Origin of the sequence: Limnobacter sp. (assembly GCF_043511195.1) — a bacterium.
Classification (GTDB): Bacteria; Pseudomonadota; Gammaproteobacteria; order Burkholderiales; family Burkholderiaceae_B; genus Limnobacter.
The window spans coordinates 1,318,845-1,376,515 of the sequence record NZ_CP121330.1; the positions used below are offsets into that span (position 1 = coordinate 1,318,845).

Genomic DNA, 57,671 nt, shown 5'->3' on the forward strand with positions numbered 1-57,671 from the left:
TAACGTAATTCGCATCAAGGGTGCCCGCCAGCACAACCTGAAAAATGTCGACATCGACATTAAAACTGGTGAAATCACAGTGTTCACCGGTGTGTCGGGTAGCGGTAAAAGTTCGCTGGTGTTCGACACCCTGTACGCCGAGGGTCAGCGCCGCTACGTTGAAACCTTCTCGCCTTACGCGCGTCAGTTTCTGGACCGCATGGACAAACCCGATGTAGACAGCATTGAAGGCGTGCTGCCTGCCATTGCAATTGATCAGGCCAACCCCGTGCGCACCTCCCGCAGCACCGTGGGCACGATGACTGAAATCAACGACCACCTGAAGTTGATTTATGCCCGCGCCGCTCACCTGCATTGCCGCCAGTGTGGCCAGTGGGTGCGTGAAGACACCGTGGCCACCATCAAGCAATCGATACTGGACAAAGCGGCTGCCCAAAACGACCCGCGCCTAGTGGTTACCTTCCCGGTGCGTGTGCCTGCAAAATTCACAAACCAGGAAATTGAAGACTTTTTAAGCGCGCAGGGCTACACCCGAATTCACCGTGAAACGCCGATTAAAAAAGGCCGCAGCGTGGTGGAAAAACTGCTGGATGTGGTGCAAGACCGCTTCCGTGTGGCTGGGGTTGAGGAAAGCCGTTTTAGCGACGCTGTGGCAAGTGCTTTGCACCGGGGCAAGGGCAAGGTGAATGTGTTTACCCTGCATGAAGAAGACGGTGCGGAACAGGAGCCTTGGCGCTATTCCGAAGGCCTGCATTGCGCCACCTGCGATCTGGATTATTCAAGCCCACTGCCCAGCCATTTCAGCTTCAACACCCCCCTGGGAGCCTGCGACACCTGCCGTGGATTTGGAAGGGTGATTGGTATTGATTACGGCTTGGTGATCCCCGATGAAAACAAATCGCTGGAAGAGGGCGCCGTAAAACCCTGGACCACGGAAAGCTTCAAAAGCTGCCAGAAAGATTTGGTGAAGTTCGCCAAGAAGCGCGGCCTAGCCACGGACATTGCCTACAAGCACCTGCCCGAAGAACACAAGTCGTGGGTAATAGAAGGTGATGCAAATTTTGACGGCAATTGGGACGGCCACTTGTTCTATGGCGTGGCCCGTTATTTTGAATGGCTTGAAAGCCGCACCTACAAAATGCACGTGCGGGTCATGCTTTCCAAATACCGCAGTTACACACCCTGCGGCGATTGCAATGGCGCACGTTTAAAACCCGATTCCCTGTTGTGGAAATTGCCCAGCGAAACAGCAAAGTACAGCATTCATGAAATCATGCAAATGCCGCTGCTGAAAGTGGCGCAGCTGTTTAAAAACCTGCAACTGCCCGGCGCGTTGGACGAAGCCAGCGATTTGGTGTTGCAAGAAATTCGCACGCGCTTGGGCTTCTTGATTCAAGTGGGTTTGGGTTATTTAACTTTGGACCGGCAAAGCAGAACGCTCAGTGGCGGTGAAGTACAGCGAATCAACTTGACCACTGCGCTGGGCAGTTCATTGGTGAACACCTTGTTTGTGCTGGATGAGCCCTCGGTTGGCCTGCACCCCCGCGACATTGCACGCGTGGCCCAAGCCATGCAGCGCTTGAAAGACGCGGGCAATACTTTGGTTGTTGTTGAACACGACCCGCAGTTGATGAATCAGGCTGACCGGCTGGTGGACATTGGCCCCGGCCCCGGCGAGGCGGGGGGCAACATTGTGTTTGATGGTGCGCCTGCAACAATCGATAAATCAAACTCGCTCACAGCGCGCTACCTGAAAGGCGAGCTGAAAGTGGTGGACAAAATCAAGCCGCTCGGCGACTCGAAAGAACACATTGTGCTGACCGGTGTGCGCGCCAACAATCTGCAGAACATTGATTTCAAATTGCCATTGAACAGGCTGGTGGTGCTCACGGGTGTGTCTGGTTCAGGCAAAAGCACTTTGGTGCAAGACGTGCTGGTTCCTGCGATTAAAAAAATCAAGGGCGAGCCCACTGAAGCACCCGGTGAGTTTGATTCTTTGGACGGTGTTGAGCACATTGCGCAACTGGCCTTTGTGGATCAAAGCCCGATTGGCAAAACCACGCGAAGCAACCCGGCCAGTTATGTGGGCGCATTTGATGAACTGCGCAAACTGTTTTCCAAAACAAAAATTGCAGTAGAACGCGATTACAAGCCGGGTTTTTTCAGTTTCAACAGTGGCGATGGCCGCTGCCCCATGTGCGGTGGCAATGGCTTTGAACACGTTGAAATGCAGTTTCTCAGCGATGTGTATTTGCGTTGCGGTGAATGCAATGGCACACGCTATCGCCCGGAAGCGCTGGAAGTAACACTGGAGCGCAAAGGCCAGGTGTTGAACATGGCGCAAGTGCTGGAATTAACGGTAGACCAAGCACTGGATTTGTTCGACAAAGACGCTGCCTTGATGAAGGCGTTGCAACCCCTTGCCCAAGTGGGTTTGAATTATTTACGCCTTGGCCAACCTGTGCCCACCCTCAGTGGTGGTGAAGCACAACGCCTGAAACTGGCTGGTTTTCTGGCCAATTTGAAACCTACCGCAAGTGGCCAGAAAGTGGCCAAGCGCGGCGACTTGTTTGTGTTTGATGAACCCACCACGGGCCTGCATTTTGATGGCGTGGCCAAGTTGATGCGTTCACTGCGTTTGTTACAAGAAGCCGGGCACAGCGTGCTGATTGTGGAGCACAACCTGGACGTAATTTGTGCAGCCGACTGGCTGATTGACCTGGGCCCCGAAGCGGGTGAATACGGTGGTGAACTGGTGGCCCAAGGCACGCCAGAGCAACTTGCAAAAAACAAGGTTAGCCACACGGGTATTGCAATCAAGCAGTACCTTGCGCAAACAAATTTGCTGCATGCAGCTGACTTGAATAAAGGCAGTAACGATCATTTGGTGGCTGAAGCAGCGGCACTGTATGGTTTGAACGCAGCAGTCAGCAGGCGCGGGCAGACCGACGGCATTGAAATTCTGCATGCGCGCGAGCATAACCTGAAGAATGTCAGCCTGACCATTCCACGCGAAAAGATGACTGTGATCACCGGGCCTTCGGGCAGCGGAAAGTCCACACTGGCTTTCGACATTTTGTTTTCTGAAGGTCAGCGCCGTTACCTTGAAAGTTTGAATGCTTACGCGCGCCAGTTTGTGCAACCTGCTGCCAAGCCCGATGTAGATGCTATTTTTGGTATTCCACCCACAGTGGCCATTGAGCAGCGCACCAGCCGTGGCGGTCGAAAAAGTACGGTGGCTACAGTAACCGAGGTGTATCACTTCCTGCGCCTTATGTTTGTGAAGCTGGGTATTCAGCATTGCCCCACTTGCGAAGTGCCCATTGCCCCGCAAAGCATGGACAGCATGTTGGCGCAAATCATGCAGCACTACAAAGGGCAGGAAATTACTTTGCTTGCACCGCTGGTGCAGGGGCGCAAGGGTATTTACAACGAAATTGCAAAATGGGCAGTTGATCGCGGCTATGAGCGCCTGCGGGTGGACGGGGAATATGTGCCCACCAACCCATGGCCCAAGCTGGCCCGTTATCAGGAACACCACATTGAATTGCCAGTAAAAATCTTGAGCATTCAAGCCAAGGGCGAGAAAGAATTGCGTGAGGTGTTGGCACTTGCCCTTGAATACGGCAAAGGCACGGTGATGGTGGAGGCACCCGGCAAGAAAGGTGATTCCCTGTCCATCCGTTTTTATTCCACCAAACGTGCTTGCCCCAGTTGCGCACGCAGCTTCCCGGAACTGGACCCACGACTGTTCAGCTACAACAGTAAACACGGTTGGTGTGCCAGCTGCTTTGGGGTGGGCGAGGAAGTGGAAGGCTTCGATGCGGAAACCACCGGCGAAGAAGGCAAGTGGCTTTCCGAACAAGACAAAAGTGCGGAGGAGAATGATGAGGGAACTTACCTTCGCGAAAGCATGGTGTGTGGCTCATGCAATGGCCAACGCCTAAACCCCACCGCATTGGCCGTGAAATTCAAGAACAGCAATATTGCCGAATTGGCCGACCAAACCGTAAGCGATGCCTTGAAGTGGGTGGATCAACTTGAGCTGGACGAACGTGAAACCGCAATTGCGAAAGACATTCGGATTGAAATGGCGGGTCGTTTGAAGTTTCTGAAACAGGTTGGGCTGGATTACCTGCACCTGAACCGCAGTGCACCCACCTTGAGTGGCGGCGAGGCGCAGCGCATTCGTTTGGCTTCGCAACTGGGTACCAACCTGCGCGGTGTGTGTTACGTGCTGGATGAACCCACCATTGGCCTGCACACCCGTGACAATCACCGCCTGCTGGACGCGCTAGAAGAACTGCGCGCCAAGGGCAATACTTTGGTCATTGTTGAACACGACATTGACACCATGAACCGTGCAGACCGCTTGGTGGACATTGGCCCCGGCGCAGGCAAGCTGGGTGGTGAAATTATTTCCCAGGGCACCGTGGCTGAAGTGACTGCCGATAAGAATTCGCTGACAGGGCGCTATTTGAAAAGCCCGATTCCGCATCTTGCAAACCCGAAGCGACCCGTTGATCAAGACACTGCACGGCTAAAAATCAAGGGCGCGAAACTTCACAACATCACCGGCTTGAATGTGGACATTCCACTGGGCCGTTTGGTAGCCATTACCGGTGTTTCCGGCAGTGGCAAATCCACTTTGGCCCGCGATATTCTGCTGGCCAATATGCGCCAATATGTGTTGAATCAAAACAAGAAAGGCAAGCCTGTTCACAACTGGTTTGCTTGTGAATCGATTGAAGGCGCTGAACAAGTGGCGCGTGTGCTGGAAGTAGACCAAACCCCGATTGGTAAAACACCGCGCAGTTGCCCAGCCACGTACATCGGTTTCTGGAACCGCATACGCAATGTGCTGGCCGACACCATTGAGGCCCGCATGCGTGGCTTTGCAGCCAACCGCTTCAGTTTCAATGCCGGGCCAGGCCGCTGCCCGGTGTGCGATGGCCAAGGCATGCAAACCATTGAAATGAACTTCCTGCCTGATGTGAAAGTGGTGTGCGAAGCCTGCCGCGGCAAACGCTTCAACCCTGAAACATTGCAGGTAACCTGGCGCGACAAAACCGCTGCTGAAATTTTGAACATGAGTTGTTCAGAAGCCGCTCCATTCTTTGAGGCCCACCCGGCCATAGCGCAGGCGCTGAATTTGTTGAACGATGTGGGTTTGGGTTACCTGACCATCGGCCAACCCAGCCCAACCTTGAGTGGCGGCGAGGCACAGCGTATCAAACTGGTAACCGAACTGGTGAAGGTGCGCGAAAACAAGGCGGGTGTGCAAATGAGCCCACCCACTTTGTATGTGCTGGATGAGCCCACGGTTGGTTTGCACATGAACGATGTGGAAAAGCTGATCGCTGTGTTGCACCGTTTGGTAGATGCAGGCCACACCGTGGTGGTGATTGAACACGACCTGGATTTGATTGCACAAGCGGATTGGGTAATCGACATGGGCCCGGAAGCGGGTATCGGCGGTGGGCAGCTTGTGGCACAGGGCAGCCCACAGGACATGGCCAAAGCCAAGGGAAAGAAGGCTGGCCACACTACCGTAGCCCTGGCGCAGTTTTATACCAATAGAACCTGAATTTCACCAATTGCCGGAGGAACTTTCTGGCCGCATTTGTTCCTTAAATGAAAGGGGATTTTTCCCCTGTCGTTTTGCTAAGAGTTGAGCAAGGGGAATATATGCCGGACAGTCTCTCCGGAGTTGGGAGTTCAGAATCCTTCACTCCTCAAGATATTGTTGCGCAAAGCGCTGCTGGTCTGCCTGTAAGCGGCAGGTCTGCGAGCGATGCTGGCATCTCGAAAGCTGCACTGGCCATTTGGAACAAGCTCAGTGCAGATCTTGTAAAAAATCCTGAGGCAAACTGGAATCAAGCACTGAGTACGGCCGAAGAACTTGCACGCTCTGTTTGCGGCCAAGACCTTGCTGCAGATTTGCAAGCAGATTTGCTCGGCAATTTCAAATTACTTGAGCAAACCTTGAGTGGCCTGAAAATTATGCCCACTGATGATCACCCAGACCCCGTCTCCTACATCAAGAACAGGCTTTTGGTATTGAAGCTCAATATCGTCACTGATTCTGAGGATCTCCGAAAACTCCAAAGCCTCAAAACTCCAACCGAATTAACTTGAACTGAACCATCGGAGTACTTCGTCATGACCAATTCAACGACTATATCCACACCTGTGACCACTCGAGGTACTGGCTCAGGTTCTTCCGCGACACCCCACAAAGACACTTCAATTTCACCCGTTATTACGTCAGGTTTGGCTGCAACTCAGCGCAATGCCGATTTTGGAAAAGCGCCAGTTGAGCAACCCCACGTCATCGATTTGATGAAAGATTGCTACTTGGTGAATGGTACGGAAGAGATCAGTGATGCCTTGAACTTATTGATTGATAACTTGGCCAGAAAAGTAGAAGCAGGTGGTGGGCAGCATGCCGATGAAATTAAATCATTGGTCGTTCAGGCACTCAAGAAAACGTATGTAGCCACGCGCGGCACTGCATCCCCATCAGCAACACCAACCTCCACCACAACTTCGACCGCTTCAGCAACTTCATCGTCTGTGACACCCACGGAATCGCCCAAGGCATCACCCAAGGCCACCGGTCTGTGGGGGCTATTGGGGAATTTGTTTGGTGGCCCCTCCAAAGAAACTAAGATTCTCAACAGCTTGCAACAAGTTGCGGTTCATGAAGGGGTGCCGGAAAAACTCATTCAATACAAAAAAGAACTAGAGTCGACAAAGCGCCAAGCATTGTTGGAACAACAAATTGGTGAAGCAACCGCCAATATTGAATCGCTGCCCGATCTGGATACACTTCAGAATGCACTGGTTCATACAGAGTCCAGTGTCAAAGTGCTGGTGAAAATAGCATCGTCGGAAAAGAAAAGTCTTGTTGATAACCTGCGAAAAACTGACCTGACCAATCGGGAGCAGGATAAATCCGTCGCAGACCGACGCATTCAGCACTCAACCATTGAGGCTTTTGCCGCTGGCAGAAAGCCTGAGTCTTCCACTGAAGCATCTGTGCACCCCGAAAAGTCATCGGTGCGAAAAATTGAAACCCACTGGTCGAACAGGGTGCGGGATCAGAAAGCCAAGCATGAGGCTGCTGTTCCCGGTTTCAAAAAACTACAGTCTCAATTGGCTGCATCAGTAAACAACATCGTGATACCTGTACTGGAGCCCCAGGCCGAGCTGAACGCCGCCAAGCTGAATGCCCTTGCTGAAAGGGTGAATGCGTTTGAGAAGCTGGAGAAGGAAAAACTGCCAGATCTGGAGTCAAAGCGAAACGATGCAAAAAAAACAGGTGATGTTAAAGAACTCGAATCACTGCTAGGCCAAACCACAGCATGCGAAAAGAATATCAAGACGATTGAAAACCAGAAACTGAAAATTGCTCAACTTCAGCGCACGGTATCGGCGGCAGGTGTTGACTTGATCGCCATCCGGGAATTGAATTTTCAGTTTGGAATTGCGCGTAATAAAGCCAACGTACTGCCTTTTAATCTAGACATGCTTGGAAACGGAGTTGAGTCGCCATCGGTCAACGATGGATTCAGCTTGAATCAGGCTTTGGAATATGGGCGTTCCGGAAGGAGCAATGACGTGATTTCCAGGTCGGTTGCTGTGCGAACTCACCTGGCAGAGTTTGGTTCCGACTTTAATGCGTATGAACACTCAAAAGATCCGGCAGTCGACACGGTGCGTGGCGACCGACGTTCATTCCTCAGTGAACTGGGGGGTACTTTGCGTGCGGCGGGTAGTGAGCGTACAAACAAGATGCTCGATTTTCTCAGCACCAAAGAAGGCAGAAAATACATTCATCGACTGTCGGCTTGTAATGTAACAGCCGCAGGTTTTAATGCAGAAACCTTGCAGCTTGATGCGCCGTCTTTGGCCTACAAGGTTGAATCTGGATTCAGCCCACTCAAGAAGTTCATGGTTGGCCGTGCCGGAGTGTATGCGCGAGACCCCGGGGAATATGTGGGTAAGCGCTTGTCATTTTTAAGTCATTTGTCGACCATCCTGCAGAAAGAGATATTCAGGGAAGGACAGCCAGTAACCCTCGAGCATGTCGTTATTACGCCCCAGCATGCGGTTGAGGCCTCTTCATTGATTCTTGCCGCATTACCCAATGATTTGTTGGTCGGCAACCATGTTGAGGTGACTCGTTTCATGAAATCGCTGAAACAATTTGAAGGCGAGATTCAGCGCTCAGAAAAAAACGAACAGCCAGTCAGTGCCGAGAAGCAACTTTTATTCAAACAGGTGTTGATTGAGTTTCACAACAACGCGGCTTCGTGGGTTGCGAGAAGAGAAGCTGGAGGTGCTGACAAATCGATTTCGGTGGCAAGGAATAACTCAGCGGAAATTGCAGCGAATGGACGCAAAGGTATCTTCCGCAGGGCTTCAACCTCTGTGGGGCATTTTATTAATCTCGCTGGTGGTACTGCAATTCGAGAGGGTTGGTCGTCACTGCAAAATTATTTGTCGAACATTAGTCAGAAGGAGCTCCTGCGTCAGCAGTTTGATCGACCAGAAAACCTTGTACTTATTGCGGATTTGAAGCGTCAGTTGCAGCCACTGACCCAGTCGAAAAACATGACCGATGTGAGTAATGCGCAGGCCCTGATCAAATACCTGGGTGGCAAAAGTTTGACTGTTGAAATGAAGGGCGAATTGAGCCCTCAGCTCAAGAGAATTCTTGTTTCTACAGGTGACTTCTTGAACACGGCCTGGGAACCCCTTTCCAAGGGACGATCAATGCCGAATGTGATTGGGCTGTCTTCGGTCCAGACCAACAGCATTCCGAATTACGCAACAACACACTTGAGTAAATTTGCGGTGAACACGTCTGCTGAAGCACCGCTTAAACCTGTGGTGCCTTCTTCGGCACCTTTGGTTCTCACTGCTTCAGCACCCCCAGTGGGTGCGCCGCCAGTAGCGTCGAGCAATCAATGGATTTCTAATCTGTGGGGCGGTGTTCTTAACGAGGGCTCAAAAAACCCGACCCAACAACTGACCGAGTTGAAGACTGAGTATCAAGAAGCTTTTCTAGTCAATTATCCAGAGGGAAGTTCTGCCTTCTCGGATCAACAGGTAAAGGCTTATTTTAAAGATCTTGAGTCATTGAATGAAATCGCTGTATTTGCAAATCGGAATGTCAACGACATTCCAGCGCCGATCTTGGAGAAGATGAAGGAGCTAGCGCCGACTTTACTGAATATTAGAAGAGGCGCTGCATTACAAAACCAACTTACACCGCTTGGCGCACGCACACTTCAAAATGTTTCTGGTGACAAAGCAAGGTGCTGGCTTCGGTCGTCGTGGGGGGCTGCTGTAAATGCGCTCTCCAAAGACGAATTCATGGCAAGGGTTGGGTTGGTGGCTCAGTCCATGAACGATGAGTTGGGTTCGCGCAATTTAACTTCCACTGAAATTGGTCAAATCTACGACCAAATCAAGGCGGATCCACTAAACGGTTTACAGACCAAACCAGATCTCGAGTACAAGCAGCGAGCCCTGATGATTTCATTAATGGATCGGGCAGATGGCAGCTGGAAGAAGGGCAATACGCTGGCAACGCTGAATCAACTGAAGAACGGTGAAAATCCGCAAACAGAGGGTGATTTTGGGGTTCTGTTTTTCAAGGCCTTGAAACTTCCATTGATCATTCACAATGGAAGTGACACGGTGCCAGATTTGTATTTGCCGGACAATTACAAAGTGGAGCAACACGGTCACCCGGATACTTGGCCTACCTTGCGATACGATGGGACAGGCGATAAAGGCCACTAGCAGTTTTACGAGAAAGCAGCCGTGGCTTAAGCATTCTGATCAAGAAAGCAACATTGGCGCTTAACTTTTCTTTTGACCAATTTTGCTTTCTTTGCCTGCAATCAAGTTTGCAATATTCTGTTTGTGCCGGTAAATCAGCAGTGCCGACATAATGGTAATTGCTGCCGCTTGTCCGTTAATACCGAACAGCAGCACGTTGTAAAACACGGCAAACAGCGCGGCAATGAGCGCAGCCAGCGATGAATAACGGAAAAAGTAAGCAATCACGACCCAGGTCACTGCGGTGGCCAGACCCAGTATCCAGTTCAGGCCAAGCAGTACACCCAGTGCGGTGGCAACGCCTTTGCCGCCTTCAAACTTGAAGAAAATCGGGTACAAATGGCCGATGAAAGCGGCCAGGCCTATCCAGGCAATGTCGGTGCGGCTGTAGCCCAACTGGTCTTGAAAGTGAAAGGCCAGTGCAACGGCCGCAGTGCCTTTTAGTGCATCCCCAAGCAAAGTAAGAACAGCAGCTTTTTTGTTGCCACTGCGCAGCACGTTGGTGGCGCCGGGGTTTTTGGAGCCATAAGTGCGGGGGTCGGCCAAGCCAACGAATTTGGAAACAACCACTGCGAACGAAATAGAACCAATCAGGTAGGCGATTAGCAGGCCTGCGGCGAAATTAAGCAAAGGTGTCTCCTTGTTATTGGGCTTTGGCGTCGATTTTAGCGACTTTTTGAGCGTGGGTGGCTTTGATTCAGCAAGGTGTGCAGGTGTTCTTTGGCCACATGGGTATAAATTTGCGTCGTTCCAATGTCGGCATGCCCCAAGAGCAGTTGCACCACTCGCAAGTCCGCGCCATGGTTAATCAAATGCGTGGCAAAGGCATGGCGCAACACATGCGGGCTTACCGGGGTTTCAATGCCTGCCTGCAAGGCGAGCCGCTTGATATTTTTCCAGAAACCTTGGCGGGTCATGGGGGTGCCAAAATGGGTTACAAACAAAAAATCACTGGTTTTGCCCTTCAACAATTCACCGCGAGCCTGCTGCAGGTAAAGCTGAATCGCCAACCTTGCGGGTTCGCCCATGGGTACCAAGCGTTCCTTGTTGCCTTTGCCCAGCACCTTCACCGCGCCAACATTCAGGTCAACGGCTCGCAGGGGCATGTTCACCAGTTCACTCACGCGCAGGCCGCTGGCGTACATGAATTCAAGCATGGCTTTGTCGCGCTGCCCTGCGGCATGGCTTAAATCGGGTGCAGCCAGCAGGTTCAGTACTTGTTGTTCGCTCAATGTTTTTGGTATGCGCAGGCCACGTTTCGCGCTTTGTAACTGCGCGCACGGGTTGTCCTCGCGTTGTTTGCTGGTGATTAGCCACAGGTAAAAACGTTTGTAGCTGCTTAGTTTTCGGTTCAGGCTGCTGGGCTTCAATTCCAGCAAATCGTGTACATGGTTTCGGATGTGTTCGCTGCTGACCTGCAGCAGGTTTTCAGCAAATTGTTCTTCAAGCCAGTTGCCCAGTTGCTGCAAGTCGCTGCGGTAGGCCTGTAGCGTGGCTTTGGCCAATCCTTCTTCAAGCCACAAAGTGGTGCAGAATTCGTCAATCAGATCGGCATTGCTCTTCATTGTGGTGCTGGCAGCATGTGAAAATAAAGGTCATCATACCTTTAGCAGCACCAAGGAGTTCCGTTTTATGTCAATCGCAGATCTTCGAAAAGATTACACCCAAGCCACGCTGAATGAGGCCGATGCCTTGGCCGATCCATTCGACTTCTTCAAGCTTTGGTTTGATCAAGCATTGAATGCAGATTTGCCCGAGCCCAACGCCATGACACTGGCCACAGTGAATGCCAAGGGAAGGCCATCGGCGCGTATCGTGTTGATCAAGGGGCTGGATGCGCGTGGCATTACTTTTTTCACCAATTACGAAAGCCGAAAAGGCCAGGAGTTGGCGCAGAATCCACATGCCGCAATTCTGTTTCACTGGACTGAACTGGAGCGGCAAGTGCGAATCGAGGGCCGGATTGAGAAGTGCAGCCCTGACGAGTCTGATGCGTATTATCTCTCGCGACCAGCGGGTAGTCGCCTGGGTGCGTGGGCTTCGCCTCAAAGCCAGGTAATCAACTCTCGAGAAGTGCTTGAAGCGCGAGTCAAGCAGGCCCAGGAAGAACAACAGGGCGACCCGCAAACCCGGCCTCCATTTTGGGGCGGTTACCGTCTCGTACCCGATTTTTTTGAGTTCTGGCAAGGGCGGCCGTCGCGACTTCACGATCGCCTGGCTTACACCTTGCAAGGTGATTCTTGGGCAATGTCCCGATTGGCCCCTTGAGGATGAGTACACCCATTCATGGAAAAGAGTAAACCCGGCAAAGCCGCCACACCGCCACTGAAAGTACTGCTGGTTGACGAAGAACCGGGCCGTGCCGCCATACTGGAACGCGCCTTGCTAGATGCTGGTTATGTGTTGGTGTCCCGCCTTAGTTCAGCCGATCGGTTGGCTGAACACGTGGCGGTGTCTCAACCCGACATCGTGATTGTGGACATCGACTCACCCGATCGCGATTGCCTGGAAAACATGGCGGTTTTTTCGCGAAGCAATCCCAAGCCTGTGATCATGTTTTCTGATGAAGACAATGAGGACACGATCGCCAGTGCGATCAAGGCTGGTGTAAGTGCCTACGTGGCCGATGGCATGAACCCGGATCGGGTTCGCCCCATTGTGCAGGTGGCCGTGGCGCGTTTTCGTGAATTTCAGGCGTTGAGAAACGAGTTGCAGAAAACCCGTGATCAGCTGGCGGACCGCAAGTTGATTGACAAAGCCAAAGGCCTGTTGATGAAGCACCGCAAATTCAATGAAGACGAGGCCTACCACGCCATGCGAAAGCTTGCCATGGAGCGCAACCAGCGCCTGGTAGACACAGCCCGCAATGTGATTGAGGTGTTTGAAATGTTGGGCGGAGGTGGTTTGTAATGCAACAGGAAATTCGCATTGGTGTAATCGCCTTGACTGACTCAGCTCCATTTGTCGTGGCCCAGAAAATGGGTTTTTTCGAGGCCGAACATTTGTCTGTAGAGCTGGTCAGGCAGCCATCCTGGGCCACGCTGCGCGACAAGCTGGCCTATGGTGAAATTGATGCCGCTCACATGCTCTCGCCCATGGCGATCGCCTTGCAACTGGGTTTGGGGGGCTCTCCCAAAAAAGACGTATTGGCACCGCTGGTGTTGAATCGAAGCGGCAATGCCATCACGGTTAGCAAGCCTTTGGCCGCGTTGATTGCCGGGCTTGTTGAAGGTGAAACGCTGGGTTCAAAATTGCGTGCAGCAAAATCTCGGGAGGAACGTTCCATGGTGTTTGGCACGGTGTTTCCGTTTTCCATGCACACTTTGCAGCTTCGCCGCTGGTTGCGTTCGAATGATGTGGATCCCGATCAGGATGTACGTTTTGAAGTGGTCCCGCCGGTTCGCATGGTGGCCTCGCTTCAAGCTGGTTTGATCGATGCATTTTGTGTGGGCGAACCCTATAACTCCCTGGCGGTGAATGAGGGACTTGGCACCATTGTGGCCACATCGAACAGTTTGTGGCCCAAAGCCCCTGAAAAAGTATTGGGCTGCACGCGCGCCTGGGCGTCTGAGAACCCTGTTGCCCTGAGTGGCTTGATCAAGGCGCTTCGGCACGCCTGCAATTGGCTTGAAGGCGGGGTCGAGAATCGAAGCAAAGCAGCGGGTTGGCTGTCTACTTCGGATTACGTGAATTTACCCGGCTCTGTGCTTGAAATGGCTTTGTTGGCCACCATCAAAGGCGGAGCCGATCCGTTTATTCAGTTTGACGGTGCCGAGTTGACCGAAGACCAGCGCCCGATGTTCGAGTCGCTCGTGGTTGAAACCCTTGCATTAACAAACGCTCGTCCTTCGGACGCTATTCAGTTCGACAGTGGCTTGAGACCCTTCGGTTTTTAGTTCGGAGAGAAGTATGTGGGGCGCACATGTGAGACTTTTGCGATTCGCCTGGATTGCACATTTGGGTTTTCTGCTTTTTTATTCTGGCGTGCAGGCGGCCACACGCACTGACATCGATCATGCAATTGTGCAGTTGGGCAAAGCAGTGCCCAATATGAAACTTGAAGTTGAGCTGACGAAAACATGGAGCCGGGCCTATGTGTCGGATCGCATCGAGGGTGCCTTGCTGACCATGGACCCCGATTTTTTGAATCGCTTAACGCCCGATGGTGTGTTGTTCGTGATTGCCCATGAGTACGCGCATGTGCACTTGGAGCATCAGAAAAAGCTGGGCATGAAAGCCATGGAATTGGCTGGTATGCCAACTCCCGACATGGCCTTTGATGCGATTGAGCGCAACCCGGCCACCATGGAAAAGCTGCACGCCATGAATCGCCAGTTTGAATTGGATGCTGACGAGGCAGCCACCAAATGGCTGGCCAGCTTGAACATTGTTGCCTGCACCGAGGATGTGCTGCGCAGTATCGACGGTGCCGACATGATGATGCCGGTGGTGCCTTCACACCCCGGTTATTACAGTCGCAGACAGGTCATTTGTCGAAAGTAATGCAGAGCGCTTGCTTAAGAGATGAACTTGCCGGGATCTAGATTCAATGATTTCGCAATGGCTTCAAACTGTGATTTGTCTTCTGGGCGAATGTAGCTGCCAACCATGTTTGAATCGACGTTCTGAAAGCCGCGGTCCCCACGCGCTACATGTTCCAGCAAGGTCCATGCACACAAGCCTTGTTGCCTGTTATTCAAAAGCCCTGGGTTTTGAATTTGCTGATTGACCAGGTAAGTTGACAGCGCTTTCCGTGTCTCGACCCGAATCATCGGGATGTCTCGGTCGATTGCATTGCAGCGGAAAATAATTTCCCGAGCCTGTTCGTTTCTTAGTGTATCGCTCGCGATTGCCAGCGTGGCTTTTTTTGCAGGCCGGGCTTGTTCTTCAAGGCTGACCTGGCTTAATGCCCTGGTTAATGAACTGGTTGGGCGGGTTGCGCCAACGGGGGTGGTGGTGTCGATAGTCATGGCTTTGGATGCGTTGAAATGAAAAGGACCACTTAGTGAATATGTGGCCCTTTCAGTTCCATGCCTTGACAAATTACTTAAACCGCTTGCGCAACCCACTCTACCCAGTGGCGAACATCCACTGTTGCATCGCTTTCCAAATGGCCCAAACAACCAATGTTGGCTGATGCAATGGCCTGCGGCTTGCCCGCCATCAGGTTGGCCAGCTTGCGCTTTTTCAATTCTTTCGACAACTCAGGTTGCAGCACCGAATAAGTACCGGCTGAGCCACAACACAGGTGTGAATCGGCCACAGGTGTTAATTTAAAGCCCAGGGTGGTCAGCACGTTTTCAATTACGCCCTTGATTTGTTGGCCATGCTGCAAGGTACAAGGTGGATGAAAGGCAATGCTGCCAGGGATGCGCTGCTGCTCGATGGCGGCTTTCACCTTGGTGCCCAAGCGCGCTAGCCCGTCTGCATTTTGTTGGGTGATGAACTCGCCAATGTCCAGGGTTTTCTCGCTGACCAGTTTGGCCTTTTCCGCGTACTCTGGATCGTTTTCAAAATAGTGGGCGTATTCACGAACTGTGACGCCGCAGCCTGATGCATTCATCACCAAGGCCTCGGCCTCGCCGCTTTGCAGCAAGTTGTACCAAGCGTCGATGTTGGTTTTCATTTGAACCAAACCGCCAAGGTGGTCGTTCAAGTGAAACTTCACGGCGCCACAACAACCCGATTCCTGTATCACCATGCTTTGAATGTCCAATGCATCGAGAATCACGGATGTTGCAGAATCAATCGACGGCATCATGGCAGGCTGTACACAGCCTTTCAGCAAGATCACTTTGCGTGTGTGTGCTGTGTTGGCAAAGGGCAGGGTGGGGCGTTTGGCCGGCACTTTTTTCTTGATGCTTTCCGGCAGCATGCCACGCACCGCTTTGCCCATGGCCATGCCCGCTGTAAACATGGGGCGGTTGGTCATCAGCATTTTCAGGCTTTCACGTGTCAGCTTTTCAGCCATGGGGCGCTCAACACGCTCATCCACAATTTTGCGGCCAATGTCGATCAACTGGCCGTACTTCACACCGGAAGGACAGGTGGTTTCGCAATTGCGGCAGGTTAAGCAGCGGTCCAGGTGTTGCTGGGTTTTGCGCGTCACTTGCTTGCCTTCCAAGACCTGTTTGATCAAGTAAATGCGGCCACGCGGGCTGTCCAGTTCATCGCCCAGAATTTGGTAGGTGGGGCAGGTGGCCGTGCAAAAACCGCAATGTACGCATTTGCGCAGAATTGCATCGGCGGCTTTGCCATCGGGGGTGTCTTTGATCCAGTCGGCGAGTTGGGTATCCATGCGTTCTACTTACAAAATGGGTGACAGGCGGTTGATGCTGAACACACCAGCCGGGTCGAATTGTTCTTTCAGGCGGCGTTGCAGTTTCAGCATGACCGCATCAGGTTGCTGGAATGCGTGCACGCGCGCGGCGTCGTTGCCTGTGCGGTACAGGGTGGCGTGGCCACCCACGCGTTTGGCGGTGGCGCGAATTTGCTCGGCCGTTACGCCAGCATCGGCACGAAGCCAGCGCAGCCCGCTGCCCCATTCGTGCACACTTTGACCATGCATGGCCAAATCAACGGTGGTGGGCGGCACTGCCATGCGCCACAAATCGCCTTCGGCTTTGAAGAATGCATGTTGCTGGTCGCGCACGCTGGTCCAGAAGGCTTGCGCCTGCTGGCTTTCCATTTCCTGCCCGCCCATGTTTTTGGTGGCGGCCTGTACTGCTGCGCTGGCACCGCGCAGGCGAACTGTCAGCTTGCCGTTGTCGAAAAACGTGGCAGAAATTGGAAGGGGTTTCGATAGCCATTCATTGCTTTGAGCAATCGCTTTGTTCACATCCATGTCGAACTGCAGTGTGGCTTCGGCGGGCGCAACCGGCATGACTTTGATCGACAATTCGGTTGCAATACCAAGCGTGCCCATGCTGCCAGGAATTACCCGGGCCACGTCATAGCCCGCCACGTTTTTCATGACCACACCGCCAAAGTGTAGCAGTTGACCTTTGCCATCGAGCAGGGTGCAACCCAGCACATAATCTTTCACGCCACCTTTACTCAGGCGTGCGGGTCCGGCAAGGCCGCTGACAATCGCGCCGCCAATGGTGCCCTTGGCACCCAGCCTGGGTGGTTCAAATGCCAGTTCCTGCTTTTCAGCAGCAAGGGCAGCTTCCACTTCAGCCAAGGCAGTGCCCGGCTTCACCGTGATCACCAGTTCCGTGGGTTCATATTCCACAATGCCGGCCCATTGGCGCATGTCCACTTCCTCGCCTTGCAGGGGGCCACCGTAAAAATTCTTGGTGCCGCCGCCCAACGGGCGAAGTTGTGTCTTGTTGCGGGCAGCCAGTTCAACCTGTTTGCACAGGTCATCGATAAAGTCGCTCATGATCTCGTTCTTTTAAAAGCGGGGAAGGTCTGCGAAAGGCACCTGGCCGCCATGCACATGCATGCGACCATATTCCGCGCAACGGTGCAGCGTTGGAATGGCTTTGCCGGGGTTGAGCAAACCGGGTTCGTCGAAGGCTTTCTTCACCGCGAAAAATGCATCCAGTTCAGCACGCGAAAACTGCACGCACATCTGGTTGATTTTCTCGATGCCCACGCCATGTTCACCGGTCACTGTGCCACCCACTTCCACGCACAGTTCCAGAATTTCTGCGCCGAAATCTTCAGCACGTTTAATTTCTTCAGGCTTGTTCGCATCGAATAAAATCAGTGGGTGCAAATTGCCGTCGCCTGCATGAAATACGTTGGCGCAGCGCATGTCGTATTTCTTTTCCATCTCGGTGATGGCGTTCAAGACTTTGGCCAAACTGCGGCGGGGAATGGTGCCGTCCATGCAGTAGTAGTCGGGCGACACGCGGCCAGCAGCCGGAAATGCATTCTTGCGGCCAGCCCAGAATTTCAGGCGTTCGGCTTCGCTTTGCGACACCTTGATGGCTGTGGCACCGCAGCCGTTCAGCACGCGGGTCATTTCCGCAATTTCTTCGGCCACTTCTTCGGGTGTGCCATCGCTTTCCAGCAACAAAATGGCCTCTGCTTCGGTGTCGTAACCAGCTTTTACAAAGGGCTCCACCATTTGGCTGGCGCGCTTGTCCATCATTTCAAGCCCGGCCGGGATAATGCCCGCGGCGATCACGGCTGCCACTGCATTGCCTGCATTGGCCACGTCGTCGAAGCTGGCCATAATCACCTGCGCCAAAGCGGGCTTGGGTACCAGCTTCACGGTCACTTCTGTAACCACAGCCAGCATGCCTTCGGAGCCGATCACCAGGTTCATCAACTCAAGTCCGGGGGCATCGGGTGCCTCGGAGCCGAATTCAACCACTTCACCTTCAATGGTAATGGCGCGAACTTTCAGCACGTTGTGCACCGTGAGGCCGTACTTCAGGCAGTGCACGCCACCGCTGTTTTCGGCCACATTGCCGCCAATGGTGCAGGCAATTTGGCTGGAAGGGTCGGGCGCATAGTACAACTGGTGCTGGGCCACGGCCTCGGAAATGGCCAGGTTGCGCACGCCGGGTTGCACCACTGCACTACGAGATTGCACATCTACTTTTAGAATTTTGTTGAACTTGGCCATACCCAGCAAAATGCCGTGCTTGTGGGGCTGTGCACCGCCGGACAAACCGGTGCCCGCACCGCGTGCCACAACCGGTACGTTTAGTCTGTTGGCCAGCTTCAGGATTTCGATAACCTGTTCTTCGGTGTCGGGCAAGGCCACCACCATGGGCAACTGGCGAAACAGGCTTAAGCCGTCGCATTCATAGGGTTTGGTGTCTTCTCCCTCGTGCAACACAGCGTGGGCGGGCAGAATCTGGTTCAAGCCCGCGATCACTTCCGCGCGTTGGGCGGCATTCAGTACAAAGTCTTCAGTGGGCGCATTCATAGGGGTACCTCTTTGACAGCTTTCAAGCATACTCAATTATTGTATGAATGGTAATTGGTGCTTGCCCGAAGCAGTTTTGCTTGTTAGTCAAAAGTGAATTGCCGGTTTGTTTTGCCAACTCGGCATGGGTTACTTGTGCAGCACTTGAATGGCGACTTTTGATCTGAACTTGAAGGGTCGCCGCTGCAGTTTCTGCCAACTCGACGCGGGTTACTTGTGCCGCACTGAAAACCGCTTGATCCCTTTCCGAATTTATTCTAGCTCACCGAGCTCGGCAAAAGGGCGGGCCGAGTCTCGGTGTCGGCTTGAAGCCGAACGCTGCGACTAAACTCAAACGGGGCGGTTTTCTTCAAGTGCGCCCCAAGCAATCCCACTGCCGAGTTGGCTCAAACCCGCAGAGTGCGACCACTTGCAGGTTCAGCTCCGAGTCACCACTGGCTTAACAGCCCAATCGGCGGCGGTGTTTCGATCGCCTCGCCTTCAAGAAAACCTGCCCGTTTGAATTCAACCGCCACGGTCGGCCATTGGCCGGCACCGAGACTCGGCCCGCTCTTTTGCCGAGCGAGGTGAGTCAGGGTGAATCTCAAAAAGGGAAATACAGGTTTTCAGGCGAGAGATTGAAACCCAAGCCGATCGGGCAGCTAACCGGCAGGCGAGAGATTGGAACCCAAGCCGATCGGGCTGTGAACAAGCTAACTGAGTTATCTACACCAGCAAATGAGCAAAAGCCTATCTCGTGCTAGCTGGCGGACGTTGCCAATTCGCATCGCGGCCGCGTCACCATGCCGTACTCCCGCTTTTCCAGCAGTGCGGGGTTCTCAGCCAATTGCATGGCGCCTGCAAAGGCAATCATTGCCCCGTTGTCGGTGCAAAGGCTCAGCTCGGGGAAGTAAACTTCCACTCCACGCTTGCGCGCTGCTTTCACCAACTGTTCTCGCAACAATTTGTTTGCGCCCACACCACCGGCAACAACCAATCGTTTGTGATCTTGCTGTAAGCAGGCCGCCAATGCTTTCTTGACCAGCGTTTCAACAATCGCAGCTTGAAAACTGGCAGCCAGGTCGGCTTTGTCGGTGTCGCTGATCACCATGGTTTCAGAAGGTTGCTTAACACCGGCCAATTTCATGGCGGTGGTGAGCACGGCGGTTTTCAAACCAGAAAAGCTGAACATGTAATCGCCGCTGTGCAACATGGGGCGGGGCAACTTGAATCGCTCGGGATTGCCGTTTTCTGCCAGTTTCGACAAGGCTGGGCCGCCAGGGTAGGGCAGGCCGATCATTTTTGCGGTTTTGTCAAAGGCCTCGCCAGCGGCATCATCCAATGTTTCGCCAAGCAGGGAATAACGGCCCAACCCTTCAACACCCATTAATTGAGTGTGCCCGCCACTAACAAGCAAAGCAGTAAAGGGGAAGGCTGGTGGGTTGGCAGAAAGCAAAGGCGATAGCAAATGCCCTTCCAGGTGGTGCACGGGAATCACAGGCAAACTGAGACCCATCGCAAGGCTGTATGCAAATGCGCAACCCGCCATCAGGGCGCCCGGCAACCCGGGGCCAGTGGTTACGGCAATTGCGTCCACTTCTTGCAGGGTAATGCCAGCCTGGGCAAAGGTTTCGTCCATCAAGGGAATCAAACGACGAATGTGATCTCGAGAGGCCAGTTCTGGCACCACGCCGCCGTAATCGGTGTGCATTGCAATTTGAGAATACAAGGCTTGCCCTAGAATGCGCCCCTCGGTGGTGCACAGTGCCACACCGGTTTCGTCACAGGAACTTTCAAAACCAAGCACAATTTTGGGAGGGTTTGCAACGGAAGTCACTTCAGGCAGCCAGAACAAATTTAACGCCCCATTTTAGCGTGGCTTCGTTAAGTAATTGAATCTGAAAGGCTTCAAGTGCGAGTAATAGTCAAAACATTTCAAATCGGAGACACTTCATGTTGATCGGAGTCACCAGAGTACTGGGACCCCTGCTGTTGGCGGTTGGGCTTGCGGGTTGTCTGTCGGAAACCGACCCGACAATGGTCGGCAATTCGGGCTCCAGCGGCGGCGGTGGCGTGGGTCCATCTGAAACCGAAATGCCACTGCGGGTGAAAAACCAGCAAATGGCCACGGGCCACGCGGCGCGTGTTGAGCAGGTGGTCATTCCCGCTTTTGATGGCACTGACTTGGCATTGACTGTCTATTTTCCTGAATTGGATGCCGGTGAGGCGACCCCTTTGTTGCTGCACTCCCATGGCTTTGGAGGCACCCGTGCCGCCACGCTTGATTTTGACGAAGCCGCGCAAACATCTGAAATTGGTGTTGACACCCTGCAGGTGGCTTACAACGAAAAACAGCCTGTGGCTGGCCGGGCCGGTTGGTATGTAATTTCCTATGATCAGCGCGGCCACGGCGAAACCGGTGGCAATGTCACAATTCTTGATCCTGATTTCGAAGGCAAAGACTTCAAAACCATCCTTGACTGGGCAGAAGCCAATTTGCCCAACCTGGGCTACCGCAGCAAAGCCGGTGCAATGAACCCAGTGGTGGGCACCATTGGCCGCAGCTATGGTGGAGCGTTTCAATTAATTGGCACCGGGCTTGATTCCCGCATTGATGCCATGGTGCCCAATGGCACCTGGTACGACCTGCGTTACAGCCTGAACCCCGGCGGCGTGCCCAAAACCACCTACCTGAACGGATTGGTGGCGGGGGGCTTGGAAAGCAACCGCGGGCGTTACGACCCCTTCCTGTTTCAGGGGCTTGTCGAGGCCAATACCACGGGCGTGGTTTCCGACGAAATTGTGAAACGATTGGGCTCGCAAGGTTCTATCTCCTATTGCGATTTGTCGGCCAACCTGCCCAGGGGCATGACGCTGAAAACCGATGTGCCCGCGTTTTTTATTCAAGGTGCTACCGATGTGTTGTTCAACCTGAATGAAGCGATTCAAAACTTTGAGTGTTATCGCAAGGTGAATGCAGACGCAAAATTGTTGTTCGTCAAATACGGGCACCTGCTCAATGCCTTGGGCGTTCAGCAAGACCCCAACGCGGCGCTGGAAGGCACCGGTGCCAAATACGCCTTCAATGAAAGCCTGATCTGGCTGAAGACCGCACAAAACTCATGCCCCGCAGCCAATTGGGATGCGCCAACAGGCCGCTGTGTTCTTCCGCTAAAAAACATGATGTTCCAGTTTCTGGCCCAACATTTGGTGGGCAGCAGGCAAGCCCGTTCGCAGAATTATCTGGGTTTCGACCCAATACCATTGCCTGAAATCGCATCGGTGCTTGAAGACAGCAGAAACGATCCCACTGCAATTGAAGTGAAGTCCAATTCATCGAACCGACCCAAGCTAGAAGGTGTGCGTGCAGCTTCAGCGTTCAGTACGCCCACGCAGGTGATAGCGGGTGTGGCGGGCCTGTTTACAGGTTTAACCTCCACACAGGCGGCTCAACTTGCGCAGCCTGTTTATGTGGAACTGAACAATGCCAACGAGAAAGGCTGTTTTGTAGGCACGCCCAAAGCCACCGTGAAAGTGGAGCCTGTTGGCCCAGCTTCGCCCGAGTCGCCCATTGTTTACGTGGGGATTGGACTGAAACGCGCCGATGGCACGCAAACCGTGTTGCACGATCAGGTCACGCCCTTGAAGGGGTATGGCGAGAAAGCCATTGATCTGCCCGGCATTTCTGTTCAGCTCAAGGAAGGGGATTCACTCACCCTGACTATTCAGGGCTACAACCCAGTGTTTGTCAGCAGCTTTAACCGCTTGCCAGTACCCGTTACCGTCAGCGCCAGCGTGGCCTTGCCCAATCGGGTTCAAGATCCTACAGGCTTCTGCGCCCTGTAATCAAACAGCGCACCGTTCTACGCAGAATGGTGCGCTGCACTAGTTGGGTGCCAGCCGCCCAGCCCAATTTCATCCCATTTCAATAAAAACAGCCTCTTTGTGGTGCAAAACCATGTCGAAATGGCTGGCACGACCCTTGCATTGATACGGGTGTAGGTCGTCAACGGCGGCGATCTGCAGGTGGATTGACAGGTCTCCCACGGTTGCGCAAGTGGCCAAGGGAGTTGGACAACGGCGTCCGTGCTGCTTCGTGCAGCCGGGGGCCGTTTTTTTTTGGGTAAATTGGGATAAATAGTATGCTGATGTCCGTCAAAAAACAGAAGCTGGTGGTAATTGGTAACGGCATGGCCGGTATCCGGGTGGTTGAAGAGCTGATCAAGCTTGCCCCTGAATTGTATGAAATCACCGTGTTTGGCGCAGAGCCGCATCCCAATTACAACCGGATCATGCTTTCGCCAGTATTGGCTGGAGAGCAGAAGTTCGAAGAAACCATACTCAATGACTGGGACTGGTACACCAGCAACAACATTACCTTGCATGTGGGTCGTGAAGTCACTGAAATTGACCGCATAAAACGTGTGGTCAAATGTGCCGATGGCACGGTTGCGCCTTACGATCGTTTGCTGCTGGCCACCGGCTCGAATTCATTCATCCTTCCTGTGCCAGGTTCTACCTTGCCGGGCGTGATCGGGTATCGCGACATTGCAGACACCGATACCATGCTGGAAGCCGCCAAGCATTACAAAAAGGCTGTGGTCATTGGTGGTGGTTTGCTGGGGCTTGAAGCCGCCAATGGCTTGGCCATTCAAGGCATGGATGTCAGCGTGGTGCACTTGCCCACCTGGCTCATGGAGCGCCAGCTAGACCCCACCGCGGCCGGCCTGTTGCAGAAAAGCCTTGAAACCAAAGGCCTGAAATTCTTGCTGGCCAAAAACACCAAGGCCTTGCATGCGGGCCCCGATGGCCGTGTTGCCAAAATTGAGTTTGCCGACGGCGATATTCATGATGCCGATTTGGTGGTCATGGCGGTGGGTATTCGGCCGAACGACAAACTGGCCGCCACAAGTGGCTTGCTGTGTAACCGGGGTGTTGTGGTCAACGACACCATGCAAACCATCACTGATCCCAAAATTTACTCGGTGGGCGAATGTGCCAGCCACCGTGGTGTGGCCTATGGCCTGGTGGCGCCACTGTTCGATCAGGCCAAGGTGTGTGCCAACCACCTGGCCCAGTTCGGCATTGGTCGTTACGAAGGTTCGGTAACCTCCACCAAGTTGAAAGTAACCGGTGTTGATTTGTTCTCTGCCGGTAATTTCATGGGGGGCGAAGGCTGCGAAGAATTGTTGCTCTCCGACCCCATTGGTGGCGTCTACAAAAAACTGGTGATCAAGGAAGACAAGCTGGTGGGCGCTTGCCTGTATGGCGACACGGTCGATGGCTCTTGGTATTTCAAGCTGATGCGCGAAGGCAAGGCCATCAAGGAAATTCGCGAAAAGCTGATGTTTGGCCAGAACAACATTGGCGACACTGGTCATGAAGGTCAAAGCCAGGCCAGCAAAATGGCAGACACCGATGAAGTGTGTGGTTGCAATGGTGTGTGCAAAGGCACCATTGTGCAGGCCATTAAAACCAAGGGTTTGTTCACGATTGAAGAAGTGCGCAAGCACACCAAGGCCAGTGCAAGTTGTGGTTCTTGCACCGGTTTGTGTGAACAGATTTTGATGAGCACCGCAGGTGCCGATTATTCCGCCACGCCTAAAACCAAACCCATGTGCGGCTGTACCGATCATGGTCACCAGGTTGTTCGTGATGCAATTTTCAAGCACCACCTGACCACCAAAGAAGAGGTGTTCGCCACCATGAACTGGCGCACTCCGAATGGTTGTGCAACTTGCCGCCCGGCTGTGAATTATTACCTCATCAGTTCCTGGCCTGGTGAAGCGGTGGATGATCCACAAAGCCGTTTTATCAACGAACGTGCACACGCCAATATTCAGAAAGACAAAACCTATTCAGTGGTGCCGCGCATGTGGGGTGGCGAAACCACTGCCGCTGAATTGCGTCGCATTGCCGATGTGGTCGACAAATACAACATTCCCACCGTGAAAGTAACTGGTGGTCAACGTATCGATTTGCTGGGTGTGAAAAAAGAAGATTTGCAAGACGTTTGGAAAGACCTCGACATGCCCAGTGGCCATGCTTATGCCAAAGGTTTGCGCACGGTAAAAACCTGTGTGGGCAGCGAATGGTGCCGTTTTGGTACACAAGACAGCACCCAGATGGGCAAAGACCTGGAGCGTGGTTTATTCAAAATGTACGCACCCCACAAAGTAAAGCTGGCTGTGTCGGGTTGCCCGCGAAACTGTGCAGAAAGTGGCATTAAAGATGTGGGCGTGATCGGTGTCGATTCCGGTTGGGAAATCTATGTGGGTGGCAACGGTGGCATTAAAACCGAAGTGGCCCAGTTCCTGTGCCGCGTGAAAACTTCCGATGAGGTGATGTCAGTCAGTGGCGCTTTCTTGCAGTTGTACAGAAAAGAAGGCTGGTACCTGGAGCGCACGGTGCACTACCTGGAACGCGTTGGTCTGGAACATGTGAAAGCAAAAGTAATTGATGACCTCGCCAACCGCGATGCCCTGTGGGCCGAGCTACAAGCTGCACTGGCCATTGAAGAAGACCCATGGCACAAGCCCAGGGAAGCACAGGTTGATTTGCGTCAGTTCATTCCAATCCAACTGGCGGAGGTGGTCTAATGTCGGCTTCAGAACTGATCGAACGAAAGGAAACTCAAATGGAATGGATCGACATTTGCGCGGTGGAAGACATCCCCGTGTTGGGATCACGCATTGTGCGCCGCCCCACCGGGCAAGACATTGCAGTATTCCGCAACAGCGAAGAACAGGTGTTTGCACTGCTGGATGAATGCCCGCACAAAAAAGGCCCGCTTAGCCAGGGCATCGTGCATGGCACTACTGTTACTTGCCCCTTGCACAACTGGCAAATTGGTTTGGCCGATGGCTGCGCGCGTGAACCCGATGAAGGTTGCACTGCCAAGTTCACAGTACAAGTGGTGGATGGCCGCGTGCACTTGAAAGCCAGTGAAGTGAAGAACCACGGTATTTAAAAGCGATCTCACTCATGACCGAACTGCTTGCACCCATCCAGAACACCAAGACAACATGCCCTTACTGCGGCGTGGGTTGTGGTGTCGTGGTGCGCACACAGGCCGGAAAAATCATTGATGTGAAAGGCGATGAATCGCACCCGGCCAATTTGGGCAAGTTGTGCAGCAAAGGCAGCAAGTTGGCTGAAACCGCCACCGTGAACGTGTATGGCCAAGTGCGCGCAAGCCAACCCCTGTTGCGCATTCAGCGTGATCAGCAAGTGGCCCCGGCAAGCTGGGACACAGCACTTGATTTCACCGCGCGTGAATTTGCACGGTTGATTTCAACATACGGGCCGAACAGTGTTGGCTTTTACATCAGCGGGCAATTGCTGACTGAAGACTATTACGTGTTCAACAAACTCGCGAAAGGTTTGATTGGCACCAACAACGTCGACACCAATTCGCGCCTGTGCATGAGCAGCGCGGTGAGCGGTTACAAACGCACCTTGGGTGCAGACGCACCACCTTGCAATTACGATGATTTGGCTTTGGCCGATTGCGTGTTCATTGCCGGTTCCAACATGGCCTATGCACACCCGGTGGCCTATCGCAGGCTTGAAGCCGCGCGCGCTGCCAAGCCTGGCCACAAACTGATTGTTGTAGACCCCCGCGCAACCGACACCGCGCTGATGGCTGATTTGCATTTGAAAATTCAGCCCGGCACCGACGTGATGCTGTTCAACGCCATGCTGCACGTCATGATGCAAAACGGTTGGCTGGACATGGCCTACATCAACAAATACACAGAAGGCTTCGACGCAGTGGCCAAGGGCTTGGTCGATTACACGCCCAAGCTTGCAGCCAGTGTGTGTGGAGTTCCGGAAGGCGACATTGTTACAGCCGCCACCTGGTTCGCCCAAAGCAACAGGACACTCTCCCTGTATTGCCAAGGGTTGAACCAGGCCACCACCGGAACCGACAAAAATACAGCGTTGATTGCCCTGCATTTGGCGACAGGCCAAATTGGCAAAGAAGGTTCAGGCCCGTTTTCGCTCACGGGCCAACCCAATGCCATGGGTGGTCGCGAGGTGGGTGGCTTGTCTACATTGCTGCCAGCGCACCGCGAATTGGATAACCCCGCGCATGTGGCAGAAGTGGCCGCCTTTTGGGGGGTAAAGCAAATTAGTGCAACGCCGGGTGCCAGCGCGGTTGAAATGTTCGATCAGCTGGAGCAGGGCAAAATCAAAGCAGTGTGGGTGGCCTGCACCAACCCGGCGCATTCACTGCCCAATTCGCAAAAAGTGGCCCGCGCCTTGCAAAACGCCGAACTGGTGGTGGTGCAAGATGCCTACTTAACACCCGCCACCGTGCAATACGCCGATGTGTTGTTGCCAGCCACCACCTGGGGTGAAAAGGAAGGCACGGTCACCAACAGCGAACGGCGAATCAGCCGCGTGCGGCCCGCCATGCCTGCTTATGCAGATTCGAAAAACGACTGGCAAATTGTGGTGGAATTTGCAAAGCGCCTTGAAGTTGAATTGCAAAAACTGGGTGTTGAAAGCCCGCGCCTTGGCAACACTTCCAATGCGTTCATGCCTTACAGCAGCACTGAAGAAATTTTCAACGAGCATCGCGAAACCACGCGGGGCCGCGACCTGGACATTACCGGTTTAAGTTATGCGGTGTTGGAAGCCAACGGCCCGCAGCAATGGCCCATGCCGGAAGGGCAGCCCCAAGGCAAAGCCCGCCTGTACGAAGATGGGCTTTACCCCACAGCCACAGGCAAGGCGAAGTTTGTGTTTGCAAATTACGAGCCCGTGGCCGAGGAAGCGGATGCGCGTTTCCCATGGCGCTTGAACACAGGGCGTTTGCGCGACCAGTGGCACGGTGCCAGCCGCACCGGCACCCTGGCCGAATTTTTCTCGCATGAAGCCGAGCCCGTGATTGCCATGCACCCTGCCGATTTCAAGCGATTGAACTTGAAGCCCTATAGTTGGGTGTCGGTTAAATCGCGCCGCGCCACCATCACCTTGCGTGCGAAAGCGGATGAATCGGTTGCCCGCAACCAGGCCGCCTTGCCCATGCACTGGGGCCCTGAATTTTTTGGCGGTAAAGTGGGTGTGGGTGGAGTCAACGCACTCACCATTGAAGCATTCGACCCGTATTCCAAGCAACCTGAATTGAAGCATTCTGCTGTGAACATTCAACAGGTGCACTTGCCCTGGCAGGTGGTTGTGTTTGTTCACAGCGAGCGCTGGCTGAGCATTTGGCAACAAGCCCGTGCCTTGTACGCTGAATTTGATGCAGCCTTGTGCGTGCCCGTGGGCCGTGAGCAAACTGGTGTGTTGTTCCGCGCAGCCAGTGCGCAAGCACCTGCGAAAGAAATTATCGATCGCCTTCAAGCCTTGTTTGAATGTGAGGGTGGCGATGTCATGGTGTACTCCGACCCGAAAACCGATGCGCGCCGCCGCATTGGTGTGAAAGTACACGCCGCGGGCAAAGGGCAAACCGCCACACTCAGCAAAGTATTTTTGGCCGGCAATATTGAATCCGAAGGCTGGTTGCGCAACTACTTCGACCAACAACTCGATGTCATGCCTTTGCGCAGTTTTCTTCTGGCCCCGGCCAGCCAACCGCCAGGTGTGCAAACCGAGGCCGTGCGCATGGTGTGTAACTGCGTGGGGGTGTCCCAGCAAGCGATTGAGGCTGGAATTGCCATTGCCTGCGCCAAGAACCCGAATGCAGGCGAGAATGAATTGCTGTCGGGTTTACAAGGCAGCCTTAAATGCGGCACGCAATGTGGTTCGTGTGTGCCTGAAATTCGTAAACTCATTCGCACACAAGCCAGCCTTGCTACAATGGCGCCTTAGTCTTTACTTAGGCACAGCTTCAGCGTCATGCCCAATCCAGTTCACACTGCCCAATTTTCTTGCGCGCCATTCATCAAAGAAATTGGTCGCGGCAAAGACGGTGCTCGCGGCCTGTCTCGCGAACAGGCCATGGCGCTGTATTCAGCCATTCTGCGTGGCGAGGTGTCAGATTTCGAATTGGGTGCCGTGCTCATTGCCCTGCGCGTGAAGGGCGAAAGCCACGACGAACTCATTGGGTTTCTCGATGCCATTGCAAGCCACTGGCCCGCCGATGAAGACCTGCCACATGTGCAAACACTGAATGCCTTGAGCGAGCAGTCTTCTCGCAGCGGCAAACCCGTGGTGGTGATCCCCAGTTACAACGGTGCGCGGCGCAAACCCAACTTCACGCCCTTGCTGGCCGGTTTGCTCGCGCAGCGTGGTTACCCGGTGCTGGTGCATGGTCTAGAGAAAGACTTCACCGGCCGCGTAAGCAGTGCAGAAGTATTTTCGCACCTGAATTGGCAGGCCGTGGACATGCCCAACCCTGCGCCTGTGTACATGCCCATGGCGCAAATTTATCCAAGAATTGAAGCCCTGTTGCAAACCCGCAAATTACTTGGTGTTCGCAGTTGCACCCACACCCTGGTGAAATTAATGGTGCCCAGTGCGTTTGGCAACGCCATGCTGGTAACCAGCTACACCCACCCCGAGTTCTGGAACCTGCAACGCGAAGTGCTGTGCGCCACCGGCCACACGGCGTTGGTGTTGCGTGGCCACGAAGGCGAGCCAGTGGCTGCGCCGTATCGCAGCCCGCGCATGGATGGCGTGACCGCCGGAAAAACCTGGCGCATTGCCGAACCCGAGAACCTGTTCACCGAGCAACCGGATCCCCACCCGGATATTGATGCAGAATCCACTGCACGGCTTATCGAGATGTGGTTGAACAATCCTCAGGAAATGCCGCATGGCTTTGCTCGCCAGCTTGATGCAATCGACGCGGTACACCAAGCAGCAAATCATGCAGCAGTTTGATGTCATTGTGATTGGTGCCGGCGCGGCTGGCCTGATGTGTGCCGCACAAGCCGGGCAGGGTGGCCTGAATGTGGCTTTGCTGGATCACAGTGAAAAACTGGCCGAAAAAATTCGAATCAGTGGCGGTGGGCGTTGTAACTTCACCAATGTGAATGTGTCAGAGGACAACTTCATTTCTGAAAACCCCCGTTTTGCGCGCTCAGCCCTTGGCCGCTATACCCCGGCCGACTTCATTGCCTTGGTAAAGCGTTACAACATTGCATTTCACGAAAAGCACAAAGGCCAGTTGTTTTGCGATCGAAAAAGCGACGACATCATCGAGATGCTGGCCGCCGAATGCAATGCAGGCAAAGTGAAGTGGTTCCGCCCCCACAGCGTGAACGGGGTTGAGCACGATGGCAGCCTCTTCAAACTAAGTACCAGTGCAGGCCAGTTGCAAGCGCGCAATGTGGTGGTCGCCACAGGTGGTTTGCCCGTGCCAAAAATTGGTGCAACCGACTTTGGCCTGAAACTGGCCAAACAGTTTGGCCATGCACTGGTCGATCAGCGGCCTGCACTGGTGCCACTTACTTTTGACTCTGGCATGTGGGAGCCGTTCGTTGAACTGGCTGGCGTGGCGCTGCCCGTGTTGAGTCGCGGCAGCGACGCCAACGCCCCCTGGTTTGATGAAGACCTGCTGTTTACCCACCGGGGTTTAAGCGGACCGGCTGTGTTGCAGGCCTCCACGTACTGGAACCCGGGCAAACCAATTACCCTGAATTTATCGGGCAAGGAAACGGATGCAGCCGCACTGCAAACCGGTTTGCTACAGGCCACGCTTGGCGCAAAAGCCAATGCTGACAATTGGTTTGCTGCTCAGGTTGCTCACTGGCCCAAGCGTTTGGTGCAGGCCTGGTTGAACAAACCGGAATTGCAGGCCATTGCCGGGCGCAAGGTGGCTGAGTTGGGCAAAAAACAATTGGGCCCTTTGGCGCAGTTAATTGCGGCCTGGCAATTGGTGCCCAATGGCACTGAAGGTTACAAAAAAGCTGAAGTGATGCGCGGCGGGGTCAGCACTGCCGATTTACAGCCCAAAACACTGGAATCGCGCAAAATTTCGGGCCTGTACTTCATTGGCGAGGTGGTTGATGTAACAGGCTGGTTGGGCGGTTATAACTTTCAGTGGGCCTGGGCCAGCGGCTACACTGCAGCCCATGCAATATTGAGCCAAAAATAGTTGAAAATCCTTGAGAAAATCTTCTTTCACATGGTACTATCTCGGTCTTTGCCAGATTCTTGGCGGTAACTCTTTGCTTCAGCACATTGGGTTTTGCAAAAAATATACGCAAAATCAATGGGTTGAAAACTAAAAAACAACTTACGAATACCCGATTGGAGCCTTATGCCAAACGTTCGCGTTAAAGAAAACGAGCCATTTGAAGTTGCCCTGCGTCGCTTCAAGCGCACCATTGAAAAAACAGGTCTGTTGACTGAACTGCGCTCACGCGAGTTCTATGAAAAGCCAACTGCAGAACGCAAGCGCCTGAAGGCTGCTGCCGTAAAGCGTCATTACAAGCGCCTGCGCAGCCAAATGTTGCCCAAGAAAATGTATTGATTCGTTTGGTATGTCACTGAAAGCGCAAATTCTTGAAGACATCAAGCTGGCCATGAAGGCCCGTGAGCAAGCAAAGCTCACCACGCTTCGAATGCTCTCAGCGGCAATCAAACAAAAAGAGGTCGACGAACGCGTCGAACTCGACGATGCGGCGGTTCTCGCCATCATCGAAAAGCAAATCAAGCAGCGAAACGAAGCCGCCATCCAGTTTGAACAGGGTGGTCGGCCAGAGTCGGCTGAGGCTGAAAAGGCCGAGGCTGCTGTTTTGGCGTTTTACCTTCCCGCACAACTCTCAGAATCCGAAGTTGTGGCAGAAATACAAGCCATTGTTCAAGCGCTAGGCGCTACTGGCCCACAAGACATGGGCAAGGTCATGGGCGCTGTAAAAGGCAAGCTGGCTGGCAAAGCCGACATGAGCAAGGTGTCGGGCTTGGTAAAGGCAGCGCTGTCCAAATAAAATAAGCATTAAAACAATCAAGCGTGCATGCGCGCTTTGGCTGTTCGCTTTTGTTTCCTCCCCTTTGGGTTTGTTATTCTAGAAGTCGAACCTTCGGTTCTGATTATTCTGCGCGTGAATTCACCCAAACTGCATGATTCCTCAAAGCTTTATTGATGATTTGCTGTACCGCCTGGACATCACGGACGTGGTGGGGCGCTATGTGCAATTAAAAGCGGCGGGCGCCAACTTGCAGGGCTTGTGCCCGTTCCACAACGAGAAATCCCCTTCCTTTACAGTAAGCCCGTCCAAGCAGTTTTATCACTGTTTTGGTTGTGGTGCGCATGGCAATGCCGTGGGTTTTGTGATGGAGCATTTGGGCTTGACCTTTCCCGAAGCCGTTGAAAGCCTGGCAGGCAATTTGGGTATCGACGTGCCTCATGAAAAGGGCATGGATGTGCCCGCCGAGGTGCGTTCCGAACGGGAAGAGTTGGTGGGGTTGCTGACGCGCGCCGCCAATTATTACAAGGCACAGCTAAAAAAAGCGCCTGTGGCCATTGATTATTTGAAAAGCCGCGGCTTGACCGGGCAAGTGGCCGCCCGTTACGGCATGGGCTATGCGCCCGATGGGTATCAAAACCTGGAAGCGGTGGTAGACAACTACACCAGCAACACCCAACTGGATTTGGCTGGCTTGAGCAAAATCAGTGACAGCAACCGGCGCTACGATGCATTTCGCGGCCGCATCATGTTTCCCATTCGCAATGCCAAAGGCCAGGTGATCGGCTTTGGTGGGCGGGTGTTGGGTGACGAAAAGCCAAAATACCTGAACAGCCCGGAAACGCCTGTGTTTTCCAAGGGGCATGAGGTGTATGGCCTGTTCGAAGCACGCCAGGCCATTCACAAAATGGGATACGCCCTGGTGACCGAGGGCTACATGGACGTGGTGGCTCTGGCGCAATGGGGATTCGAAAATGCAGTGGCCACGCTGGGCACCGCAGTAACACCCGACCATGTGCTGAAGTTGTTCAAGCAGACGGATCGGCTTGTGTTTGCCTTTGATGGTGACGGGGCTGGGCAAAAAGCAGCCTGGCGTGCCCTGCAAGCTTGCTTGCCACATGTCAGTGAAAACAAACGGGCAGATTTTATTTTTCTGCCTGCCGAGCACGATCCAGATTCCTTCATTCGAACCGAAGGGCCTGATGGCTTTGAGGCCATGGTGGCGCAAGCCGCGCCTTTGTCTGAATTTTTGACGCGTTACCTGGAGCGCAACTACCCCTTGCAGCAAATTGAGGGTAGCGCCGCAGCCATTTCTTTTCTAAAGCCGCTGATTGTGCAAATGCAGCCAACCGTTTACCGGTCTTCCCTGTTGCGTGCTTTGGCCAATTTGCTGGGTGCTACACCCATGGAGCTTAGTCGCCACCTGGGTTTGAAAAGCCGCGAAGGCGGGGGTGATTATTTTTCACCGAAAAACAAAGGGCAGTTTCAAGGTGGCCAGCAAAGCGGGCAGCAGGGCAAGTTTTCGGGCAAAAAATTTGGCAAGTTCAAAGATGAACCGCTACAAAACAACTGGGGCCCCCGGCCCACTGCGAAATCGCCATTGTTAAGCCTGGCTGCGCGGGTTATTCGAGCGCCAGAACATGTTGAGTTGTGCAATTCCCTGCTGGAGTTGTACGAACGTGAGCAAAACCCGGCTGCCGAGGTACACAGTTTCGTTCATTTACTTGAAAAAATAAGAAGTGACCCCAACTTGTTGGAAGCCAGACTTCAGCACGCATTTAATGATGAAGTTCATCAAAATTGGGTTAACTCGGTGCTAAAAGAAGCACGTAGTTTGGATGATTCCCTCGATTTTGAAACCGAGTTGCGTTCTGGCGTGTATCAATGTAGCGAGCTTTGGTTTAAAGCCGAACTGGAGCGGTTGACCGCCGAGATGCCGACACAAGGGGAACAACTCCGTTGGTATCACGAGTGCATGCAACGCTTCCAAGAATTAAAACAAAAGCGAGTTAATCAGTTATAATTAAGGGTTACGGTGCAAATTTTGCATCTTTTTGTAGTGCGTTTTTGCGCACTGGGTGGCTGTTATTGAGTTGTTCAGGGAATGAATGTTCAAAATACTCAACATTTTTTCAAAAACACAGGAACAGAAAGCCAAATCCGGCCACAAAACCAAGTCTGCGAAGTCACAAAGCGTGAGTTCACAGCAAACCGATACACACACACAGATTCCTGGTGGCCAAAAGCCGGAGAAGGAATCCTCCACTAAGGCATCCAAACGCAAGGGAGCGTCGTCAATGGCAGGGAAGAAGGTTTCTCCTCAAAAGGCAACTGTAAAAGAAGCGAAAGTAAACACCGTGGTTAAGAAGACAGAATCCAAGAAAACAGCACCTGTTGCTGAAAAGCCTGTGAGCAAGAAAGCCGCTGCGCCTGCACCCGCACCTGTTGTGGCCGAAGAAAAGCCGAAACGCGGCCGCAAACCCAAAGTGGTTGAAGCGGTAGTCGAGCCTGTTGCAAAAGCGGCCAAGCCCGCCAAAGCAGCCGAGCCAGTCGCCGTCGAGGAAGCACAGCCCAAGAAGCGGGGTCGCAAGCCCAAGGTGGTCGAGCAGGCTGCGCCTGTGGCCGCCGAAGCACCCAAGGGGCGTGGTCGCCCACCCAAAGCGGGCAAGCCCAAGGCAGAAGAAGAGGACGATGACGACATCGATTCCGGTTCCGATGACTCGCTTGACTCCGACGACGTGCCCGAAGACGACGATTCAGATGCCAAGAAGGCCGATCTGGTGATCATGCCCAAGCGTGGTCGGGGCTCCAAAGCCAAAGACAAAGCGCTGATCAACTCGGCTTACCTGAGTTCGGCCAATGCCACTGTTGAAGAATTGGAGTTGCGCCGCAATCAGCTGAAAACCCTGATCAAGATGGGTAAAGAGCGCGGCTACCTGACCTTTGCAGAAATTAACGACCACTTGCCAGACGATGTAACTGATGGCGAAGTGATTGAAGCCATGGTCAGCACCTTCCACGACATGGGCATTACTGTTTACGAACAGGCCCCTGACGCTGAAGCCTTGTTGATGAACGACAACGCACCTGTGGGCACTTCTGCTGAAGACGCGGAAGAAGAAGCCGAGGCGGCGTTGAGCAACGTGGACTCTGAATTTGGCCGAACCACTGACCCGGTTCGCATGTACATGCGAGAAATGGGTACTGTAGAACTGCTGACACGTGAAGGCGAAATCGAAATCGCCAAACGCATTGAAGACGGTTTGAAAGACATGGTTCAGGCCATTTCGGCTTGCCCTGCCATTGTTGAAGACGTGGTTGGTTTGGGTCAGCGCATTGCTGAAGGCGTGTCGACCGTGGATGAAGTGGTTGATGGAATCATTGATGATTCAATTACCGAAGAAATGGTCGAAGCCGCTGCGCCTGAAGAAACCAACGATGACGACGACAATGAAGACGAAGAAGAGGGCAACGACGGTGGCACCACCTCCGGTATGTCAGCTCGTCAGCTCGAGGAGTTGAAGCGCAATTCATTGGTTGTGTTTGGTGAAATTCAAAAGCAGTTCGCCAAATTGAACAAGGTTCGCGCCGACGGTGGTTACAACACGCCAGCTTATAAAAAGGCCAAGGAAGCGATTGCCGAGCAGTTCATGAAGATTCGCTTCACGGCCAAGCAAGTTGAACGCTTGTGCAGCATTTTGCGTGAGCAAGTCGATGGCGTGCGGAAAATTGAACGTGAAATTTATGACATCGCAGTGAACCGCGTGGGCGTACCCCGCGAGCAGTTCCTCGACAAGTTCCGTGGTCATGAAGTTGAGGCAGCTTGGGTTGACACCTTCAGTGCATCGAATGCGGCTTGGGCAGAAACCTGGGCACGCAATGTACCCGCGATCAACGAACTGCAACAAAAGCTGGTTGGAATTCAAGACACAGTGTCGCTGCCCTTGAACGATCTGCGCGCAATCAACAAGCAAATGGTGTCTGGTGAAAACCGCGCCCGCTTGGCCAAGCGCGAAATGATCGAAGCCAACTTGCGTTTGGTGATTTCAATTGCCAAGAAGTACACCAACCGCGGTTTGCAGTTCCTGGATTTGATTCAGGAAGGCAACGTGGGCTTGATGAAAGCAGTGGACAAGTTTGAATACCGTCGTGGCTACAAGTTTTCAACGTACGCTACTTGGTGGATTCGCCAGGCCATTACCCGTTCCATTGCAGACCAGGCACGTACCATTCGTATTCCGGTGCACATGATCGAAACCATCAACAAGATGAATCGTATCAGCCGCCAAATTTTGCAAGAAACCGGTATTGAGCCCGATCCAGCCACGCTGGCCGAGCGCATGGAAATGCCTGAGGAAAAAATTCGCAAGATTTTGAAAATCGCGAAAGAGCCTATTTCGATGGAAACACCGATTGGCGACGACGACGATTCTCACTTGGGCGATTTTATCGAGGACAACCACACCTTGGCTCCGCAAGATGCAGCGCAATACAGCAGCCTGCGTTTTGTGACCAAAGATGTGCTTGATTCCCTCACCCCACGCGAAGCCAAAGTGCTGCGCATGCGTTTTGGTATTGAAATGAGCACCGACCACACGCTGGAAGAAGTGGGCAAGCAGTTTGACGTAACCCGTGAGCGGATTCGTCAAATTGAAGCCAAGGCACTTCGCAAGCTGCGCCACCCCAGCCGTTCAGACAAGCTGAAAAGCTTCCTGGAAGGCGAATAAAAGCTTTTGAAAGGTAAAGTGGGGCTATAGCTCAGCGGTTAGAGCAGAGGACTCATAATCCTTTGGTCCCCGGTTCAAATCCGGGTGGCCCTACCAGTAAAAAAAAGGACTTAGAGGCGGAATGCTTCTAGGTCCTTTTTGTTTGGTTAACTAGAAGCTAGCAAATAATTGGTATTTAAAGCTGCCATGAACAGATTCGGATTCGCAACTTTTCTGCTTTTTTCTTTGCCTTTTGTACTTAGCTATAACTCTTGACGTCAGATAAGAACGGCAGACCGAGAGACGGAGCTCTGTGGTCTACCTGTCGGGTTGCGGCAAGATTAGACGTACTGCTGCACGCTCTGGAGTATCAGTGTTTTGTGTTTGTAGATTTCTGAAAGTTTTTCAATATCGAATTTCTGCTCTTCTTTACCGACGAATACCCCGAATGCGAGTTTCTTTTTGTTGAAATGAAGTCGTGCGATTGGTTTGCGGTTGTTGTCATCAAAGATGATCGCACAGTATGACTTGGCATCTCTCATTACGATTCTGTCCACATCAACCAACTCTGCTGCAATGGCTTGAATGATACGGTGGGCGTCCACTTCCTCGTGGGTCGTATCGACATCATTATCTGAATCTCCATCTATCGAGGGAATGTCCGATACAGATCCGCCCTTAGCCGACTCTGGTTCAAATGCAGTTTTGAGTTTGCTGTTAATACTCTCCTTCAGGAAGTTATCAAATGAGCGTTTTAGCAATTCCGTAAACTGGTCCTTGACTTGAGCAGTGAATCTTCCGTCGTACACTCGAGATGTAAAAATTTTAACGATCTCCTCTGAAGGAGTCCCAGCGAATTCCTTCCGAACTTCGAGATTTAACGCCTTCATATATTTCAAGTTGCTGGCGGTACTTAGGATAGTCTCAAAGTTGAATCCAGGTTTCGTGAACTTCTTCAATTCCTCGAGATCATTGTCGCTGTAGTCTGCGAGATTAAACTCAAAGAATGGGCGTTCATCCATCTTGTTCGTCTTCTCAAGGTCACTGAAGAACAGGTAGCGGATACCATCTGTGAGAACCCCGAACTTTGCGTCTGTCACTGCGAAGTATCTGAACAGCTGACCAGCATGTTTGGTCTCTAAAGGCGCACCCGGCTGTTTACATTCAATTAGGATGGTGATTTTCCCGTCTAGTTTGATCGCGTAGTCAACCTTCTCACCTTTCTTAACGCCATGATCTGCGGTTAGCTCGGGTATTACCTCTGTTGGGTTGAATACGTCATAGCCCAACTTGGAGAGAAATGGCAAGATGAACGCTGTCTTGACCGCTTCCTCTGTCTTCGCGTGCTCCATGGTTGAGCTGATTCGGCGGGATAACTCTGCGAGACTGTCTTTGAAGTCCATTTCTCATCCTCTGATTGTTTTAACTACCTTTAAGGAATTAAACCACAAGAGATTCATCTCACCGAGTCGCGTGGTTTATTCGATTTGTTTACCTAATGAATACCGGGGTGAGGGTAATTTGATTTAGCAGGTGCATTAATGCTGTTCCTTGCTAAGTTAACCTGATGGATGATAATAGGTTGGGCTAGAGGTTGACAGTACCCAAAAGAGTCCCCAATAGATATAAAGATAGTTTGTTGATGGAATTGAAACGGGTGTTGGCCCACTATGCTGTCTTCAACGCTAGAAAATATGCGATTTAACGTATCAGTTAGGAGCATAAGGGTCGCGCTTGGTTTTCTGCCTTGTTCTTTAGCTAAGCGATCCCGATCCCCTTATCTGTAGGTTTTGCTGAATTTCTTCTGGATCAGATGTCCTCTTGCAAAGTCTGGACATTGTTGTGACAACAAGTGTGTGGTCGCCACGGCACTGTGTTCTGAAAGCACGCGAACTATTTCATCCAGCCTTTCCGTTTGAAGTAGTAGAACGGAATCAGCACGCTGGTGGCCATCAGGGCCAGCGAGAAGGGATAGCCCCATTTTTGCGCCAGTTCTGGCATGTATTCAAAGTTCATGCCGTAGATGCTGGCGATCAGCGTGGGCGGCAGCATGGCCACTGAGGCCACTGAAAAGATTTTGATGATCTTGTTTTGTTTGATGTTGATGAAGCCCATGACGGCATCCATCAAAAAGTTGATCTTGTCAAAAATGAACGAGGTGTGACCGTCCAGTGATTCGATGTCTCGTTGAATAATTTTGACTTGCGCAACAAGTTCTTTTGGTAACTGTTGCTCGCGAAACAGGTAGGACAATACCAGACGGGTGTCCATCAAATTGCGTCGCACGGTTCCGTTAATTTCTTCTTCTTTGGCGATCAGTTGAATGTATTCCTCGGCTTCTTCATTGCTGCCTTTTTTCTCGGCCAGAACCCGGTCATTGATCAATTTGAGTGATTGATACACGTCCTCCAGCACGTCTGCAGACTGTTCAACGTCGAGCGCGAAGAGTTCAGTCACGATTTGCAACGCGGAAGTCCACGACCGGCGGTCTGCCTTGGATCTCATTCGCATCAAACGAATAATTGGCAGATCTTCTTCATGAATGCTGAACAGGAACTGCTCGGCGATCACAAAGCGAACGGGTTCAGTGGTGATGCGGCCAGCAATTTCCACCAGAAAGTCGGCACGAACATTCAGGTAATCAGAGCGGTCAAGAAAAATGCGGGCACTGGTTTCAATGTCAGCGTCGTCTTCGGCCAGTTCAAGCCCAATCTTGAACAGCGTAGCAATCGCCTCGCGTTCCTCATCGGTCGGGCTGACCGCATCAATCCAGATCAAGCCATTGCCCAAGGCGAGGTCTCGCAAAGAGGTTTGCTTGATCAAGCGTCCTTTTTGAGTCGAAAAGATATGCAGCATAAGGGGCGTCCATTAGAGGTTTTTTAACTGGATATTTTTTATTTTGCCCGACCTCTGGGTTCGAACACTTGGGGTGATACTTTAGGTTTTCACTAACATTGCGTTGAATTCGCGCATGACTTGGTAAAAGGCGTCTGCAGTAACTGACTCCAAGCGGTGTGCCCGTAATTTGGCCACGTGCTCGAAGGTAAGCGGTTCAGCCTCGATGACACCCATTGTCCAATTGTCAAACAAACGTTCTTTCACCGGCGAGATATGAATGATTCGACTGTCGGTGTGCCGCTTGTCATCCAGAATTTTCACATAGGTTCGAAGTACCTGCTGTTCTGGCCCTTCCAGCACCTGCATGAACATGCCGCCTCCGTGAACAAGCACTCCGGTAATTCCTGCCGTGCTGTTATTTTTTCTGGAAATTAATAGGATTTCATCCAAGGTTTCTTTGGCGAAATCTGGTTTGGCTTGGCTGCAATAAAGAAGACGGATCATGATCTGCGGTCCAGGTTGGCGAGGTGTTTATTGGCTTGATGCAACCATGATAGTGGGTAAACGTGTTGGTGGGGTGTATGGAATGGTAGTTGATCTACGTAGGTTTTTTCTTGTTCGGATATGGTCGGATTGAGGTCGTGTAATTGTCTGACAAGGGGTCGGATTATTTCTTGCTGCTTCGTTCTGCAATGTTCACTTTATCTTTGTAGCTGCTTTAAGTATCGTTCCGCTTGTTTGTGTCAATAACTCAACCATGGTCAACAGTATGATTTCCAGCGACAAACCCCCAATAGCCTTTACTATGCCCGATCCCAAAAAGGCCGATGCTTTGGCGGCATCTCGTCCGCCCGAGGTGAAGATAGCAGCGGATCGAGACGGTGCCAGTGTGGTGGTGTCTGTTTCACGGCCCAGGGGCACCATGTTGTTGGACAGCACCACCCCGTTTGATGCAGACAAGGTGGAAATGATTCGCCGCCAGCTCAGCGAGGGTGGGTTAAAAATAGATGCCAACATTGTGGCGGACCGCATGATCAATGATCAAAAAGCGTTGCTGGGTTGAAGCTGACAAGTTCGAGCCTTTAAACGCGCAGCAAATTCATGAGTGGTTCGAATGAGTAAAGAGCAGGTCTGCGGCCCGATGCTTCCTCAAGTGTATGAATGATTTTGTTGTCTAGCAGGGCCCTGGTAAAGCGCGCAGCGGTGGGAACCGGAATGCCGGCATTGCTTGTGAACCTGTTGTTTCTGAAGATTGGATTGGAGAAAACAAAGTCCAGTGCATTCATGCTCCACTTTAAAGACAGGGTGTCGGCAAAAACCTGTTTCATTTCTTCGTAAAGTGTTCTGATGTTTTCTGCAATGGTTAGGTTACGTATTGCTTGAGACTCCACAGCCGAGAGGAAAAACACACACCATTGGGTCCATTCACCTTTCGCTGACACCTGGCGCATGGTGTCGATGTACTCGTCTTTGTGGTCTTCAAAATAGCCGCTGATGTAGAAATGGGGTGCTGAAATAATTCCCGATTTCCACAGCATGAGGGTAATGAGCATGCGCCCGATTCTTCCGTTTCCGTCTTTGAATGGGTGCAGTGATTCGAACTCGACATGAGTCAGTGCGGTTTTGATTAAAACCGGATCTTGGTTGTTGTTGATGTAGTCGAACAGTGTGTCGAGCCCCTCGTGAAGCCTTTCAGGGCTTACGGGTACGAAAAGAATTTTTCGCTGACTTTTGTCGGCGAGGTAATTTTGCTCTGTTTTGAATTCGCCAGGTGATTTGGTGGCACCCCGCCCAAACGAAAGCAAACGCTGGTGAATTCCCTTGATCAAGGATTGCGAAATCGGATAGCCGTCGTTCAGTGCAGATTGCGCCGCTTTAAGCGCCCTTTGGTAAAGGATGGTTTCTATCACTTCAGACCGCACATTGCTTGCATTTTCGCTGTCGTCGGCGTGGTCCGCCTCGTAGCGTAAAATTTCATCCATGGTGCTGATGGTACCTTCCATGCGTGATGAAATCACAGCTTCCTGATTCCTCAGGGGGGCCAACAGTATTTCGCTGTTGTGCATGTTTTTAAGCATTTGATCGTATCGAGCCAATGCACTGGTGGCCTTAAGCAGCGCATCGATCATGTTCCCGTAGTTCAGCGGGCCCGGTGGAAATTGATCGTAGTGATAGTGCACTGCGTTACTTAAATTCAGATTCATGGTTAATTTGTGGGTTGATACTGAATTGCAAGGATAGGTAAATTAGTTTGAGTGTCAAATTTTCAAAGAAATGATACTCAAAATGGTTAGACGTTAATTTAGTTCCATCAAATCACGTTGTCTATCATTTTTATAAGAAAATGATATACAAATACGCTTGGGTTTTCTATTTTCAAGTCAAAAAGACAGCAAAAATTGAAGAAAACTAAAAAATGTTCACTGAATATTAATTTCTTCCCTTTTTTTAAAAAAATGCATAAAATCAATAGCATATAAAAATAATTGGGTGTACAGTTGTACTCTTCTGACACTTTATTCTAGTTTTTTCACCAAAATTTCTTGCGAAAAACAGGCGTTTTTATGTACATTAGTGCACATCTGTTCACTAATGTGGAAAACGCAATGAGAACCAACAGCCAACTGTCCAACAAAGTAGTCCGCGGACTCTCCAAAATTCTGGGTCAGGAATTCGTGACTTTCTGGCTTGAGCAAGCTGGCAGCACCCATTCTGCTGACCGTTGCCTGGCCGAGGTGGTGCGCATTGACCGTGAAACAGCCGATGCAGTCAGCCTGTGGTTGCGCCCCAATGCCTTGTTCAAGGGCTTTGAAGCCGGCCAGCACGTGAACCTGAGCGTCACGATTGATGGTGTGGTGCACACCCGCTCATACAGCTTCAGCAATGCCCCCACTGAAAGTGGCCTGGTGCGCTTAACAATTAAGCAAACCCCAACCGGTTTGGTGTCGCGCTTCGCGGTGAACCAAATGGAAGTGGGTGCGGTTGTTGAACTTGGCGATGTGTTCGGTGACATGACTCTTTCACATACGCAGCCGAATCTGGACACCGAGCGCCCCACCATGCTGTTGCTTGCAGCCGGTAGCGGCATTACACCCATGATCAGCCTGATTGAAACACTGGAAGCCCAAGGCTGGCCAGCCGATGTAACGCTGATGAGCTGGGCCCGCAACCCTGAAGACGTGTTGTTTGACGCCACACTGAAAGCAAAAACCAACGAACATTTCAAATATGTGCGCTTGCTGGAAAGCGGCGCCAACCTGGCTGAAGGTGATTTGGCCGGTCGCCCAAGCGCAGAGCAGTTTGCTGCTGTGGCGTGCACTTTGGACAACACCGATGTGTATGCCTGCGGCCCCGATGGTTTTATGAGCGCACTGCGCGGCATTCTGGGCGATACGCCCAAGAGTTTCCATGCCGAGTCGTTCACGCCCATGGCGCTCGGCGTGGATGAAAACGCCGAGGTGAAAACATTCACTGTGACCCTGACCAAAAGCAATCGCATTCTTGAAGTGAGCAACAACAAGCCACTGTTGAAAGCGCTGCAAGAGCAGGGCATTAACCCACCGCACGGTTGTGGCATGGGCATTTGCAACACCTGTTCATGCGAAAAGCTGACAGGCACTACGCAAAACATGCAAAACAAATCGGTGTGCGGCACCAACAACACGGCGCTGCGTTTGTGTATTAACGCCGCCCAAGGCCCGGTTTCACTGGACCTGTAAAAGCAAAACTTAAAAATACTGGAGCAAATCATGAGAAAAGTTGACCGCAAATTGAGCCCCGCTGAACTGGAACAGTTCGGTGCTGAAATTGAAGCGATTCGCCAAAAGCATTTGGCCGACGTGGGCGAGCGCGATGCCAAGTACATCACCAAGATTGAAAAAGCTGTTCGCTACACTGAAATTGCGGGCCGTGGCATGTTGATGGCTGGCATTTTTCCGCCAGCATTCATTCTGGGTACGTTAACTTTGGGTGTGTCGAAAATTCTGGAAAACATGGAGTTGGGCCACAATGTGATGCACGGTCAATACGACTTCATGAACAACAAGCGTTTGACTGGCCAAACTTACGAGTGGGACACCTGGTGTACCGCCGACAACTGGCGCTACAGCCACAACTACCGCCACCACACTTACACCAACGTGCTGGGCGAAGACCACGACATTGGCTACGGCGTGTTGCGTTTGTTCCCCGAGCAAAAATGGGAGCCACGCTTTTTGGCGAACGTGCCCTTGATGGTGATTTTGGCCACCTTCTTTGAAAACCTGCTGGCTTTGCAAACCCTTGAGCTTGAAAAAGTAATCAACGGCGAGAAAACCCTGAAGGAAACCAAAGACCGCGCCATTCCCACCTTCAAAAAGGCAGGCCGCCAGATTGCGAAAGACTATGTGTTTTTCCCGCTCTTGGCCGGTCCGTTTTTCTTGCCCGTGTTGGCAGGTAACTTTCTTGCCAACATCATTCGCAATTACTGGACCTTTGTGATTATTTTCTGTGGTCACTTTACAGCCGATTCTGAAGTGTTCGACAAGTCGATTATTGAAGGCGAGTCGCAGGCGCACTGGTATCTGCGTCAGTTGAAGGGATCTTCAAACCTGACAGGCGGCAAGTTGTTCCACATCATGTCGGGCAACCTGAGCCACCAGATCGAGCACCACCTGTTCCCCGAGGTGCCTGCGCACCGCTACGCGGAAATGTCGGTTGAAGTGCAGGAAATTTGCAAACGCTATGGCCAGCATTACAACAAGGCCTCCTTGTTCAAGCAGTTCTCCACTGTGGTGGGCCGTGCATTCAAGTACAGCTTGCCAAGCTTGAAGCGCAAGGGCCAGGCACCTTTGGCGGCCTGATTACTGCGTATCACGGGTTTTTGTAACCCGAAGGCTAATTTCCTGCGTTAGACATCGTGCCCCCTCCCAAGGGGGGCGCAGTATCTAAAACAACCATAGGAAGTCAGCCATGAAAAAATTAATTTCTGTTGCCGTATTGTCTGCCGCTGCAGCCAGCCCAGCCTTTGCTGAAGGCCCTTACCTGGGTGCCACTTACAACAGCTTGGGTATTACCGACAGCCGAATGGGTGGTGTGGAACTCGATGTGGACACACTTGGCGTGGTGGGTGGCTATGAACTAAGCCCCAACCTGGCTGTTGAGGGTCGTTTGCTCACTGGGGTGGACGAGGAAAATTCTGGTGCGTTCCGTGCCAAAGTAGACTCTTACATTGGTGCCAACTTGCTGGGTAAATTGCCTTTGAACAACCAGTTCTCGCTGTATGGCACATTGGGTTATGGTTTTCTGGACGCCAATATCAGCGGCCCGGGCTTTAACACCAGCGATGACGACGGCGGCCTGAACTACGGCGGCGGTGTGATGTACACCGCAGGCAATGTGAACATTCGCGCAGGCTACGAAATGCTGTACGACAAAGACAACATTGAGGCGGATGGCTTGAACCTGACTGCCACTTTTGCATTCTAAATTCAAGTCAATCAGGGTTACGCAGTAAAAGGCGTAACCCTTTGTTTATCCCCCGCGACACTCCTTGAGTGTTTGATCATTCAATGTAGGGAAGAGATGGCTTTTTATGTTTCTTCTTGGTAGTTTTCTGATGTAACAATGCCCCTACCCTTTTTAGGGGTCCACTGTCATCAGAGAGTTTGAATGATCCGTGCCGTACTTTTTTTCTGCTTTCTTTTGTCAACGCTTGGTGCGCAGGCTGCTCCCCTGCGCATCGGTGTGTCTGAAACTGTGCTCTCCTTGCCTTTGTATGTGGCCGAGGAAGAGGGGTTTTTCCAAAAGCATGGTGTCAGCGTCGAGTTCATGAATTGCGTGGGCGGCAATCGCTGTATAAAAAACATGCTGAATGGCCAAACCGACCTTTCTACAGCCACTGAGTTGCCTGTGGTGTTCAGTAGTTTTACTCGCAACGATTTTGCGATCTTGACCAGCTTTGTCAGCGGTTCGAACGACTTGAAAGTGGTGGCGCGCACAGAGGCGAAAATTAATCAGCCTGGCCAACTTCGAAACAAAACACTGGGGTATGTAAAGGGCAGTGCAAGCCAGTATGTGTTGGACTCTGTGCTGGTGTACAACGGTATCGATCCCGACACGGTGAAGTTAAAAGCAATTACTCCGGAAACTGCACTAATGGCACTGGCCAACAAAGAGGTCGATGCGCTGTGCATCTGGGAGCCTTTCGCTTCGCGCATTGAACTGGAGCTGGGCGCCGAGGTGATGTTGGTACCCATTCCCAAGTTGTACACCGCAACATTCAACCTGATTGCCATGCAAGATGTGATCAAAAGCAAACCCAAGGAAATCGAGCGCATTGTTCGGGCCTTAAAGGACAGCACCCAGTTCATACAAATGCATCCCGACAAAGCCAAGGCGCTCGCTGCGAAGCGTTTGAAAATTCCTGTGGTGCTAGTCGATCGAATTTTTGACAACTATCGTTTCCGTTTGAGTTTGAATCGCTCGTTACCGCGCACAATGGAAGGGCAGGCGAGGTGGGCAATTCGTGAAGGGCATGTGCCTGGTAACTCTCATCAGCCGAACTTCACCGGGTTTTTCTACCCCGCTTTTTTGAAAACTGTAGACCCTGGCGCAGTGTCGCTTCAGTAAAGGGAAGTCTTAGTGCGCGTTGCCACCAAAATTAACCTTGCTATTCTCAGCACCATTGTTTGCGCGGTGCTGTTGGTGTTGGGCAATCTGTTCATTTTGAGTGAACATTTCAAAGGTTTGGAGCAATCCCAAAAGGCACAAAATCTTACGCGCCTGTCGTCTAGTTTGCTGGTGTTGACGCAAGAGTATGTGCTGTTCAAATCGCCCTCTGTGGCCGACGCCTGGTTGCGCACTCAGGAAGAACTGGAGCGCTTAATCACGACAACCGTGAGTTCGTCGGTGGCCCCACAAGAGCTTTCGGATATTCAGGTAAGCCTTGCTGAGCTTAAACCCATCTTCTACGAACTCACCAAAGGATCGGTGCCCGGTAACAACAATGCAGCATTTCTGGAACGTCGTGAAAGTTTGATTGTTGAGCGCCTGATTGCCGAAACCCAGGTCATTTCAGAGCTGGGTTACCAATGGTCTACACAGGTCAATGACGCACAAGCCAGAAACCTGAAGGGCCTTACCCTGCTGGAATCGGTCGGGCTGGGTAGTTTTGTGGTGGTTATTGCCATGCTGGTGGTGTTAATGCGCACAGGGGTGTTAAACCCATTGGCCAAGCTGAAACGCACAGCCGATGACATTCGCAATGGCGATGAAGATGCGGTGTGCGCGGTCAACACCAACGATGAGTTGGGCGACGTGTCCAAGGCAGTGAACCAGATGGCCCACAATCTGGCCCACAAAAACAGGCGTTTGCGCGAAGCCAACGCCCGGGTGGAAATGGCCAGTCAGGCGAAGACAGAGTTTTTGTCGAACATGAGTCACGAGATTCGAACGCCACTGAACGGTATTGTGGGGCTGACTTATTTGTTGAAGGACACTTCGGCCTCGAGCAATCAAAAGCTGCTTTTGGAGAGTCTGGAGAAAACATCGCGCAATCTCATTGATTTGGTGAGCGACGTTCTGGATATTTCGAAAATTGAAGCGGGCAGCATGGAGCTGGAGTCCAAACAGTTTTCTACGCTTGAGTTTATCGACAAGGTGTCGGGCATCATGACGGGTGCTGCGGCCAACAAGCCCATTGAGTTGATCATTGATCCTTCAAAAGATTTGCCGCGAGAATTGATGGGCGATGAGTTGCGCTTGCGTCAAATTGCGGTGAACCTGGTTGGCAATGCGATCAAGTTTACGCAGGTGGGGCATGTGCATTTGTCGCTGCAGGTGCTCTCCAATCAAGGCAGTGTTTGCCGCCTGCGCTTAGAGGTGCGCGACACCGGGGTGGGTATTTCTCCGCAAGGTCAAGCCAATTTGTTCAGGCAATTTCACCAAGCAAATACTTCTGTTGCACGGGAGTTCGGTGGCTCGGGGCTTGGTCTGAGTCTGGTTAAAAAGTTGGTGGAATTGATGAATGGCAGCCTGGGTTTCACCAGCGAGCTGGGGCACGGAAGCACCTTCTGGGCAGAGCTTGAGTTTGCGCTGCCTCAGGAGCCTGCAAGCGAGTTGATCCATGCAGACGATACATTGTTGTTGGTGTCAGAGAGTGAGTTTCAAACCCAGGCTTTGCTGCATTCTTGTGAATTGATTGGGCGCAAACTGATTACTGTGGGTAGCCTTGAAGAGGCGCGCCATTTTATGCACGCTGCGGCAGGGGTTGCCGGGATTGTGATGGATTTCCCAAAGCGGCAAATTGATCGTTTGGCCTGGCTTGAGTTTGTGAAGACGATGGGCTTGATGGGTGTTCCGTGTGCAGTGCTGCTGGGCAGTGACGACACGCGGCGTTTGCTGGACAACGGGATTAGTGAAGCATTCAGTGCCATTTATGTGAAGCCGCTGACACCACTGCAACTTCAAAATGCATTTAAAAACACCCCCTCCGGTTTGACTGCTCAAACGAATTCGGTGGCCACGATTCGCACCAAGATGAATTTGTTGATCGTCGATGACAGCGATTTGAATTTGAAAGTGCTGGAAGGTATTTTGGTGCGCAGGCAGGCGAACATTACCAAAGCCAACAACGGGCTGGAGGCATTGTCCTATTTATTGCAATACGGCCATGGTTTTGATGCGGTGGTGATGGATGTGCAAATGCCGTTGATGGATGGCCTTGAGGCCACCCGTGAATTGCGAAAGCAACCGTTTAATGCTGACTTGCCCGTGATTGGACTAACCGGTGAGGTGGGCCCGGAAGATGAAAAGCGCGCATTGGCAGCAGGCATGAACGCAGTGCTGCACAAACCGCTTCAGCCCGAAGACCTGATATATGTACTCAACAAACTGGTAAAGTTGGCTACAAGCTGACAAGCCACCTTATTTCGCAGCAACAATCCACATATTGTCGCTGGTGGGTTGCCGGTCGGCCAAACCAAACTGAACCACTTTCATGCCCTGCCGCACGATCAGCGCCTCCAGGTTCTCGGGGGTAAAGTAATTCACATGATCGGGCAGGCGAAAACCACACCATTTTTCGGCGCGAATTTTGCGGTTCCAGGAGCCGTAGTTGGGCACTTTAATAATGACCACCCCACCGGGTTGAAGCACTTTGGCCACGCCTTGCAGCAAGCCATTGGGTTCAACTTCGTGTTCAAGAAAAGCACTCATCAGCACACCGGCAAAATGGTTTTCGGGCAGTTTTTGAATGCCGTTGAGCGCGTTGTCGTGCATAATGCTGCCCCCGCGGGGCTCAACCACTTCGCTGGCTGCCTGTGCCAAAGCTTTGGACACCTCGATGCCATAAGGTTGGTACTTGGCAGGCAGTGTGGCCAGCAGGCCACCCGCGGCGCAACCAATGTCAAGCACACGCCCGTCCGGAATGTACTTCTCGATCAATTCAGGCAATTTGTTGCGTTTAAGTACTTTTTGACGAAAATGTTTGAAAGCGCGGCTCAAGCCTTGCTTGACCGGTTCGCGTTCTTCGCGAACCTGCCGCTCTGTTTCCGATGTTTTTTCCCAGGCAAACTCTTCGCTGAGGCGCTCGTAGACCGGCGCGCGTTTGAGATACACAAAATGGCATTTGTTGCACTCAATCATGGGCCATTCGCTGTTGCCGTAACTCAGGGTTGTTGAGTCTTCTGCGCTGTTCTGGCAAAAGGGGCAGCTGCGTGAAACTAGGCGTTGACTGACATCCATTCTGAAATTCTCGTTGTTGCTTAAAGTTGTTGTTGAATCCGGTTTCTTGAAATGTGTTAGCTTGGCAGCCAAGCAAATTGATTGTACATCACTTGTTTTCTGAACTTGGAGGAATGGATTTGAAACTCTTGCTGAGCTGGGTTTTGCACGCGGTGGCACTGATGGGTGTGGCTTACCTGTTGCCTGGTGTGGTTGTTGAGGGGGTTTGGGCTGCATTGTGGGCCGCACTGATTCTTGGTTTGGTCAACACCATTGTGAAACCGGTGTTGTTAATTTTGACCTTGCCTTTGACTGTGCTGACACTGGGGTTGTTTTACTTCATTTTGAATGGATTGATGTTTTACTGGGTCGGCTCCATTCTTGAAGGTTTCCAGGTAAACGGTTTCTGGTGGGCGGTGCTTGCAGCACTGTTGTACTCGCTTTTTGCAACGTTTTTAAGCTCGATCCTGTTTCAGGAAAAAGTCAGAATCGAGCGCATTTAAGAATCAGGCCTGTTGGGCCAGTTTGAATTTGCCCATGACGGTGTCCATTTGATTCGACAGGCTTTGCAGCTCTGTGATCACCAGGTTCACCTCATGGGCTACCCCTTGGCTTTCCTCCGTCATGCGGGCAATGCGCTCCACTTGCTGAGCGATCAGCGTGGAGGCGGCGCTTTGCTCTTTCAACGCCTCAGTAATTTCGGTAACCGCACGTTCTGCATCGCAGGTGTGGTGGTTGATGGACTCCATTTGCTGATCTGCCCCCATCGAAGACTGTTGGCCTGAACTGATCATCTCGGCCCACCCTGTGACCTGGTCAACCGCTGAGCGCGTTTCATTTTGAATGTCCGAGATCAAAGACGAAATGCTTTTTGTCGACGCGGCTGTTTTCTCAGCCAGCTTGCGTACTTCATCGGCCACTACCGCAAAGCCACGCCCTTGTTCGCCAGCACGTGCTGCTTCAATGGCCGCATTCAGTGCAAGCAAATTGGTTTGATCGGCAATTGCATGAATCACCTGAATAATGCTGGAGATGTTGTCAGACTGATTGCCCAGGTTGTTGATGCTTTGCGCCAGGGTGCCCGAGGCGGTGCCAATTTTTTCCATGGCCTGGCGGGCTTGTTTAACACTTTCCCGACCACTGATTGACGATTGACCCGCCTGATTGGACAGGCCAAGCGCCTGACTGGCGTGGGTATGCACCTGACCAATTGAAACGGTGAGTTCCTCCACCGAGGCGGCAACAGCCGAGGCGGAATCGGTTTGTTCCTGCACACTGATTTTGACTTGTGACGCAGCAGTCACCAAGGTATTGATGGTGTCGGCCATTCGGGTTGAGGCGTCTTTCACCTCGCCCACAAGACTCGTTTGTTTTTGACGAATGTTCTCGAGTGCGGTGCGAATTTTGCTGATTTCATTGCTGCCATGGCTTTCAATGGATTTGGACAGATCGCCCATGCCGATGATTTTTGCATGCGCAAGAATTTGGGCAATTTCGGTGTTGGTGTCTTTGAACACCACATAACCCAGCGCGAATGCCAACAACAGCACAGCCAGTGAACCCGCACCCGCCTTAATCAAAGTGCCTTGTATGCCCGAGATCCGGTCAGTCAAATCGGCCTGCAAGGTTTTGTTCAGGCTTTGGCTGAGCTGAAAGCCAGTGTTGACCGCTTCGCCAAGCAAGCGAACCGTGTCGGCCTGGCCAGTTATGCTGTCGTAGTTCAGGTCTTTGGCAGATTGCTCTTTGGCCCAGCCCGAGATGGTGTCGATGCGCTGATCAATGGTGTCGATCTGTGCGCGTGTCTCGCTGGTGATTGCACCACCTGCGGCAGCAGATTTTTCGGTGGCTTCGCGAATTTCATCCATGGCCCGGCCCAAGGTGCCAAGCCGGGACTGAACAAAGCTCAAGCTGGCTGCCGGGTCAGTGCCGGGGTTGCGCAAGCGGCCCTGCAACTCGGACAGGTACTCGATGACACGTGGCAGTTGGAATGCCATGGGGCTCATCATGTAGTAGCTGGGCAGGAAAGGGTCTAGCGTCAGTTCGCTTTCATCGGCCAGTTGACGCACCAGGGTGACCATTTGATTGCCCAGTTCTTCCGATTGGGCCTCGCTGGCGTTCTGGTTCAAGGCCTGTGGCAACAGAGTTGCAACCTGATCCAGGTTGCTGGCTGTGATTGGCCAATTGTCCGGCAATTCTGCTTTTGCAGCTTTGATCGATGCGCTTAGTTCGCCCGCTGCCCCGGATTGGCTTTGCGCACGATCCAGCAGAATTTTTTGCATCAGTGGATTCATCTTTTCCAGAAAAACCGTGCCCCGTAGCTCGTTCTCGGAAGAACTGATCAGTGTGTTGATTTGGGCGTACATTTGCTGAAACAGAAAGCCGAATGCCAGCAACAGTGGCAGCGCGATGATGGCGCATTTTTTGGGCAGGGTCAGCGAGTCAAGAATAGTTTTGAATACCATGGGGCAACCTTCAGGGGCGGTGAATCGTGTTCAGCCTTTAGTGTGAAACACAACGAGCCGCTTGATATCCCTGTTGAATGGGAACCCGAAATGGTTAGGTGCCGCTTGCCAGAAGGGTGCTGATGCCTTGCCACATCAAACGAATTGCCAATGCGGTGAGCAGCCAGTTCAGCATAACGGTGAATTTTTCTTCCGGTACGCGGGCCAGTAACCTGGCCCCTACCAGGTTGCCTGCCAGCGTTGCCATGCCAATGCCCAGTAACAATGGCCAGTACTGCACCAAACTTATATTCAGGCTGGAAAACGCAATGACCTTGATGCCATGTTGAATGACCATGGCCATGCCGTGCGTACCCACAATGACTTGCCGTTCCCGGGCAGACTTCGGAAGTACCGACATCACCAGTGGCCCTGTGGCACCCAACACCAAACTAAGGCCCGTGGTAATTCCCCCAGATACAGCGGCAGGCCAGTTTGCCAGCCGCAACCACGCGCTTTTCCAGGTTGCCAGCACAATGAACGCGCCCAGTATTACCTGGCCCAGCGCAACAGGCATGTACAGTGCAAGCGGAGTGATCAATGCGCCGCCAACGATTGAGCCCAGCAAGAATGGTTTGATATAAGCCCAGTTGATGAATTTGCGTTGTACCAACACCCGGTTGGTATTGGACATGAGTTGAGCCGCGCCGTGCAAGGGTATGAGCAGGGCGGGGGGCACCAGCTGTGCCATAAGCGCCAACAAAACCACCCCGCCACCAATGCCCATGGCGGCTGTGATGCTGGAGGTGATGAATGCGGCAAGGCTAATCAGCACCACCAGGGCCAGGGTCATGGTGTGACTTCGATGCTGCCGATTGTGGTGCCGGAAAGATCAAGCTCGATGGCGTGGGTGCCCAGCGAATTGGCTGCAATGCTGACCAGCGTGGTTTGATTGCCGGGCAGCGCGACCCGAGCATCAAGCCCCTCAACAATCAGTGAGTCAGTTTGGTTGCTGTGCACCAAAAACTGGATGGACTGCCCCTTGCGAACCGTGGTGTTGAATGTGCCGGTGGTCAGGCTTCCATTCACAATCGAGAGTGACTCAAGTGCCTGTGCGGCGCCACCTTGAGTCGGGTTGCCAGTGGGGGCGTCGGGGGGCAATGATTGTACGTAGAGGTATGCCCCAGCCAGCGTGGCGCTGGCCAGGCCAAGATACACAAGTGCTCGTTTGTTCATGGATTGATTCGAGTTCGCTTTGCCGTTGTTCGTTCCCACATTTGAATATACACCTCGGCAGAATTGTAGAGTGCCTTCAAGGCCTCGTTGCCACCCTCAAGTCTCAATTCTTCAACCCAGTCGGCCTTCAGGCCATAGTGCGCCTGCCCTTCGGTGTTGGCATCGAACGCGCGCTCGCCACTGGTTTGTTTCTCAAACTTCACCGGGCTCACGTTGGTGTTGAATACGCCTGCCCAGTCGGGCCCCTGGAACAGGGTGAAGGGGTAGGTGATTTGTGGTCGATCTGCAGCCCGTGGGCCCGCTTGGGCACCCAGACCATTGGTGTCGGCACCAAAACCCATGGCGAAATCATGTTGCTGGCTTTTTAGCGGGGCAATCACTTTCAGGTCTTCGGCCCAGCTTTGTGCGTTGCCTTGATAGGGATAAATAATGCCGCCCGCAGCCAGAATTTTTCGACCCTGTTCGCGGGTAATGCCACCATGTGCGCCATGCGTGGACACCAGTGGATACTTGGGCTGCTTGCGGTCTGCCATGTCGATCAAGTCACCCTTGATGCTCAGTTCCATGTGATCCACTTCAATGATGATGCCTTTCTCCACCAATCGCTTGAAGGCGTACTTGCCAAGCTCGGTGAGTCCGCGGCGATTACACTGGCGCTGGTCCTCACCCGTGGGGTAAATGGGGGCCACACCTGGGTTGTTGGCGATCAATGCCTGGGTTACAGGATCGTTGCCCAAGCCCGGGAGTGATGTCATGACTGCGCCGGGCTGACGCAAAATGTAGTCGGTGTAGTTGTTTTCACCGCCGGGGCAATCGTAGGTTTGCCAGAAGGCGCCAGTGTCAACAAAATTACCCACGTTCAGCACGGCACCATCAAAAATGCCGTTGCCGCCAAATGCGTTGTCAAATTCATGAATGGGGAACATTTGGCGCACGCCGAGCGCATGCAGGCGGTCGAGTTGTTTGTCGATCTCGGCTTCGTCACACAGGTTTTGGCCAAACTTGATTCCACAGTTGAACAGGTGCGAAATTTCAATGCCCAGTACCACGGCCAGCTTGCCGTCGTTGATGACTCGTCGCGCCTCTGCCGGGCTGGTCACAATGCGGAACCACCCTTTGCCGGGGCCGCCTTCCTGCGCATCAATGTAGCTTTCAAGCTGTTTGGCATATTCAATTTGGGTCACTGCACTTTCCATTTCATTGCAGTTGGCCAACGGTTTGCCTTTTGTGTTGCGAACCAGGTTGCAAAGCGTTTCGTTTTCAACCAGGTTGGTGACAAAAATACGCAAGCCGGCTTTCCATGCGCGTTCCAGCCACTTGTAATACAAGCCTTCGTGCGTAAGCGCATCGGCTGCAGGCCAGCTGCGGAAAGTAGGCCAACCTTGTGTGTCGTGGCTTGCTTGGGGTGAAAACTTGAACAGGTTGTCGACCAGGTCAAGCCTGCCCATGGGGCCATGGTTTGCCTCGCAACTGCCCAAAGCCTGGGTGACGCCAAACCGGTGATGCGGCGTTCCGTGGTGTGCGCCGCCCAAAAAGGTGGTGGCAGTGATGTGGTTGTGAACGTCGGCAAAACCCTTGACTGCGCGGTTCAGACCCGCACCGGCAAAGGTACGGCCTTCGGTATTGGTTGCAATTTCAGGAAACTCGGCACACCCGGTGGCTTTTACAAACTGAAACAGCGTCTCTTCACTGTTGCCGGCACTTTCTACAGTGCCCAGGCCGTTGCTGAATCCGAGCAGGGCCAGTTTCATGGTGTTTCCCGAGTTGGTCAGCGAGAAACCGCCGCGACCCTTTTCATCTTCCTGAACAGCCCATTCGATTGAATCCGAGAACGCAGTGCTGCTGCCCACCGGAGTACCTGCGGAGTTGCCGACAGCCTGCATCATGGCGTCGTTGCGGTTGTAAATCATGTACTTGCCCAAGGCCGTGGGCTTGAGGAAGAAGGGGGCTGCGTTAACCGCCGTAGATTCCGTGACGCCATAGCTGCCGTCGCTGCTCAGGGCCACAAACTTGTTGTTGGCCAGCGATTGGATTGCGACACACTGGTTTGCAATATTGAATGCAGTGGGCGTTACTTCAACTTCTGTGGGGGTGGTGCGGCTGTCGGTGGTGGTCGCAGCGGTGTCTGACTCGGAACTGCAGGCAGCCAAAGCCGCGCACAGCGCCAATATGCCAAATAGGGCGTGTCTCATGTCTCGTCTTCCCGGGGTCTTTGTGACTCGATTGTTTATACAAATTGATACTGACAATTTGTCATTTCAGATTCAGCAAATGGCACCCCCCATTTAGAGGGGAAAAGGGTTTCAGATTTCTTCAAAGCTTGCCGTTATTCCATTCAAGGAGAATGCGCCGCATTCGCAGGGGAAACAGAATCATGTCAGTTGAACAAGCCACCGATAACCAGCAGTTGATCAAGGAACTAGAGCGCCAGCTGGCGGAGGTTCAGAGCAATGCCAATTCCTTGAGCAAAGAGGTCGAAAGCTTGACGGGGGCGAATTCAACCCTGAATCAACAACTGGAATCGCAGCGTGCTGAAACCCATCAAATGCAGTTGATGCTGGAGCAGATTCAGCGCGAGATGCGCATGCAGTACCTGGCCGCTGTGAAGTCTTTTTCCAATCTGATGGAATTGCGGTCCCCCCAACTTGCAGCGCATGGTTTGCGTGTGGCTGAACTGGCCCGATTGATTGCCAAAGAACTTCACGCCAGTGAGTCGGCATTACAAGATATTTACGTGGCAGCGCTGCTGCATGACATTGGTAAATTGGGCTTGAGTGATGAAACCTTGTTCAAACCGGTGGTAGAGCTGAAAGGCGATGCGCGTGTGGCTTTGATGAAACACCCAATGAAGGCCCAGGCAGCATTTCATGGTTTGTCAGAAATGGTGCATGTGTCCGAGATCATCCGACACCACCATGAGCGCTACGATGGTCAGGGTTTTCCAGATGGTTTGGCGGCAGACGGCATTCCACTGGGAGCGCGCATTTTGGCGGTGGCTGAGGATTACGATGAGTTGCAGCAAGGGTGGCTTGCTTCCAAGGCGTTTGATGAATTACAGGCCCAAACGTTTTTGGTGGGCGCTGCTGGCAAGCGCTACGACCCCAAGGTGATCGAGGTGCTGCCCATCGCCTTGGTGAAATTGAAGGCTGCGGAGAAAGCCAACGAGAAAATTTTGCATGGCGAAGACCTTTACGAAGGCTTGGTGTTGGCGCGTGATTTTGAGGGGCCAGACGGGTTTATGTGGCTGTCCAAAGGGCAGGTGGTGTCCCGCCATTTCATTGGACGGGTTCGGGAGGCGGAACATCAGCATGGTGTGGAACTGAAAATCTACACGGTGAAAACTGCGGGTGCCCGCAATGCGCCTTCCAGTAAAGACGCGCCACTGCAGCCTGCGCAGCAGACAGGGCATGTGGCGCTGTAGTTGACTTTTTCGCTGAACTCGAAGGGTCACCGCTGTTGTGTTTAGCCCACTCGGCATGAGTTATCTGAGCCACATGTCATTGGTGACTTTTGATCTGAACTTGAAGGGTCACCGCTGCCCGAAAACTTGGCATATCGGCTTGTCAGCTTGAGCCTGCACTAAGCCAAGCCCTCCAAAAGTAACGGTCGGGTCTTGGCTTTCGCGCCAGGGCGCGATCGTTTGTCTCGGCGCGCCAAGCCGGCAAGTTTTCTGACTGGTCATCGTGCGACCACTTGCAAGTTCAGCTCCGAGTCACCGCTGGCTCAAAAGCCCAATCGGCGGCGGTGTTTCGATCGCCTCGCCTTCAAGAAAACCTGCCCGTTTGAATTCACCCGCCACGGTCGGCCATTGGCCGGCACCGAGACTCGGCCCGCCTTTTTGCCGAGCGAGGTGAGTCAGGGTGAATTTCAAAAAGGGAAGTACAGGTTTTCAGGCGAGAGATTGAAACCCAAGCCGATCGGGATATCTAAACCAGTATTCCAGCAAGCCAACAGTCCAATCAAGGAATCAGCACCGTGCAACCTGTCGTGCGTCGTCCTTCAAGCTCGGTGTGCGCCTTCACTACATCGGCCAGCGCAAATCGCTGGTTGATTTGAATCTTCACCGCACCACTGGCCACCACACCAAACATTTCAGCCGCACTTTCCAGCATTTCAGCCTTGTCCACGGTGAAAGAGGCAACCGTGGGGCGGGTTAGCACCAATGAACCACGCTCGGCCAGCCATTGCAATGGCACCGGGTCAACCTTGCCGCTGGCATTGCCAAAGCTGATCATCATGCCGCGCGGTTTCAGGCAATTCAGGGAATCCATAAACGTGGCTTTGCCCACGCTGTCGTACACCACGGGAACGCCTTTTCCGTCGGTCAGTTCCTTCACGCGATCAACAATATTTTCTTCGCTTGTAACAATCACTTCTGCGCAACCATTGGCCTTGGCCAACTCTGCTTTTTCGCGCGTGGACACGGTACCGATTACACGGACTCCAAGTGATTTTGCCCATTGTGTTGCAATCGTACCCACGCCACCTGCGGCGGCATGAAACAGAATGGTTTCGTCAGCTTGCACTTTGTACACGCGGCGCAGCAGGTATTGGGCGGTGAAGCCTTTCAGCATCATGGCCGCTGCGGTTTCAAAATCAATGCTGTCTGGAATTTTCATCAATGGGTGTGCGGGCATGTTGCGCACGGTGCAATACGAACCCACAGGGCCCGAGCCATAGGCCACGCGGTCGCCCACTTTCAGGTCAGTCACGCCTTCGCCAACCGCACGCACAATGCCAGCGCCTTCGGTGCCGGGGCAGCACGGCAGGGGTTGTGGGTAAACACCGGTACGCCAATACACTTCGATGTAATTCAGCCCAATTGCCTTGTGTTCAATTTGAACCTCGCCAGCTTTGGGTGGGCCAACCTCGATGTCCTCCATTTTCAGCACATCGGGTGCGCCAGGGTTGTGAAAACGGACAATTTTTGCGGGTGTTGTACTCATGTTGTTACTCCTTTTTTTGCGACTTTCTTCATGCTCAGTAGCGCCACACCCAAAATTACAAGTGCGGTTCCCACAGCATGCCAAACAGTAAATGGTTCTTTTAATATCCAGGTGCCCAGTGCAAGCGTGGCGATTGGGCCAATCATGCCCAGTTGCGACACACGTGGTGCGCCAATCAAGCTGATGGCGGTCATCACGGCAAACACGGGTACAAA

The 57,671-nt window shown here is 52.6% G+C and carries 43 protein-coding genes and 1 tRNA gene (2 of these 44 cut by a window edge); 26 read left to right on the top strand and 18 right to left on the bottom strand.

Going from position 1 to position 57,671, the window contains the following annotated elements:
• The 3 genes in view from uvrA to P0D43_RS06385 are tightly spaced (at most 47 nt apart) and all read left to right on the top strand, a layout consistent with a single transcriptional unit that may run on beyond the window.
• Window positions 1-5,587: the 3' portion of an excinuclease ABC subunit UvrA gene (uvrA, locus tag P0D43_RS06375; protein WP_394673539.1), read on the top strand. 44 nt of this gene lie to the left of the window's left edge; only the last 5,587 of its 5,631 coding nucleotides appear in the window; its start codon lies off the left edge, out of view; the stop codon is at window positions 5,585-5,587.
• 47 nt (window positions 5,588-5,634) lie between these two features.
• The gene (locus P0D43_RS06380) at window positions 5,635-6,138 is read left to right on the top strand and encodes a hypothetical protein (RefSeq protein WP_341236524.1); all 504 of its coding nucleotides are present in this window, start codon (window positions 5,635-5,637) and stop codon (window positions 6,136-6,138) included.
• Window positions 6,139-6,162: 24 nt separating this feature from the next.
• Window positions 6,163-9,816: a hypothetical protein gene (locus tag P0D43_RS06385; protein ID WP_394673540.1), complete on the top strand. Its 3,654-nt coding sequence runs from the start codon at window positions 6,163-6,165 to the stop codon at window positions 9,814-9,816.
• A 60-nt stretch (window positions 9,817-9,876) separates the two neighbouring features.
• On the opposite strand, the gene plsY is transcribed toward P0D43_RS06385, so the two are convergent.
• Together plsY and xerD are read right to left on the bottom strand one after the other, a co-directional pair.
• Window positions 9,877-10,485, bottom strand: coding sequence for a glycerol-3-phosphate 1-O-acyltransferase PlsY (gene plsY, locus P0D43_RS06390; protein ID WP_159572697.1), 609 nt, complete (start codon window positions 10,483-10,485; stop codon window positions 9,877-9,879).
• Between the two features lie 35 nt (window positions 10,486-10,520).
• On the bottom strand, window positions 10,521-11,420 hold the full coding sequence (gene xerD, locus P0D43_RS06395) for a site-specific tyrosine recombinase XerD (RefSeq protein WP_159572699.1): 900 nt from the start codon (window positions 11,418-11,420) through the stop codon (window positions 10,521-10,523).
• Between the two features lie 67 nt (window positions 11,421-11,487).
• On the opposite strand from xerD, the gene pdxH reads away from it, so the two are divergent.
• From pdxH to P0D43_RS06415, 4 genes are read left to right on the top strand one after another with little or no spacing between them, the layout of a single operon-like run.
• A complete protein-coding gene (pdxH, locus tag P0D43_RS06400; protein WP_394673541.1) occupies window positions 11,488-12,123 on the top strand; it encodes a pyridoxamine 5'-phosphate oxidase in 636 nt (211 codons plus the stop codon).
• An 18-nt stretch (window positions 12,124-12,141) separates the two neighbouring features.
• A complete protein-coding gene (locus P0D43_RS06405; RefSeq protein ID WP_394673542.1) occupies window positions 12,142-12,765 on the top strand; it encodes an ANTAR domain-containing response regulator in 624 nt (207 codons plus the stop codon).
• A complete protein-coding gene (locus tag P0D43_RS06410) occupies window positions 12,765-13,751 on the top strand; it encodes a CmpA/NrtA family ABC transporter substrate-binding protein (protein WP_394673543.1) in 987 nt (328 codons plus the stop codon). The genes P0D43_RS06405 and P0D43_RS06410 overlap by 1 nt, the downstream gene beginning before the upstream one ends.
• 13 nt (window positions 13,752-13,764) lie before the next feature.
• Window positions 13,765-14,358 carry a M48 family metalloprotease gene (locus P0D43_RS06415; RefSeq protein ID WP_394673544.1) on the top strand — a complete coding sequence of 198 codons (594 nt, stop codon included), beginning with the start codon at window positions 13,765-13,767 and terminating at the stop codon, window positions 14,356-14,358.
• A 14-nt stretch (window positions 14,359-14,372) separates the two neighbouring features.
• Here P0D43_RS06415 and P0D43_RS06420 read toward each other — a convergent pair whose 3' ends face one another.
• The 5 genes from P0D43_RS06420 to tsaD form a co-directional block, all read right to left on the bottom strand.
• Window positions 14,373-14,825 (bottom strand): hypothetical protein, encoded by a 453-nt coding sequence (locus P0D43_RS06420; protein ID WP_394673545.1) that lies wholly within the window; start codon window positions 14,823-14,825, stop codon window positions 14,373-14,375.
• Between the two features lie 77 nt (window positions 14,826-14,902).
• Entirely contained in the window at window positions 14,903-16,153 is a 1,251-nt protein-coding gene (glcF, locus tag P0D43_RS06425; RefSeq protein WP_341236518.1) for a glycolate oxidase subunit GlcF, read from the bottom strand.
• Between the two features lie 9 nt (window positions 16,154-16,162).
• Window positions 16,163-17,239, bottom strand: a complete 1,077-nt coding sequence (gene glcE / locus P0D43_RS06430; protein ID WP_341236517.1) for a glycolate oxidase subunit GlcE — start codon at window positions 17,237-17,239, stop codon at window positions 16,163-16,165.
• 12 nt (window positions 17,240-17,251) lie between these two features.
• Window positions 17,252-18,742: an FAD-linked oxidase C-terminal domain-containing protein gene (locus tag P0D43_RS06435; RefSeq protein WP_394673546.1), complete on the bottom strand. Its 1,491-nt coding sequence runs from the start codon at window positions 18,740-18,742 to the stop codon at window positions 17,252-17,254.
• A 739-nt stretch (window positions 18,743-19,481) separates the two neighbouring features.
• Window positions 19,482-20,558: a tRNA (adenosine(37)-N6)-threonylcarbamoyltransferase complex transferase subunit TsaD gene (tsaD, locus tag P0D43_RS06440; RefSeq protein WP_341237502.1), complete on the bottom strand. Its 1,077-nt coding sequence runs from the start codon at window positions 20,556-20,558 to the stop codon at window positions 19,482-19,484.
• A gap of 116 nt (window positions 20,559-20,674) precedes the next feature.
• On the opposite strand from tsaD, the gene P0D43_RS06445 reads away from it, so the two are divergent.
• From P0D43_RS06445 to P0D43_RS06495, 11 genes are all read left to right on the top strand, one after another.
• A complete protein-coding gene (locus P0D43_RS06445) occupies window positions 20,675-22,567 on the top strand; it encodes a CocE/NonD family hydrolase (RefSeq protein ID WP_394673547.1) in 1,893 nt (630 codons plus the stop codon).
• A gap of 296 nt (window positions 22,568-22,863) precedes the next feature.
• Window positions 22,864-25,320: a nitrite reductase large subunit NirB gene (gene nirB, locus P0D43_RS06450; RefSeq protein WP_394673548.1), complete on the top strand. Its 2,457-nt coding sequence runs from the start codon at window positions 22,864-22,866 to the stop codon at window positions 25,318-25,320.
• Window positions 25,320-25,691, top strand: a complete 372-nt coding sequence (nirD, locus tag P0D43_RS06455; protein ID WP_159572719.1) for a nitrite reductase small subunit NirD — start codon at window positions 25,320-25,322, stop codon at window positions 25,689-25,691. The genes nirB and nirD overlap by 1 nt, the downstream gene beginning before the upstream one ends.
• Window positions 25,692-25,705: 14 nt before the next feature.
• On the top strand, window positions 25,706-28,543 hold the full coding sequence (locus tag P0D43_RS06460) for a molybdopterin-dependent oxidoreductase (RefSeq protein ID WP_394673549.1): 2,838 nt from the start codon (window positions 25,706-25,708) through the stop codon (window positions 28,541-28,543).
• Window positions 28,544-28,570: 27 nt separating this feature from the next.
• The gene (gene ybiB / locus P0D43_RS06465; RefSeq protein ID WP_394673550.1) at window positions 28,571-29,557 is read left to right on the top strand and encodes a DNA-binding protein YbiB; all 987 of its coding nucleotides are present in this window, start codon (window positions 28,571-28,573) and stop codon (window positions 29,555-29,557) included.
• Window positions 29,544-30,773 carry an NAD(P)/FAD-dependent oxidoreductase gene (locus tag P0D43_RS06470; protein ID WP_394673712.1) on the top strand — a complete coding sequence of 410 codons (1,230 nt, stop codon included), beginning with the start codon at window positions 29,544-29,546 and terminating at the stop codon, window positions 30,771-30,773. The genes ybiB and P0D43_RS06470 overlap by 14 nt, the downstream gene beginning before the upstream one ends.
• 165 nt (window positions 30,774-30,938) lie before the next feature.
• The gene (gene rpsU / locus P0D43_RS06475) at window positions 30,939-31,151 is read left to right on the top strand and encodes a 30S ribosomal protein S21 (protein WP_105027193.1); all 213 of its coding nucleotides are present in this window, start codon (window positions 30,939-30,941) and stop codon (window positions 31,149-31,151) included.
• A 10-nt stretch (window positions 31,152-31,161) separates the two neighbouring features.
• Window positions 31,162-31,608: a GatB/YqeY domain-containing protein gene (locus P0D43_RS06480; protein ID WP_159572723.1), complete on the top strand. Its 447-nt coding sequence runs from the start codon at window positions 31,162-31,164 to the stop codon at window positions 31,606-31,608.
• 133 nt (window positions 31,609-31,741) lie between these two features.
• On the top strand, window positions 31,742-33,610 hold the full coding sequence (gene dnaG, locus P0D43_RS06485) for a DNA primase (RefSeq protein ID WP_394673551.1): 1,869 nt from the start codon (window positions 31,742-31,744) through the stop codon (window positions 33,608-33,610).
• Between the two features lie 274 nt (window positions 33,611-33,884).
• Window positions 33,885-36,314: an RNA polymerase sigma factor RpoD gene (rpoD, locus tag P0D43_RS06490; RefSeq protein ID WP_394673552.1), complete on the top strand. Its 2,430-nt coding sequence runs from the start codon at window positions 33,885-33,887 to the stop codon at window positions 36,312-36,314.
• 20 nt (window positions 36,315-36,334) lie between these two features.
• Window positions 36,335-36,410, top strand: a tRNA-Ile gene (locus tag P0D43_RS06495).
• Between the two features lie 224 nt (window positions 36,411-36,634).
• On the opposite strand, the gene P0D43_RS06500 is transcribed toward P0D43_RS06495, so the two are convergent.
• From P0D43_RS06500 to P0D43_RS06510, 3 genes are all read right to left on the bottom strand, one after another.
• Complete coding sequence (locus P0D43_RS06500; RefSeq protein ID WP_394673553.1) at window positions 36,635-37,696, bottom strand: type I restriction endonuclease; 1,062 nt, start codon at window positions 37,694-37,696, stop codon at window positions 36,635-36,637.
• 490 nt (window positions 37,697-38,186) lie between these two features.
• A complete protein-coding gene (gene corA / locus P0D43_RS06505; RefSeq protein WP_394673554.1) occupies window positions 38,187-39,149 on the bottom strand; it encodes a magnesium/cobalt transporter CorA in 963 nt (320 codons plus the stop codon).
• An 81-nt stretch (window positions 39,150-39,230) separates the two neighbouring features.
• Window positions 39,231-39,635 (bottom strand): BLUF domain-containing protein, encoded by a 405-nt coding sequence (locus P0D43_RS06510; protein WP_394673555.1) that lies wholly within the window; start codon window positions 39,633-39,635, stop codon window positions 39,231-39,233.
• Window positions 39,636-39,888: 253 nt separating this feature from the next.
• On the opposite strand from P0D43_RS06510, the gene P0D43_RS06515 reads away from it, so the two are divergent.
• Window positions 39,889-40,194 (top strand): flagellar biosynthesis anti-sigma factor FlgM, encoded by a 306-nt coding sequence (locus tag P0D43_RS06515; protein WP_394673556.1) that lies wholly within the window; start codon window positions 39,889-39,891, stop codon window positions 40,192-40,194.
• Window positions 40,195-40,213: 19 nt separating this feature from the next.
• Here P0D43_RS06515 and P0D43_RS06520 read toward each other — a convergent pair whose 3' ends face one another.
• The gene (locus tag P0D43_RS06520) at window positions 40,214-41,335 is read right to left on the bottom strand and encodes a Fic family protein (RefSeq protein ID WP_394673557.1); all 1,122 of its coding nucleotides are present in this window, start codon (window positions 41,333-41,335) and stop codon (window positions 40,214-40,216) included.
• Between the two features lie 402 nt (window positions 41,336-41,737).
• On the opposite strand from P0D43_RS06520, the gene P0D43_RS06525 reads away from it, so the two are divergent.
• The 5 genes from P0D43_RS06525 to P0D43_RS06545 all read left to right on the top strand — a co-directional run bounded on the left by P0D43_RS06525 (window position 41,738) and on the right by P0D43_RS06545 (window position 48,026).
• Window positions 41,738-42,850 (top strand): ferredoxin reductase, encoded by a 1,113-nt coding sequence (locus tag P0D43_RS06525; protein WP_394673558.1) that lies wholly within the window; start codon window positions 41,738-41,740, stop codon window positions 42,848-42,850.
• A gap of 30 nt (window positions 42,851-42,880) precedes the next feature.
• The gene (locus P0D43_RS06530; protein ID WP_394673559.1) at window positions 42,881-43,972 is read left to right on the top strand and encodes a fatty acid desaturase family protein; all 1,092 of its coding nucleotides are present in this window, start codon (window positions 42,881-42,883) and stop codon (window positions 43,970-43,972) included.
• Window positions 43,973-44,081: 109 nt separating this feature from the next.
• Entirely contained in the window at window positions 44,082-44,597 is a 516-nt protein-coding gene (locus tag P0D43_RS06535; RefSeq protein WP_159572765.1) for a porin family protein, read from the top strand.
• A gap of 183 nt (window positions 44,598-44,780) precedes the next feature.
• Entirely contained in the window at window positions 44,781-45,740 is a 960-nt protein-coding gene (locus P0D43_RS06540) for an ABC transporter substrate-binding protein (RefSeq protein ID WP_394673560.1), read from the top strand.
• A 12-nt stretch (window positions 45,741-45,752) separates the two neighbouring features.
• Window positions 45,753-48,026 (top strand): ATP-binding protein, encoded by a 2,274-nt coding sequence (locus P0D43_RS06545; protein WP_394673561.1) that lies wholly within the window; start codon window positions 45,753-45,755, stop codon window positions 48,024-48,026.
• Between the two features lie 9 nt (window positions 48,027-48,035).
• On the opposite strand, the gene P0D43_RS06550 is transcribed toward P0D43_RS06545, so the two are convergent.
• Entirely contained in the window at window positions 48,036-48,854 is an 819-nt protein-coding gene (locus P0D43_RS06550) for a class I SAM-dependent methyltransferase (protein ID WP_394673562.1), read from the bottom strand.
• Between the two features lie 119 nt (window positions 48,855-48,973).
• On the opposite strand from P0D43_RS06550, the gene P0D43_RS06555 reads away from it, so the two are divergent.
• Window positions 48,974-49,336: a phage holin family protein gene (locus P0D43_RS06555; RefSeq protein WP_201301518.1), complete on the top strand. Its 363-nt coding sequence runs from the start codon at window positions 48,974-48,976 to the stop codon at window positions 49,334-49,336.
• 3 nt (window positions 49,337-49,339) lie between these two features.
• Here P0D43_RS06555 and P0D43_RS06560 read toward each other — a convergent pair whose 3' ends face one another.
• From P0D43_RS06560 to P0D43_RS06575, 4 genes are all read right to left on the bottom strand, one after another.
• Complete coding sequence (locus P0D43_RS06560; protein WP_394673563.1) at window positions 49,340-51,295, bottom strand: methyl-accepting chemotaxis protein; 1,956 nt, start codon at window positions 51,293-51,295, stop codon at window positions 49,340-49,342.
• A gap of 94 nt (window positions 51,296-51,389) precedes the next feature.
• Window positions 51,390-52,127, bottom strand: coding sequence for a TSUP family transporter (locus tag P0D43_RS06565; RefSeq protein WP_394673564.1), 738 nt, complete (start codon window positions 52,125-52,127; stop codon window positions 51,390-51,392).
• Window positions 52,124-52,510, bottom strand: coding sequence for a hypothetical protein (locus P0D43_RS06570; RefSeq protein WP_394673565.1), 387 nt, complete (start codon window positions 52,508-52,510; stop codon window positions 52,124-52,126). The genes P0D43_RS06565 and P0D43_RS06570 overlap by 4 nt, the downstream gene beginning before the upstream one ends.
• Window positions 52,507-54,702 carry a peptidase M19 gene (locus P0D43_RS06575; RefSeq protein WP_394673566.1) on the bottom strand — a complete coding sequence of 732 codons (2,196 nt, stop codon included), beginning with the start codon at window positions 54,700-54,702 and terminating at the stop codon, window positions 52,507-52,509. The genes P0D43_RS06570 and P0D43_RS06575 overlap by 4 nt, the downstream gene beginning before the upstream one ends.
• A gap of 182 nt (window positions 54,703-54,884) precedes the next feature.
• Here P0D43_RS06575 and P0D43_RS06580 point away from each other — a divergent pair, with 182 nt between their 5' ends.
• Window positions 54,885-55,931, top strand: a complete 1,047-nt coding sequence (locus tag P0D43_RS06580; RefSeq protein ID WP_341237486.1) for an HD domain-containing phosphohydrolase — start codon at window positions 54,885-54,887, stop codon at window positions 55,929-55,931.
• A 538-nt stretch (window positions 55,932-56,469) separates the two neighbouring features.
• Here the strand turns inward: P0D43_RS06580 and P0D43_RS06585 are convergent.
• Entirely contained in the window at window positions 56,470-57,456 is a 987-nt protein-coding gene (locus tag P0D43_RS06585) for a quinone oxidoreductase family protein (protein WP_394673567.1), read from the bottom strand.
• Window positions 57,453-57,671, bottom strand: the end of a protein-coding gene (locus tag P0D43_RS06590) for a DMT family transporter (RefSeq protein WP_159572787.1). The gene runs 702 nt beyond the window's last position; 219 of the gene's 921 nt are visible here — the last part of the coding sequence; its start codon lies off the right edge, out of view; it ends in the stop codon at window positions 57,453-57,455. The genes P0D43_RS06585 and P0D43_RS06590 overlap by 4 nt, the downstream gene beginning before the upstream one ends.

Bases quoted from the DNA above. Each gene is read 5' to 3' on its own strand.
- P0D43_RS06380 (WP_341236524.1), top strand. From the start codon at position 5,635: ATGAAAGGGGATTTTTCCCCTGTCGTTTTGCTAAGAGTTGAGCAAGGG.
- P0D43_RS06385 (WP_394673540.1), top strand. From the start codon at position 6,163: ATGACCAATTCAACGACTATATCCACACCTGTGACCACTCGAGGTACT.
- xerD (WP_159572699.1), bottom strand. From the start codon at position 11,420: ATGAAGAGCAATGCCGATCTGATTGACGAATTCTGCACCACTTTGTGG.
- pdxH (WP_394673541.1), top strand. From the start codon at position 11,488: ATGTCAATCGCAGATCTTCGAAAAGATTACACCCAAGCCACGCTGAAT.
- P0D43_RS06405 (WP_394673542.1), top strand. From the start codon at position 12,142: ATGGAAAAGAGTAAACCCGGCAAAGCCGCCACACCGCCACTGAAAGTA.
- P0D43_RS06410 (WP_394673543.1), top strand. From the start codon at position 12,765: ATGCAACAGGAAATTCGCATTGGTGTAATCGCCTTGACTGACTCAGCT.
- P0D43_RS06415 (WP_394673544.1), top strand. From the start codon at position 13,765: ATGTGGGGCGCACATGTGAGACTTTTGCGATTCGCCTGGATTGCACAT.
- P0D43_RS06420 (WP_394673545.1), bottom strand. From the start codon at position 14,825: ATGACTATCGACACCACCACCCCCGTTGGCGCAACCCGCCCAACCAGT.
- glcF (WP_341236518.1), bottom strand. From the start codon at position 16,153: ATGGATACCCAACTCGCCGACTGGATCAAAGACACCCCCGATGGCAAA.
- glcE (WP_341236517.1), bottom strand. From the start codon at position 17,239: ATGAGCGACTTTATCGATGACCTGTGCAAACAGGTTGAACTGGCTGCC.
- P0D43_RS06435 (WP_394673546.1), bottom strand. From the start codon at position 18,742: ATGAATGCGCCCACTGAAGACTTTGTACTGAATGCCGCCCAACGCGCG.
- P0D43_RS06445 (WP_394673547.1), top strand. From the start codon at position 20,675: ATGTTGATCGGAGTCACCAGAGTACTGGGACCCCTGCTGTTGGCGGTT.
- nirB (WP_394673548.1), top strand. From the start codon at position 22,864: ATGCTGATGTCCGTCAAAAAACAGAAGCTGGTGGTAATTGGTAACGGC.
- nirD (WP_159572719.1), top strand. From the start codon at position 25,320: ATGTCGGCTTCAGAACTGATCGAACGAAAGGAAACTCAAATGGAATGG.
- P0D43_RS06460 (WP_394673549.1), top strand. From the start codon at position 25,706: ATGACCGAACTGCTTGCACCCATCCAGAACACCAAGACAACATGCCCT.
- ybiB (WP_394673550.1), top strand. From the start codon at position 28,571: ATGCCCAATCCAGTTCACACTGCCCAATTTTCTTGCGCGCCATTCATC.
- P0D43_RS06470 (WP_394673712.1), top strand. From the start codon at position 29,544: ATGCAGCAGTTTGATGTCATTGTGATTGGTGCCGGCGCGGCTGGCCTG.
- rpsU (WP_105027193.1), top strand. From the start codon at position 30,939: ATGCCAAACGTTCGCGTTAAAGAAAACGAGCCATTTGAAGTTGCCCTG.
- P0D43_RS06480 (WP_159572723.1), top strand. From the start codon at position 31,162: ATGTCACTGAAAGCGCAAATTCTTGAAGACATCAAGCTGGCCATGAAG.
- dnaG (WP_394673551.1), top strand. From the start codon at position 31,742: ATGATTCCTCAAAGCTTTATTGATGATTTGCTGTACCGCCTGGACATC.
- rpoD (WP_394673552.1), top strand. From the start codon at position 33,885: ATGGCAGGGAAGAAGGTTTCTCCTCAAAAGGCAACTGTAAAAGAAGCG.
- P0D43_RS06500 (WP_394673553.1), bottom strand. From the start codon at position 37,696: ATGGACTTCAAAGACAGTCTCGCAGAGTTATCCCGCCGAATCAGCTCA.
- corA (WP_394673554.1), bottom strand. From the start codon at position 39,149: ATGCTGCATATCTTTTCGACTCAAAAAGGACGCTTGATCAAGCAAACC.
- P0D43_RS06510 (WP_394673555.1), bottom strand. From the start codon at position 39,635: ATGATCCGTCTTCTTTATTGCAGCCAAGCCAAACCAGATTTCGCCAAA.
- P0D43_RS06515 (WP_394673556.1), top strand. From the start codon at position 39,889: ATGGTCAACAGTATGATTTCCAGCGACAAACCCCCAATAGCCTTTACT.
- P0D43_RS06520 (WP_394673557.1), bottom strand. From the start codon at position 41,335: ATGAATCTGAATTTAAGTAACGCAGTGCACTATCACTACGATCAATTT.
- P0D43_RS06525 (WP_394673558.1), top strand. From the start codon at position 41,738: ATGAGAACCAACAGCCAACTGTCCAACAAAGTAGTCCGCGGACTCTCC.
- P0D43_RS06530 (WP_394673559.1), top strand. From the start codon at position 42,881: ATGAGAAAAGTTGACCGCAAATTGAGCCCCGCTGAACTGGAACAGTTC.
- P0D43_RS06535 (WP_159572765.1), top strand. From the start codon at position 44,082: ATGAAAAAATTAATTTCTGTTGCCGTATTGTCTGCCGCTGCAGCCAGC.
- P0D43_RS06540 (WP_394673560.1), top strand. From the start codon at position 44,781: ATGATCCGTGCCGTACTTTTTTTCTGCTTTCTTTTGTCAACGCTTGGT.
- P0D43_RS06550 (WP_394673562.1), bottom strand. From the start codon at position 48,854: ATGGATGTCAGTCAACGCCTAGTTTCACGCAGCTGCCCCTTTTGCCAG.
- P0D43_RS06560 (WP_394673563.1), bottom strand. From the start codon at position 51,295: ATGGTATTCAAAACTATTCTTGACTCGCTGACCCTGCCCAAAAAATGC.
- P0D43_RS06565 (WP_394673564.1), bottom strand. From the start codon at position 52,127: ATGACCCTGGCCCTGGTGGTGCTGATTAGCCTTGCCGCATTCATCACC.
- P0D43_RS06570 (WP_394673565.1), bottom strand. From the start codon at position 52,510: ATGAACAAACGAGCACTTGTGTATCTTGGCCTGGCCAGCGCCACGCTG.
- P0D43_RS06575 (WP_394673566.1), bottom strand. From the start codon at position 54,702: ATGAGACACGCCCTATTTGGCATATTGGCGCTGTGCGCGGCTTTGGCT.
- P0D43_RS06580 (WP_341237486.1), top strand. From the start codon at position 54,885: ATGTCAGTTGAACAAGCCACCGATAACCAGCAGTTGATCAAGGAACTA.
- P0D43_RS06585 (WP_394673567.1), bottom strand. From the start codon at position 57,456: ATGAGTACAACACCCGCAAAAATTGTCCGTTTTCACAACCCTGGCGCA.